The sequence below is a fragment of the Flavobacterium aquicola genome, from assembly GCF_003385115.1.
In the GTDB taxonomy this organism is placed as follows: Bacteria; Bacteroidota; Bacteroidia; order Flavobacteriales; family Flavobacteriaceae; genus Flavobacterium; species Flavobacterium aquicola.
In genome coordinates, this window is sequence record NZ_QUNI01000005.1 from 292,803 (window position 1) to 350,473 (window position 57,671).

Consider the following 57,671-nt stretch of genomic DNA (forward strand, 5'->3'; position numbering starts at 1 on the left):
AGCATCTTTGAGTTCGCTCATGAGCCAGCCTGTGAGTCCGCCAACGAGATGTGTGACAATGTTGTCAAAGAACTGTTTGAATCCTTGTTTTATGGCTCGAAGAATATTTTTTAAGAAACCTATTGGATCTTTTTTAATATCCTCTATAGCTCCCATGGCCCTATTGATAATATTGCTGATGAGATCAAATGGGAAGTTCATTATTTCGAGAATCGCAACAATAATAATTCTAATGATTTCGGCAACAAAAGCAATTAGTCTGCCGATTGGTTCTCCAAATTTTTCGATAATTCTCAAGAAAGCATCCAGCGGATGAATCAAATCGTCAATTGTGAGTGAATTCCAAATATCTGTAAATAATTGGATAATGTATGCCGGAGTCATATTAAGAGTGGCTACAGCAGCTTCAATCTGACCTACAATTCTGGCAATAGCTCCAGTTTCTTCCATTTGGGCATATTGGGCATCGCCTCCTTCCATTAAACTCATGAACCCTTTGATGACGTTTGGAATTGTAAATGGAACAACTTCCTCGGTAAATGGATCCTTGCCAATGATTACTTTTATAAGGGAATAACCTTGTACTGCACTTGCTTGAGATGAAAGCCATCCTAACAGTGATTTTTTGACTAGTTCTAAAACTTTGAGTGCAACTCCTGCAGCAAAATTCCAAACACGCTCTAAGAAACTTCCCGCTCTGACTGCCAAAGCCGAAAGATTATCTGCAATATTGGCTAGATTTGAGGGCTGTATGGCATTCCAGGCATCGGTAATAAGCCCTCTTAGTTCTCCCAATAACGACATGAAAGTAACCACTTGAGTATCCATCCAGTCGGCTGTTTCCTGCAGTGTGCCTTTTTCGCGCATTTGCTCCAGCTCCGTTTCCTTACCAATTAATTTTAGGAAATCTTCGAGAATTTCGACGGTTGTTGCATTAACTTCTACACCTCGAAGCGGGTCGTATTTAATAATTTTTTTGATCAGTGCATACGCTTTGTTTTCGGCCAATAATGGTTCAGCAACATCAATTAATGCCTCTTTAATCCAAGTTATAATCTGGTCAACTAGAGAAGTGGCAAAATTAGTAACGCGGGCAACAACCGTATTAAATTTAGATGTAACTACATCTATAAAGGTGCTAAGCGAGGATTCGTTCCAAGCATCCTGAACCAGCTTAAGCAGCGAATCTAGAGATAAGCCCAATTCGCTCAATCTTCCATTGACCCAATTAAATACGCGGTCTATGATACCATATTCCTGTGATTTATCGAATATTGCTGTTCCAAAAGGAATTAATCCCATAAATCCTTCGATTAGATTAATGGCATTTCTATCAACATTTATGTCATTTAGAGGGTCATAACCAGCGACGACAGTAAGCAGTGTGTAACCCGGAATGTGTCTGACATTATTTTTTATAAAATCAGGAATCAGGCTGGATAATAATGAAGTCTGAATCATTTCGGACTTTTGTATTGTCTCTGGTTTTTTTCTGATGACTGCTCCCTGCTGTACCGTATGTGTGAGTTCGTGCGCAAGCAGGTGTTTGCCCGACTGTGTATTGGGATTGTATTTTCCTTCGTTAAAATAAATATTATTGCCCGTTGCAAATGCCTGAGAACCTAACTGCTTGTTCATCTGCACAGCATTAGAATCGTTATGGATTCTAACATTGCTAAAATCGGTTCCAAAACCCGATTCCATTTCTTTTCGAGTATTTCCAGATAGTGGAGAACCTCCGCCTTTGCTGCTGTTTAAATTGGATTCTAAATTAGAGTTATCGCTAGGATTGGCATCGCCGGCAGGACTTTTTTGTATTTGTTTTTCCTCGTCTTTGGTTTGTTTTTCTTCTTCTTTTTTTTGCTGTAAATTTTCTTCTTTGCCTTTATTTTGGATTAAAGGTTTGATAGAAGGGCTGTTTACTGAGCTAGTATCTGTTTTTTTAACTTCTGTTTTTTTCTGAATTACCTCTTCTTTTTTCTGGATTTTATCTTCGAGTTTATTCTGAATTAATGTTTTTGATGCGGAAAAAGCTGGATTGATTTCTCGTCTTTCTGGTATTCTGGAATCGAGTTTGTTTTGGATCGATTCACCTTTTAGCTGTATAACAGGCGTTATGGTTTCGGCTACACTTTTTTGCTGAATTTTTTTGTTCTTTTCTTCTTGTTTTTGAACATCGCGGGCCAGCTTTTTTTGCACTACCGGCGATGGCGAAAAGAACGCCCCCGTGTTTACCGTCTGTTTATTGGCAACGACTTGGTCTGCTACTCTATCGGCTTCTGCCTCAAACTTATCGTTAGGTTTTCCTATATTCAGTTTTGCCTGTATCCCAAAAAAAGATTCCTTACCCTTGTCATGATGTGACGCAGAGTGAGAAGGATTTGTATTTGTTTTTTTGGTTAGGACTGACATATTTTATTGGCTTACGCTGTAATTTGATTTTAAAGCCGAACTAGATCTTGAATAAATTCTAATGAAATATTTATCTCCAGGAGTAACACTTGCGATATTAAATTCTAAGGTTGAAGGGATGTTCTCCAGCGATATTCTTTTTGAACCTATATTAGTGTCATCTATAAGACCGCATTTAATAACCTGAGCACTGAAATCTTCTTTGATCCAAGAGCCAACAGGTTCCATATAATCTACATCAATAACTATTTTTAAAGCGTCACTCTTGGAAGGGACAAAAGTTTCTGTATAACAGGTATTGTGAAAATCATAGCATGAGCCGGATAATTTTAAATGTTTGGTTGAGCCGCAATCCGGATCGGATAGTTTTTGAACATTATTTGGAGTCTTGCTGCCCGTTTGCTGTATCGTATGAGTGAGTTCATGTGCAAGCAGATGTTTGCCTTCTTTGGAGTCTGGCTTGTATTTTCCTTTATTGAAATAGACATCGCTGCCATGTGTGAAAGCCTGTGCCCCCAGCTGTTCGCTCATTTGCACGGCTTTGCTGTCTGTGTGGATGTTTACACTGCTAAAATCGGTTCCAAAACCCGATTCCATTTCTTGCTTTGTGTTTTTGTCCATTGTACTGCCGCTTCCTTTTGACCTGTTGAGGTCATTTTCGATTCCTTCATTATCTGGGCTGGACTCTTTTAATTTTGCCTGAACTGGTTTTTTATCTTCTTCTTTTTCTCCTTTTTTCTGCACTTTTTTGTCTTCGCCCTCGCAATCGGCACATTTTTTTTGCACTTGCTTATCTTCTTCTTTTTCTCCCTTTTTTTGTACTTTTTTGTCTTCCTCCTTGTCGGATTTCTTTTGTACTTTTTTATCTTCTTCTTTTTCTCCCTTTTTTTGAACCGTTTTTTTATCTTCTTCCTTATCGGATTTCTTTTGAACCTTTTTGTCTTCTTCTTTTTCCTTGCCTTTTTTTTGCAGTGGCTGTTCCTGTGCCAGATCTTGTTTTTGAACCGTTGAAATGGTTTCTGAAATGGGTTTTTGCTGCACGCCTTCTTCTGTTCTTGATTGCAGCAGTCCTCCTCCTTTGCGTTTGTTAACTACTTTATCAGCAACATTATCTGCTTCTGTTTCATATCTGTCTCCTACTGTTCCAGTAGTTAGTTTTTTTTGAATTTTAGGTCCAAAAAAAGGAGTGGAGAAGTGGCTGCCTATTTTTTTTTGTTCAAATTCTCTCATGATCTTTATTATTTTGCCATTTCGGATTAATAATTCTTTTTACTAAACAAACTGCGGATTATTCGCCATAACGCCTTCTTTCTGCAATGCGCTTTTTATTTGCATATACCAATACGGAAATATTTTAGAGAGTCGAAGTTCAATTTCGTCAACAATGTATTTTTCATATTTTTTTGTACCATGAAAATGAGAGTATCCCATCTCATCTGCATCTTTTCCTTGTTCGATTATATTTTCTCCTTTTAGCAACAGTGAGGGTTCAATATTGTTATGATTAAGTAATGTGGCCAGTGTGTATTGTTCAATTAGGATGCAGGGTTCTTGTCCTTGTTCTTTTAAAACTATAAAGGCTTCTCTATTTTCGAGATATATTTTTTCTAAATCATAATAAGCACTTACAAATTGGTCTCGGAGTTCCAAATTATTAAAACCCAAAATACCGCAGTTGTACGTATATCCTAAATCATGATTCCAATAAAGCAGATTTTGGGTGTATTGATTAAAAAAATCTACTTGTGGCCTGTAATGTGTTGCGTAATCTTGTTCGCTTCGTTCCAATAAGATGTCACTGAAACTAAAATCTATTTTTTTCCTGATAAATACATCAGTGTCTAAGTGAACAAATGGCTTAGTTTGCTGCATCATCGCATTGATTTTTGATTTCATCCATAATTCTTCATTCTCATTTTTGGCAACTTGTATTACTTTACAAGGCAGCATATACAGAAATTTATAAGCCATTTCGTCAACATAAAGCTCGATGTCGCTATACCACAAATGACTGTACAATATGCTTAACGCCGTCATGTAAATCGTTTCTGTACTTTTGTTTCCCATTTTCCAGCGGTTGTTCATGATGGGATGTACATCGAGACTATATATTATTTTATGTTTGTCGCTCATGTTAATTATAGTTCTTGGTTTTAAGACATATTTTCTTTCTCTACCGCCGTCTTTATTTGTTCGTACCAATATGGAAATATTTTAGAAAGCCGTTCCTCAATGGCTCCCACAATATTTTTCGTATATTTTTTTTTCCCGTAAATGTGGCTGTACCCTATTTTATCAGCATGATTGCTCTGGTCAATCATGTTTTGCTGATACAGCAGTAAATTTGGTATTACACCTTTATGCTTTAGGAACGACGCAAGCATGTATTGTTCTATAACTACGCATGGCTCGTATCCCTGCCGTTTGTATGGCAGGTAACTTTCTCTGTTTTTTATATATATTGCTTCTAATTCGTAATAGGCATTTACAAATTGATTACGGATCTCCAGGTCGTTAAAACCTAAAATCCCGCAATTAAAACAATTGCCTACATCCTCATGCCAATAGTCCAAATGCTGTGTGTATTGATTAAAAAAAGGCAGCTGGTTTTTATAATGTCCATAATATTCGTCATCACTTCGTTCAACAATTACCTTATTAAAATTAAAATGTATTTTTTTCTTTATAAAAATATCAGTGTCAAGGTGCACAAACGGCTTGATTTGCTTATTTATGGCATGAATTTTTGATTTCATCCAAAGTTCTAAGTCATCATTATTTGGCACTTTTGTAACTCTGCACGGCAGCATATATAAATACTTATAAGCGATTTCGTCTACATAAAACTCAATGTCTTTATACCACAAATGGCTGTATAAAATACTTAATGCCGACATGTAAATAGTTTCCTTTAGTTTATTGCCGGCATTCCAGCGGTTATTAATAATAGGAAGCACATCCAGACTGTATATTATTCTTGGTTCTTCCTTCATGAAACATTTTTTTTAATGGTATGTATCAAATTTTTTTCTTCCAAAAAAGTTACATTGTTGTATAAAGATGCTTTTTTGCTGTGTTTATATAATCGTTTCCATTCGTAATTTATTCCTGCTATTTCCGAAGTTTTCAGGTGGATCTCATTGTTATGGAATTTTTTCATTTCATTAAATGAAGAGTGCCATACCATTTTGCCCAAAAGAGGAGATTGCGTAAGGGTTAACGTCGAAAAATCTTTTGGAAAATTATCTACATTTATTTCCTTGCCATAAATTTTGAATTTATAAACCAATGTTTCCCCGTTTCGGGTTCTGTAAAATTTAGAGATATACCTCTTTACGTCAACTTTATTCTTAATTGGATCTAAATCTTCTTCGTTTTCATAAATTATATCCAAATCATTTATGTGCATTTGATAGTACTGCCGAAGATTTAAATAATCTGCGACTCCCCCGCAAAAAGCAATTTTCGACAAATCAAGATTATCGAATATAAATCCGAGCGCTTTTTGCTGTTCAGTAAAAATGTTTTTTTTATCTATTTCTAAAAAAGGCGTTTTTTCTATTTCCATAATGCTTCTTAAATTTCGGGATTAGAATTCTAAAAGGGCTTGTTTGAAATAATCTTTACCAATCCACGTATATGATTCGTTTTTTCCAGGCCAATTTTATAATGCTCAAATTCCAGCTTAATTTGTCTAACAAAATATCTTGTGTTTTTCGTTCTATAATTATTTTAGAACTTTCATCGGCATTAGTACTCAGTTTTCCAGGCCGCTGCAGAAATTCGTTTTGCAACAGTCCTGCCGATGATGTTTTCATTATTTCCCAATTATTCAATACTGCCTGAAGCATTTCGGCTCCTTCTTTTTTCATTTCGTCAGAGAGTACAACGTTTCTTTCAATAGGTTTAGCGATGGGGATATTGCATAAAAATTTTTCGAAAGCCATAGTATTCTCATAATCCTGTTCTCGGCCCGTGGCTATATAATGCAGAAGATGCGCGGCAGTTTCTGGGTTATTTATGGTATTTTCTTTATCGAGCAGCTTACAATTTTCAAAAAGTGATTTCAAAAAAGGATGAATTAGCAGTAAACCTGCATTGTCAACATATAGATCACTAACATTTATATCTTTTGTTTCTTCTTCCTGTTCTTTTTCTTCTTGCTCTTTTGCAGCAGAAAACTCTTTTTTGCCACTGCTGCTTTCGGAATCATTGAGAGCTTTTTCTTTTAAATTATCTGATAAGGATTTGATGTTTTTTTCATCGCTGCGAACAGTCACATCTATGTTTTTTGACAAAATCAAATCCGAGTCGGATATTGTCTTTTCAATATTTTCCTGGATACTTTCTGTTGCTGTTTCCGTGTTTATTATTGCTGTGTTTGTGATTGTTTCTGTCCCCGTTTCTGTTCTCTTTTCTTTTTCTTTTAAAATAGATTTGTCTACTTTTTTTTCGATTACCAAAATAACAGCTTCAAGATTTGCCAGTAATTCTAATGCGTCCTGATTCTCTATCTGATTTTTAATTTCATTCACAAGAAGGTGTCTGTATTCTAAAACACTGCTTTTTTTATGAAATTCAAAGACATTATAAATCAATCTGGAAAGCTTTTGTTTAACAATTTCAATATTGATTTCCGCCAGACTTAAAATGGCTATTTCCCAAATTAAAAATCTTTGATTTGGAATAAATTGGCTTTTTGAAGTACTGGTTTCAAGATGTTTTTTTATTGCTTCAATCCTGATTATTCTGGCACTGCTGTCAGCATATTTTTTTTTAAGCAATATTCCTTTTTTAATAATTGTTACAATTTGGTTATCACTAAATTGTTTAATGAACCTTGTTCTTGCAATTGGTTTTTGAACCGAGTTTGACCATTTAAAGGCAAAGGTTTTATTGTTTAGGATTTTTTCAAATATAGTGTCATCAGCTATTCTGAAGTCATGATTGAATGTTGTCCACCAAGCGCTTGTACCTGTTTCCAAAAAATAAAAAAAGCTTTCTACTTCTTTTTCTTGTGCGTTAGTTACTTTATAACCTTCTATGTTTTTGTCTTTTTTTTCAAAGACTTCGTCAACTTGTTTTGTAATTTCTTTTAGAATCTGATTTTTGAAATCTTCTAAATCTAAATCTGGATTTATAGCAATATCAATGTTGAGTTTTTCTAATTGTATGCTTTGTAAAGGGTTTTTCGAATCCAATTCATTAAAATACGTTTCTAAAATTGAGAATATTTCCTTTTGTAAAAATGAATCAATATTATCCTTGAGATAATAGCCTTTCTCTTTAGAATTGGTATTTATCTCTAGGAAAACTTTATTGATAATATGTTTACTTGAATTTATCACCAGCAGTAAGATCTTCTATTTGTATATTTAAATTGGTCAGGATAAAATCTGTTTTTTGAAATACTTTCAACATACTTGACAAAAACTCTTTCAGTGTTCCGTCTTTATCGGAATTAAATTGTAGTTCTATGAAAGTTTTAAATAAATTGGTAAAAAGTAGTGCGGCTTGAATAATCCGTTTTTCAGATGCCTTAAGTACTTCTTGCTCTTGACATCTCAAAATAGTATAAAACAATGAAGTGTTTAGTGATATCAGTGTCTGTATCGCAGTAATCTGATTTGAATTTCGTAGTCTAATCGCAGATGCAACAACTGTGGATATAAAATTGAAATATTCCTGTGTAAATAATTCAGACAATTTAGCATTTAACTTGCCATTGATGTAACCTGGAAGATTATTATTAACCTCTTCAAATTTATTTTGAGTTTGAGAAATGAAGCTAATAGTGTTAGCATTGAATTTATTTAAATCGGAAATTTCCTTTAAATTGGAAGTAGTTTCAATTGATTTTTTTATAAATAGTTCCGCATTGTCAAGACATTTATTTACGACAACTTCTTTTCTAATTTCAATTGGCCTTGGACCATCTATCATTTGGCCGCATTTGCCTTGCGCAGTTAATGAAACAAAAATAGAGGATTCATTAAATATAGAAGCTGGTCTTGTTATTGGATCTTTTTTATCGGTTTTTACTACTTCCTTATTAATTTCCCATATGTAAGTATCGGCGTTTTGGGAATTGTTGTTTAAGGTTAAAATTCCCGCCGTAACGCTGGCAGTAAAACTGGCAACAGGCAGTTCCAAAAGCGTAATTACAAGATTGGATGGTTTGCCGTCTATAAAAATAGTTACGTTTGTGACAGCCGGAGCTACACTTGGTGGAGTAAACAGAACTTGCCCTCCTGCGGTTATAAAAATTCCTTCTCCTGAAAGAACTGCTCCTTTTGTATTTGGCTCAATTGTAAGCTCATGCGGTGTTTTATCATTTCTGCAAAAGGATATGCTGTTTACTAATTTGCCGTCTATTAGCACTTTTGAGTCTGCAATTTCAAAACTCACAGGATGAGTGACTTGAAAACCGCAGTTGCCATTGTTTACATTAAGCGTAACATCAAATGTGAATTTTTTTTGTGATTCACTATTATACTTGTAGAGGTGTTTTATTTCTGTTTTTTCATCTGTGACAGGTTCGCTTTTATCTCCAAAATTCCAAGTATATTTATTGCCGGTAAGATTTTCTCCGGTTACAGTGAAAGTAACTTCGGTTTCGCTAGTTCCTGAAGGTTTTAAAGGAATGGCAATAAAATCGAATATTGGTTTTTCAAAAATGGTTATTACACATTTTGTTTCAAAATTATTGACAGTAAATGTTATCGGTTTACCAATTAATGTTTTACTAACTAAATTAGGATCAAACACATATTCTCCTAATTCATTGAGTGTAACGCCTCCATTTTGACCTTTGTTAACATTTGCTTTTACAAAACCTCCTGTTGGTGTAACCCGAAATGGCAAAGGGATTGTTTTGCCGTCAAAACAAAGTTTGTCTTTAGGAAGTGTTAGGCTTATCGAGTTTTCGTCACAGCATAAGTAAGGTAATGTAAAATCGGCAACAACAGGATTCGAGATGATAGGCAGTCCTTCACTAAATTTTTCAAAATCACCTGTTAGTGATGGATTCAGTCTTGTGGCTCCGCTGTAGTAAGGCGGTTCTTCATTTTCTACATAAATCATTATAAATGTTCCTCCAGGCGCAACGCCGGCTTTATGCTCATAGCCGTGATTTTTGCTGAGGTAATATTTTGTAAAATGCTGTATGGTTTTGTCAGTTTCATTAGGGTTTACGGCTAAGATTACTACATTAAATCCGAGTCCGTTTTCAAATCGTATCTGCTGAATTGTTTTTAATGCTTCTTTGTAATTACGCCCTTGATGGCCTTCAATTCTATAAAAATCACTGTCAATATGAATTTCGAGAGGATTCTTGGTATTTAATAAATCGTCATGATAACTAATATTGTTTTTTTGTAATCCTAAGATAGTTTTATCAAAATCCCAAGCCTTAATTAGAGAATCGTTTACATTGCTGTAAAAAGGAATGGCTTTTTTGCCCAATTTACCCATTTGAAGGGAAGGCGTAATTTTTATAAAATCATATAAAGAATTGTAATTTTCTAATAATTGTGCACTTCGCAGGATAAGGCTGTACATTCTTTGTTCGGCTGTGTTTTCGCCGTAGCATATTTTTATTTCCTCTGCTGTTACCTCTTTTTCTTCGGAATCTTTACTAATTGTATTGTCATCACTAAGGCATTCATTGCAGGTGCTTAGATTTTCTCCTGTAAGTAATGGCGATTTATAAAAAGCATGACGAAATTCTAAACAAGGCTCGGTTTTTATTAATTCGCCCAGCATTAAATGTTTTGGAAAAGCATTAATATCAGGGCAGCAGTTACTATCAGCTATGGTAAACAATATCAGTTTGGTTTCGTTGTAAGTATCAACAAGATCGTTGAGCAGATCATATAAATACTGAAAATCTGGAGGCAGCACTGAGTCTCCTTCAAAATTAAATAATCGGGTTATGTTTTTTTGGATAGAATCTAAAATTAACGGCATTTTTAAGCCTGTCAGCAATTTATTGTAGCCGTCCTGCAGATTCTGAACAGTATTGTTTTTGAAAATCCCTTTTGTAAAAGTTTGTTTTATTGCATCAAGATGGACAAAATCTTCAGGTTTTAGAACAATTCTATTCGATTTTAGGTCCGGTAATTTATGGTATAGATTAGAATAGTTAATTTTACTGATGATGCTGTCATGATTCATTATTTGTACAGCAACTGCTTTGCTGACAATTAAAACTTTAAGATTGCCTACAATTTCCAGCCCCTGATTGTCGCACGAAAGACTTACACAAAGGTCAGATTCTTTTTCATACGATTCCAGATACAAAAGAATTACGGCATCTTTAAACTCAAATTGTGTATTTGATGTAAACTGTGTTAAAGCAAAATTAGGGTCTTTTTCTTTTTTTTGCTGTTCTTCTGTCAAGAGTTCAAAAAGAGGTAATTGTTTGCTGGATCCATCATAAAAAAAAGGTTTATAGGCTGCTTTTTTATTGTCATAAATTTTGCAGTGGGTATATGTTTTGGCGTCAAAATCGATTTTTTTGTTTCCAAATACATCTGCCTGATATAATTTAAAAAGATCACCATCAGTAGTTATACCAGTTCCCTGCGTTATAGAAATGGTTTTTTGAGCCGAATCATAAGCAGCATAAAACCCGCAGACTATGCCAACACCGTTCAGATAAATTCGCGAGAGTCGGTCTTGGTCGTCAAAAAAATCTACTACCTCATTAAGGTTTCCTTCTGTAAGTACCTGATTCTTTGTGAATCGGCGGTATTGTGTTGTTATTGTTGAAAGTTTTGCTGACATGAGAATAGTTTTTATAATGATCCTAAATTCGTTTTTCCTAATATAATTTTATCTGATAACCGTTCGTTTTCATCACTGCAGTCAAACAGTCGCCCTGTTGGGTAAACATTGTCTAGAACGGTGAGCGCCTTAATAAAACTGATTAATTGAGGTTCCGGCTGTTCCTGATTCAAATCAGTTTTGGCAAGAAGGTAGTCTTTATATGTTTTTTCAAATTGAACAAGCTGGTTTTCTGCGGGGTCTTTCACATCTTTTTCCCTATATCCGATCCAGCATATTTTTGCCAGAACGTGAGCGGGCAATTCTTCCTTAATTATTTTTTCTATATAATTTCTAAAGTCGGTATTGGCAAATCGCAGTGTATATCCTGGCAACACTACACTCACACGGTAGGAGTAGGGATCTATAGGTTCGCAATTGTCACATTCATCTGCACAGATAGGCATGAATGTGTCAGGATTTACTGTTGTCAGATTTACATCAGGACGAAGCATCATATGTTCTATCAAAAACATTCCTTCCTCGGTAAAATCTTCTTTCATGAATCGAATCAATTCCAGAATCGATTGTTCTAAATCTGGCAGATTTGCATAATATTCAAATCTGCGGGCAATAATACGTTGTGGATTTTTCTTGTCTTTAATTGCTGGATTTATAATGTCATAAGAATATTTTCCGGCATCTGACTGCTGTATTAAAATATTGTCAATAATGGATAAATCTTTTATTGTTCCGTTTTTAAAAGCTTCCTTTATTTTATATTCACGAGTCTGAATAATCTGCAGTACGGCAAAATAAAGCTCTTTATTTGCTGCGGAAGTATCGAAGTATTCTGCTGTTGAAGAAAGTACAATTTCATTATGATTGTCTACAATACGCCATCTGTAAACAGACTGATTGTCGGTGTCAATAAAATTGTACATTTCTACAAATGAATTAGAAAGATTCCTGCGGGTGTAATCCTTAACGCCAATAAGTCTCGAAATCCTTTTTTCGGCTCCCGAAACGTTATCAGTATCCCATAAATTGGCAATGGGCTGTCTGTAGTAATCAAAAGCATTTCCCCGCTCTTTGCTTACTGCTTTATAATCTTTCAAGAAGTTTTCTTTGTCACGCAAAACGACTTGATCTGCGGTGCTGCCATAAATGGTTTTGTTGACAAATACATATTCTGAGAAATTCTCGGCAAAACGTGACAAGAGGTGGTCCAGAATTTTATTTCTTCTCTCAATATTATTGTCCTGCTGATCAAAAAGCAGTTCTGTAATAGTTTCATCAGTGTAATTTTCATATCCATCTACAATATTGTCAGCCCCTTCAATGTCTTTAACGACTTGAGTAAACAGGGTTCGGGTCAAATTCCCGCTTACTGAAAGCAATTCGCTTACTTGTCCTAACTGTTTAAAATAACTTCCTAATATCTGATCAAAAAATAAAAGATATCCTTTTAATTGTTTTGCTTTAGATTTACGTTCAGTGGATGCTCTGGAAGGAAGCCCAACTTCACCAATACCATAGGTTTCAGGAAAATCATTTTGTATTGTTGTATAAATATCAGTGTTCAGATATTCACCATTTGGTACTTCTAATTCTTTATCGTGGCTGGCGTTGGTTGTAGCTTTGTCTTTCTCAGCCTTTATGGCGTCTAAATAAATTTTTACTTGTGCCTGATTGATATTGAGAGGCAATAATCCTTTGTTGTAATTGAAAACACTTTTGGTACAAACAATTGGTTTTTGATAGGCCGAAAGGCAGATAAGCCATTTGTTTTCCAGATCGTCGCCGCCACAATTTCCCAACGAAATATCTTTAATCAAAATCACATCTGGCACCGACATAATTATTCTCATGATGTCTGAGAGACGCACTTCGTTTCTCAAATCGGCGGTAAGCAATTCTTTGGTATCAATAAAACCGTTCTCTAAAGTTGGGCCATCAAAAATTTCCAAAGTTGAATATCCTTTGTCCATCATTTGCTTTAGCGAATAAAAATTGACTGTTGTCGATAAGTAACTTTCCAAAGCGTCAATGACATTTGCATGAACCAGTTCCTCATCGGCTTCTGTATCAACTTCAATATCGGCACATATTTTTATAGGGTAGTCTTCCACTTTTTTTATGTCAACAAGATCTTCGCAAAGGTTTCTGTTAGCATGATACTCTTTTCTTATTTTCTCTTTAACTATTTCTATTTCTGCAGGTTTTGAGCTTTCAAAATCTACATAAAGATCATATAAGCCATTGAGCCCAAAATATTTTCTTAAATTTGGTGTTGCTGCGAGATTTTCATAATCCGTAAAGTCATAAGAAAGCTGATCTTTTTTGCAATCTACATACACCTTTTTCTCATGTTTTGCAAGCCAGCAGTTTCTAACTCCTTTTATATCTATAAATAGTTTTCTGTAATCATTTTGTGTGACAGGACTTGATGATAATACTTCTGAGGCTTTGAAAAACTGTTTCGGAATCCCTTTACTGCTGTCATTCGATTCTAATATACTTTCTATAGGGAGATTGAGTCTCATGCCAAGATCCGAAATAGCGTAGCAAAGCATTTCCAGTATAGTTATTCCCGGATCATGCTCATTAAAATCGGTCCAAAATTTACTGCCAAAAGACTCGATGTATTCAATTCCTTTTTTTCTCAAATAAAGGAAATCCAAATCGTCCTCGGATGCTAATTTTTTAGGAATGGTGATATGCTGGTTTAGTATTGACATTTTTCAGGTTCTTCTGGTGTTGTTTTTTTGCAAGTTGTTATTTTGGTGCTTATAATATGGTTTTTAACAGAGACTAATATGTTTTTTGGGCTTGAAGGAGACAGTGTGGTTGAAAAGTCTAAAAATTCTACATTGGCCTCGTTTTTTTCTGTATCATCTAATAGTTTAGGCTTTTCTTTATTTGTCTGATCTTTATAAATGGCCATCTCCAGCTCTGAAATAAAATCAACGTAGTATAAATTTTCTATATATTCTATAACAATACTGCGCTGCAGCTCAACCCCAAATATGATCTGCTTGGAGGTATCAAATGCCCAAGGAGATAAAAATTTTATAATATCTTCATTCAATTGATTTTTATAAAAATTCTCATCATATTTTTGATAAAACTTCACATTCAGTTTTATTATAACTTTTTCATAATCAGGATTAATTGCTTTTGCATACACTTGCATGGAGTTTTTGGAGTTGATAAAATTCTCTATGCTGTTCAGTGTGGCAGTGCTTATCCGCGGTTCATAAATATCAAATACATTTTTGTTTACAATATCTGGAATGACTACCAGCGTCACGTTTCCTGGGGATAAAAACGAAGCAGCCGTACCCGAAATGAAAGTATGATTTAGACATTTTACTCTAAAAACGTTTGGGAATGCCTGCAAAATAAGATGCTCATAATCCCAGAGCGTTATGGCTCTGTTTTTGTGACGCAAGCGTTCGCTCACACGGAGATAATAGGAGAGGTCTGATTCCAGTGGTTTTCCAGAAAATGAATTAAATGGCTGTTCAACACTTTTAATCTGCGGAATCCTGGTAATTAGTTTAGATATTGTTTTAGCAGGCAGTGTGCTGTCTAAATGAGAGAGATTATTGCTGTTATCAAAAAATTCTGCGGTAACAACCTGCGTTTTCACATCGATAACTTTGCATACGGCATCATAGTCTTTGTGCATTTTTGCTTTTACCCAAATGGTATTGGCCGGAAACAACGTATTATGATTAGATGCCTGTTTTGGAATACTGAATTTTACGATACCCGATTTTAAAAAGTTATCAATACCATTGGCCAAAATATCCTTCTCAAGATTTTTCCAGTAATTATCGCATAATATATACCATTCTACTTTTTCTTTGTCTTTAAAAGTGGGAACATTAATATTTTCGCTTCCTTCCAATATTTGAAATAATAATGAAATCTGCTGTAATGCTTCGGCATCCTGAAGACCTATATAAAACTCGCCTCCTTTGCAATAATCGGGAACCAGACAATTGGTAAAAGGGGCAGCAGTATCTAAAATTTCTTTATTGGCAGCTTGCTGTTTCAAATAAGAATGTTCTTCTTTCTGACCAAAAGGAGCTTCATGAAACAATTTTATTCGGTTAGATTCGTAGGCAGAAACAGAAAAATCAATAGCTTCCTCGGCAGAATAATTCAGGCTTATGTTTTCTACAACAGGTGTGTAAGGCTCGTTTGGAATTAATGTTAATGGATTTGCAGCCACATTCATTATTGCCAAAGTGTACACCTTTGGAAATAACGAATGTAAAAATGATTGATTTAATGTCAATCGGATAGGACCGCTTTTGCCAAGCGCATAGTTCCCTGTTACATTAATATTAGATTCAAATAATTTATTACTATCATTATAATCAAATAGAATGACAGCGTTATTTTGCTCAGTCCAAATTTCTTTGTTTAAAACAGATAATGTTGCTTTAAAATAGTCCTTGGTGACAATTGGATCATTGGGGTTTATTTTAATTGATACGTTAGCTGCTGCATCAGTTTTTAATAGTGCTTCGTTTTTTTTGGCTGAAAGAGCTTTGTTTTCAGGCTGGTTTGCTTCCAGTTTTTTTTCATCTTCAACTTTGAGGAACATCGCATCAATAAAAATCTTTTTACTTATTGTTTCCAGAAAACTGTATTTGTATGCTGCATAGTGAGTTTCAAATGATACTGGTGTGTTTTTCCATTTTATTTTTATAGTTGCCCCGCTCCATTTTTTAGAAAAAATTTCGGGATAATTTATTATAAATGAGCTGTTTTTTTCGGGCTGAGTTGTAAACGGAAAGAAGGGTTTCGTCGCATTAAGCAAACCATTATCACTCTCGAGCAATAAAGATTTCACATCCTTAACTTCTACTTTTGCATGTATGCTGTCTATTGAACCTGTGACTAAAGTTCTAAAAAGAGTATGTCCTTTTTTATTTTGCGTGTTGATTAAAAATCGAATTACAGGAAGTTCTGTAGAGAAAAATTCGCCTAAAATTTTCTGATCGTAACCAACAATTGCAGGGTTATCTTTAGGTATCTCTAAAACCAATTTTAATTGTTTGCCTCCAATATCTGAGGATTCATTTACAGTCTTAAAAGCGACGCTTTTGCTAAGTGCAAAGTTTCCGATCCATCCTTTTTTACCGCTATATAAAATGCTGATATTTGCCAGAAGGTCGTCTGCAGTAAGAGGACTAGGAAAGATTAAATCAGCGACAAAATCTATAGTGACAGCAATATTTCGATCGCCTTCCTTGAGATTAAATAATTCTGCAGCAAGTGCAAAACCTAATTTGGCATCACCCAATTCTTGGTACTTGCTTTCATTTCCTGTATATCCAAAAGGAAACCAATATGGAGCGTTTTCTTTCAGCGGTTCTCCTTTTCCGTCTAGAGAATTTGCAATTTCACTGTATTTTATTTTGCCTCGATCAAGGTCGTTGTATACACTTTTTAAATAAGCAATACGGGCTTTATTGGCAATAAATTCTTCGGTAGTTTTGTATATCAGTTTTTTACCATCTGGATCTTTTCCTGCATCAAGTTCGGTAGCTGTGACGATTCTTTCTTCGGCAATTTTTTTTGCCAGTTCAAAAATAATATTGACCTTATCCGCTTTTGGAGGCAGTTTTTTGATCTGAAGTATTTCTTTATAGAAAAAATCTAAATGCTTTTTTGTAATACCATTAAGTTTGTTTTGGGATAATTCCAGTAATTTCAAGAAACACACAAACAATGTCATGTGAGGAGTGAGATCTTGATTTATATTGGCATCAGTTAATGTTTTGGTAATATTCTCTTTTAGGGCAGCATATTCTTTATCTGTTCTTTTTGGGATGCCATTCGAAAGATCATCTTTTGAAAAGCCGAAGTAATTAAAAAATTCCTGCCAGTCACCTTCTGGTTTTTTATCGTTATTCGTGTCGAAAAAGTTGACATGTTTTGCAAAATTAAAAGCAAACAGCAGCCAGTCTTCAATAGTAAAATCATGAAGTTTTAAGCTGCCCGGCTCTAATGCATCACTAAAGCGTTCTTCCTGATTGACTCCATTTCTTTTAAAAATCACATTATCTATTTGGCTGCTTTCAGTACTCATAGGTAATAAACTTTAAATATTAGTGCCTTCTCCTTTGTAAAATGGATAAACAAGATTGCTTCTTGAGTTTGTACTTCTTATTCTGTAATCGATTATGACCAATAATTCCCCTTCTAAATCATCACCTTGTGTTATGTCGATTTTTTCAGCATCAATTCTGGGTTCATAATATAAAATAGCCGTTTTTATCAGTTCTGAAACATAGGTTTTTAACGTTCTGTCTAATGTTTCAAAAAGTAATTCATCCATATTGCACCCATATCTGGGAAGCATAATGCGTTCACCGATTTTTGTAGATAGCAGTATCTCCAGACTGCTCTTAATATCTTCCTCGTCAGATGTCATGACAACTGACTTATTGTTCTTTTTAAACTCCGGTGGAAAACTCCATCCAGTACCTAAAAAAGCTTTTTTATTTTCCATAATCAGCCTATTAAAACGGTTGGGCATCCTATTATAATTGTTCCGCCATGAGCAGTTGAATCTCCCATTCTTGCGGCTGGTTTTCCTCCAATAAGCACTGTGCCCGAGCCAGCTATAATACTGTCTGGAGGCCCTGTGCAAACGATCATATCTCCTAAGCAGGCAGCTGGTACGCCGCCTATCATTACAGTAGGTGCGCCTGGCGGCAATATTGGTCCGCCTACATGCGGAACAGTTCCTGTTACCATTGGACAGACATGCATATCATTGATTCTTGCGGCTGGTGCTCCCATAATTATTATTTTTATTGCTAACCATTTTTCTTTCAGAGTTTAAGAACTGAAAGAAATAGAGGTGCGAATTAATTTATCTGAACTATACTGCCTTTTACAATCGCCACTGCAGCTGAGGTCATTTCTGCGCCGGCATTGCCTTCAGCTTTAAATTGGGCGGTTGCTTTTACGTTTACATTTGTGCCTTCAATTTTTACATCGCCTGTCGCTTTTATGGAAATATCGCCCGCACTTTCCATCGTTATTCCTTTACTGTCAATTGTAATCACGTTAGAATTTTCATCTTCAATAACTATAGATCCTTTGTCTTCGTCCAGCGTTATTTTCTTGCCTGCAGGAGTTTCAATGGCTATTGATTTTTTATCATCATCAAATAACACTTTCATCTCGCTTCTTGTAAAAATCCCTTTCTGATGGTTATCGTCTGCTGCTTTTAGCGGAGCAGGTTTTGCGCTGCTGTGGAGCATTCCTAATACAATCGCATCATTAGGATCTTCATTGATGAATCCAATAATTACTTCGTCTTCTATTTCGGGCCTAAAAAAAGTACCTCTGTTGTCGCCTGCATCTAAGGCAGCTACTCTGCACCAAATACCCTGTTCTTCGTTATTAATAATGGGAATTTTTACTAGAATTCGGTCTTCGCTGTCGGGATCGTCCTGAAGCTGGGTTACAATACCAATATGCAGTCCTTTTATGGATGGAATTATTCCCGAGGCCGATGGTGTATTGACATCATAAGTTTCAGAAAACCATTCAGGATTTAGGCCAAACTGTGCATTTACAGTCCAATTGCCATTTGCAATTTCATGGAAAACTCCTGTGATGTATGCTTTGCCGTTAAAACGATCTCCTAAGCCTTCAAGTGTTAAAATGGTGTTGGGTTTTACTGCAGGAATGCCTTGAAATTTTACTCTTCCGCGAACTTTTGATAACTGCTGGAATAATAATTTTGCATCGGCCCAATCCTGCAGTTCGGTGTCGGTTACATGACCGCCGTGACGTAATTCTAAATTTTCTACCTTTACTACATCGGACAAATCTGAAGTAGATAAGTTCCCGTTTAGGTTTACACTGGGGTCTTTGGCTTCAATTTCTAATAATTCCTGATTGGAGGCATTCCAGCTGTAGGATGAAACTTTGGCAAACTGATTTCGAGCATCAATTTCGGCATCAAAATCCAGCATACTGGCACCAAAAGCAACTGTTTCCACTGAGGCTGAAGCCAAATCTGGTTTTTTTATCGAAATTTTGCCGTTTTCAACAAAACATAATTTTCCATTGGCCTGCGCACGAGAGACAATAAAATCCCAATCGGAAGTATTGTATTGTACTAGCTCTTTATGACTAAAATTAGTGCTTTCGACATCTTTTTGTAATCCATAAGTGCCTATAATATCTTCAAAAGCATCACTGTCTTTTACGTCATAAAAATATTTGCTTTTTCTTCCGATAGTCAGTTTTACTGCTTCGTCTTTGCATTCAACAATCAGCAGGGATGAATTGTCTTTTATTTTTATGGAATGTTTTACAACTATTCCTTTATATATTGTTTCCTCGTCACTGTGGTAACCTGCTTTTATTTCTATTTTTTTTCCTGGAATAAGCAAGTCTTCGTTGCTTAATTTAAAATCTCGTGTAGCAGCTTCCCCATCAGTCAAAATAATCTGCGCCATAGGTATTCTATTAACCTCATTATGCACCACAATGCTCATTACCTGGTATACGCCGGACAGTTCATTTCCTTCAATGAGCAGTTTGTGCGTTACTAAATCGGCACTTTGACTGGTTTGTATGACGCCGCTATTGTTCATTTATTGTTGTTTTTGTAATGGTGGGAAAAATATTTTTTGACCAGTCTTTAATTTTCTGAAATTGACAAGCTTGTTGGCTCTTGCTACCTCGAGATAATATTTTGAATCGCCATAGATTTTAAAAGACATTAAAGGAAGCGTATCGCCTGCTTTTACAATTCTGGTATGTGTTAAGTCAGGTGATTGATTATTTTGCTGTTTTGCTCTTAACTCATCTTCTACAACTCCTTTAAATTTTCCTTTTGCAATGGCTCGAATGGGCGTTCCATCCGGTCTGAAAAGTTTATACTCGATGGTCATTTCTGTGAGTGATCCTTTGAAAAGCAGACTTCCCCAAGCAATTTTTAAGTAGTTTGGCTTATGTTCTGTGCCGTTATATTCTAAAATTACTTTTCTAAAATGTTCAATGTCTTCAATAACGCCATTTTCGGTACTTTCTTTGCCGGCAATAACTCCTGTTCGGTCAAAAACAAAATCCAATTCTAATTCCTCTGGAGCAATTGCTGTAAACCTTGGAGCAGGACTGCTTGTTCCCGCAGCCTGTGTTGTATCTTGCTCTATTTTGTAATGAAAAATATATTTTTCAGGATTCATCAAAGTAATGAATTCTTGAATATCCGAAATGGGATTGTTAAATTGAGGATCGCTATAAGCAATGATCTTCAGTTTTTTTAATTCACCGGTAGTAGTTGTCATATCATCGTTCTTTTTTTCGTTCAATAATCTTCATTACCTGCTCGACGCATTCGGCCACAATGTCTTTTTCAGCAGCAGATGATGAAGAAGCCGGTTCTGCACCCGGATTTGAGTTTTCGTTGACGTTTATTTTAATGTGCAGCTCTTTAATTTCTATTGGCATGATAAAATTATTTTTTATGGAGGGTGAAATAATTATAAGCAAGCTCAAAGCTTTCAATAACAATTTTACTCTCTAAAGCGCTCAAATCTTCGACCGCCCATTTTACCGGATAGGCATGTATAACTTTCCAGTGCATTAATGGCTCATGGTCTTGATTCAAGAGTTTTACAGTTAAATCTACAGGCTTAAATTCGAAATTTTCTATTGCTTTTCTGCACCATTCAATTACGTCAGAATCAATAAGAATCCCCCTTTTTAAAACCAAATTGGGATATTTGGTTTTTACAGGAAGTTTGTGTTTGAATCTATTTTCTCCACCCTCGACAACTTCTTCTGTTTCAAGATCTACAGAAAGTCCTGATACTGATTGAAATTGATGGTCTTTTTCTTTTGTGCCCAGCTGATCAAATTCAACCAGAAAATGAAAGCCTACGGGTGGATAATAGTTAGCCATAATTATTCATTTTGAATGGATAATCCTTCATGAACCAATTCCATAGATTCGATAGCAACCTCATTGCCATCAGCTTTTAAATCGGTTGACTGTATTTTTGTCGGCCATGCATTTTTTACTTTCCAGGTTATTACCGGGTCATGTTCTTCGTTGAGGAGCATAATGGTAATATCTCTTCGTTCTATAGTGTTCAATTTTACGGTATTCCACCATTTGTAATACTCATTATCACTTTTGAAAGAACCTCTTTTTAGTGTGATATTGGCATATTTCTGCATGCCGGGCATTTTTATTTTGCTATATTCAGGACTTGCTCCCTGACGGTATTCTATAACTTCTGTTTCAACGTCTAGACCGGAAACTTCTGTGAAACCTATATTTGTTCCTCCCCATTCTACTCGGAAATGAAACTTGGATAATGGATAGCTCATAATTGATATTTTATTAGTTTATAAAGATTGATTTATTGATTATGATTCTTGCATTTTGTGTGAGAATCTAAGAATGATAAATTCTGCAGGGCGAACAACTGCCATACCAATTTCAATAATCATTCGGCCTTCAAGAATGTCTATTGCCGACATCGTTTGCCCCAATCCAACTCGGACGTAAAAAGCCTGATCTGGTTTGGCTCCAGCCAATGCTCCGGCTCTCCACTGCAAAATCAAAAAGTTTTCGATCATTGCGCGTACTCGTACCCATGTGTTGGCATCATTAGGTTCAAATACAAATTGTTCGGTTGCTTTTTTAATGGATTCTTCTGCCATATTAAAGAAACGTCTCACGGGCACATATCTCCATTCGTTGTCGTTTCCGGCAAGTGTTCTTGATCCCCAGACTAGAATTCCTTTTCCTGTAAACGTGCGTATTGCATTTATAGATTTTCCTGCTACGGTATCCACGTTCAATCCATCTTGTATATTATTAGTGATTTTTACGGTAGGGCTGATAACATAGTTCAAGCTGACATTGGCTGGTGCTTTCCACACGCCTCGATCACCATCTACTCTTGCATAAATTCCTGCTATGGCAGAACTCGGTGGAAGCGTTATTGAAAGATTAGAAATTTCGGCAAGTATTTTATTGTAGGTGGCATTGTCAAGCCCTGTGATGTCTCCTAAAAATCGGCCATTCATGGCACCGTTATTTTTATCGTTTGGTTTTGCAGCTGTAACAGTTGCAGTAATTGCATCAATACGGGATATAATGGGCGCAAAAAGATCAATATCAAAAGTGATAGCAGCTGGCAGGCCAAGGATAGAGGCGGGCGATGTGAAATGCAAAATTTTTGGAACTTCAGAAAGTACGGTAGTAACTCCTGCTGCTCCCTTAATATTAGCAGTTATTTTTACTGAGGTATTTGCTGTTTTTGCCTTGCCTAATAAATCTGCCAAATTGGTTTTAACGCTTTCAATTTTATTAGGCAGTTCAAAAAGATCAGTAAGATTTTTTAAAGCTGCGGTAATAGCATCTCTGGTTACTTGGTCTTCCTCATCAGAAGCTATTGCGGCTTTTGCAGCTTTTTTAATTTTTTCTTTTTCTCCAATAAGATTGGTTAAATCTAAAGTCAGTGTTTCTAATAGAGGTATAAAGAGAGTGTTTTTTGCCACCGAAAAATCTCCTGCTGCTGCATTATCAAAACCGGTTGGTGATTCAATAAAGCTCAAAACTGCTGCAATGCTTCCTGTTAGATTATCATTTGTGACAGGTACAGTTTTTAATTTGCTTATTAATGGTGTAATTGCGGCTTTTGAACTTGCTAAATCGCTTAATACTGTTGACATGGCGTCAGGAGCAGGCGAGGTAAAGTGATTAATTTTAATATCGCTTGCATTATATCTATAATCCAAAATTGTCTCTAAATGCGGATAGTAAGCAGCTCCATACTTTAGAGTATCTTTTTCTGAACTAATAACGCCTCTCAAATCATCAACGTTTGTATCTGTAGGGCTGGAAGCATCGTAGCTAAGTGTATCAATAATTGTAAATCGATCCTGCAATTTTTTGCATTGGTTCAAAGCATCATTATATAATCCATAAAAATCAGTTTTAGTAATACTCGTTACCTGAGTGGCATCAGGAAAAAGGATAAGTGTTGGTTCATCCATTTTTTCTAATTCAAGCAGACCCTTTTTTAATTGGCTGCTATCATTTATGGATGTTACTTTTGTATCAGCGTCATCTAAATCATCGCCATAACGGCCAACTGATATAATGTAACACGGGCCGCCACCATTTGCAAAAAACAGCTGCATCGAATAATACATCAAAAAAGGCTGTCTGCTGGACGGTTGGTTTACAATAACAGATCGTGTTGTAGTGCCATTATCAACTACATCATTGACAGTTACGCTAATAGTAGTTTCCGGCTTTGCAGCACCAAAAAATTTTTCATAGTCAAGCAAGGACGTAATTCTTGTTGGAACTAGTTTTAAATCTCCTTTAATCTTGTTGGTTGCTTTCTCCGTATATCCTATAAATGCAGGAATAGCTGTTTCAACTTGCGCTACTGAAGGTGGAAATTTTACAATTTCCTCAATGTAAACGCCGGGTGTTTTGTAAGTAGTTGCCATAGTCGTCTTTTTTTAAAGTATTATATAAATATTTCAGAATAAAATTTGCTCGCTTTTTTTGTAATCGATTTTACGGTAGGATTGGGATATTGTCCGGCTGGCGCCGAAGGTGTAAAATCTGTTGAGGGATCTATTTCTACAAAACCGGAATTAGTGAGAGGTTTTGCAGAATTGGTTTCCAGAGTTATCGGTGTTTTTTTATTGATGTATCTCCAAAAAGTTTTTCTGTTATCAAAATGAATTTTAAAATTAAGTTCAGGCGTTTTCAATTTGCCTGAAGGTGTCAAAACACTATTAGCAGGAGAATCCCCAGTCATTACTATTGATAGTATGCCAAAAAGACCTTTGGATTCAGTAAATGCAAGGGATGACAGCAAATTTTCTGATGTCTTTTGTGAGACCGAAAAGTCATTTGAGATAAAGATGGAATCGTCAATTTTGGGGATATATTTAAAAGTAACTGGCTCTGTAGCTGGTCTTACATTACTGAAATAAAATAATTTTGTGTTAGAAAACTCCAAATCAGTATAATTTTCAAACTGATAATCTTTGGTTCTCATTGTAAAATCCAATTTTAAGTCTGCAGGTATATTTACAAATGGATCAGCAGTATCCGATTCATTAATTTTGGTGTAAATACTAAAACCTTTTTTGTTTTTTTTATATAACAATTTAAGATTTTTCAATACCGTGACTGTTTCCATAGTTGGGTTAATTTCAATAAAGGAGTCGTGATTGTATTTGGATAACATTTTTATTTTATTATCATCAGCCATGGCATCAAAAGCCGTTTCTCCCTCATTAAGGAAATACCCATGCAAAATGGTGGCCTCAAAAAGCAGCGAATAGGATCCTAAAAAACTCATGGCTGTATTTTTGATTGTGTTGCAGCACCTATTTGATTAAGAAGATCACGTTCTCCCTGCGAAATATTTCTTTCGATCTGGATCATGCTCACTTTGTATAATGCTGATGGTAATTGCCTTCCACCAAGCGTTCCCCAGATATAATTGAGTTCTTCAAAAGTGGGAGTGTAAAGTTCAACCGTAAAACAAAAATTGTCAACATCGCTCATTGCAGCGGCATTTCTGTCAAAAACAGTATTGGATTGATTGAAGAGTTTTTTACCCTGAAAAAACTCTATTATTTTAGATATGTCTTTGAGTGACTTGCTGTAAGTGCTTCTATTTGCAGAAAAAAGTAAAAATAAATTGAGATTAATAACAGAATTTCTATAGACTATTTTATTGTTCTCATAGTAATGATTAGGAATGTTTTTCAGAGTTGCTTCTTCCTGAAGATTTAAAAGGGTCAGCGCCACTTTGTCTACTAATGTTGCAATATTTTCAGTTTGTGATTCCGGCAGCCCAATATTTTCAACAATAACCGATTTGGTTAATCCGCATTCTAGTAAATAAGAGTTGACTTGTTCCGTGATTATCTGTATAACTTCAAACAACATAAGGGTAATTGGTTTTAATTATAATTCTTAATATTCAGTGAGACAAATCACGGATGATTTTGATGCTAAAAATTCATTATGATAAATTCAAAAAAATGATGTTCTATAATTTCAATATGTATGACAAAGCATTTTCTGAAGCTGTTTTTGCCGAAAGTCTGGGCAGCAGCTTCGATAGGTTTAGTGTGTTAAAATATTTTAACTTACTGATTTAGAGGCTCAAACCTACAACTATTTTAAAAATTCAAAATGCGTATAATTACCTGTTTTTTACATGTAACAAACTAGTTTTTAGTGTTTTATTTATTTTTTGTTTCTTTTTCAGCCTAAAAAAAATTGTTTGGATATTAAAAAATGACAAATTGTAACTTTTACAGGTGCTAACTGCCTTTTTATTTTAAAATTTCTTACTTTCGCACCTCGATTAAGAAAAGGATAAAATGAGCACAAAATTTACTGAATACAAAGGACTTGACTTGCCTACAGTGGCATCCGAAGTGCTGGATTTTTGGAAGAAAGAAAATATATTTGAAAAGAGCGTAACTACCCGTGAAGGTGCTGAACCGTTTGTGTTTTTTGAGGGGCCGCCTTCGGCAAATGGATTACCTGGAATACACCACGTGATGGCACGTGCGATTAAAGATATTTTTTGCAGATATAAAACTCAAAAAGGATTCCAAGTAAAGCGTAAAGCGGGTTGGGATACTCACGGACTGCCTGTGGAATTGGGTACTGAAAAAGAATTAGGAATCACCAAAGAAGATATTGGGAAAAAAATAACCGTAGAGGAATATAACGAAGCGTGCAAGAAAACCGTAATGCGTTATACCGATGTGTGGAATGACCTGACCGAAAAAATGGGATATTGGGTAGATATGGAAGATCCATATGTGACTTACAAATCCAAATACATGGAATCGGTTTGGTGGTTACTGAAACAAATCTACAATAAGGATTTGATGTACAAAGGCTACACAATCCAGCCGTATTCGCCAAAAGCGGGAACTGGATTGTCTTCTCACGAAGTAAATCAGCCGGGAAGTTACCGTGATGTTACTGATACTACGATTGTGGCTCAATTCAAAGCGTTGAACGATACATTGCCTTCATTTCTTCAGGGATTTGGAGATATTCACATCTTGGCTTGGACGACAACTCCTTGGACATTACCATCAAATACCGCTTTGACAGTTGGTCCAAAAATCGACTATGTTTTGGTTGAAACTTTCAATCAATATACTTTCCGACCTGTTAAAGTAATTTTGGCCAAAAATTTGGTTGGAAAGCAATTCGGGAAAGGATTTTTTGCAAGTACTGAAGCTTCTGATTTTGAAAATTTCAAAGAAGGAGATAAGAAAATTCCTTATCAGATTTTAGCGGAAGCTAAAGGAGCTGATCTGGTTGGAATCCGTTACGAACAATTACTTCCATTTGTGTTACCATATCAAAATCCGGAAAATGCTTTTAGAGTAATTTCGGGAGATTTTGTGACTACCGAAGATGGAACTGGAATTGTACATACAGCTCCTACTTTTGGTGCTGATGATGCCAAAGTAGCCAAAGAAGCTGTTCCGGAAGTACCGCCAATGTTAGTTTTAGATGAAAACGGAACTCCGGTTCCATTAGTAAATCTGCAGGGGAAATTCATTGACGGATTGGGAACATATTCTGGAAAATACGTTAAAAACGAATACTATACAGCTGCAGACGGTCCTGCACCAGAACGTTCTGTAGATGTTGAAATTGCAATTCAGTTAAAAGAAGAAAATAAAGCATTCAAAGTAGAAAAATATGTGCACAGTTATCCGCACTGCTGGAGAACTGATACGCCTATTTTATATTATCCTCTAGATTCTTGGTTTATAAAAATCACCGAGGTTAGAGACAGAATGTTCGACCTTAACGAAAGCATTAACTGGAAACCAAAAGCAACCGGAGAAGGACGTTTTGGAAATTGGCTGAAAAATGCTAATGACTGGAATTTATCGCGCTCCCGTTATTGGGGAATTCCATTGCCAATCTGGAGAAACGAAGAAGGGACAGAAGAAATGTTAATCGGTTCTGTCGAAGAATTATACAGCGAAATCGAAAAATCAATTGCTGCAGGTTTCCAAAAAGAAAACCCTTTCAAAGGTTTTGAAATTGGAAATATGGACGAATCAAACTATGATTTGATTGATCTGCATAAAAATGTAGTTGATCAGATTACATTAGTTTCGGCATCTGGAAAACCAATGAAACGTGAGTCTGATTTGATAGACGTTTGGTTCGATTCTGGAGCAATGCCTTATGCACAATGGCATTATCCGTTTGAAAACAAAGACAAAATTGATGATAACAAAGATTTTCCAGCGAATTTCATTGCCGAAGGTGTAGATCAGACTCGTGGATGGTTTTATACTTTACACGCAATTGGTACGTTAGTATTTGATAAAATCGCTTATAAAAATGTAGTTTCAAATGGTTTGGTTCTAGACAAAAACGGACAAAAAATGTCTAAACGTCTAGGAAATGCAGCCGATCCTTTTGAAACATTAAAAGAATATGGTCCTGATGCTACGCGCTGGTACATGATTTCGAATGCGAATCCTTGGGATAACCTAAAATTCGATTTAGAAGGAATTGCTGAGGTACGCCGTAAATTCTTTGGAACATTATATAATACGTATTCGTTCTTTAGTCTTTATGCAAATATTGACGGATTTAAATATGAAGAAGCTGAAATTCCGGTAAACGAAAGACCTGAAATCGATCAATGGATTATATCCGAATTGAATACATTAATAAAAACAGTTGATGAGTCGTATGCCGATTATGAACCTACAAAAGCTGCTCGCGCGATATCCGAATTTGTGCAGGAGAATTTAAGTAACTGGTACGTTCGTTTATGTCGCCGCCGTTTCTGGAAAGGGGAATATGCACAAGATAAAATTGCTGCTTATCAGACGCTTTATACCTGCTTGGTCAGCATTAGTAAACTAAGTGCACCAATAGCTCCGTTCTTTATGGACGCACTTTACAAAGACCTGACAAAAGCTGCTGAAACAGAAAATTTTGAGTCGGTACATCTAGCTCAATTCCCGGTTTCAGTTGAAAAGTATGTTAATAAAATGTTAGAGAGCAAAATGCAGAAAGCGCAGACCATCTCTTCCCTTGTTTTATCACTGCGAAAAAAGGAAATGATTAAGGTACGCCAGCCACTGCAAAAGGTAATGATTCCAGTACTTGACGAGAGTCAGAGGCAAGAAATTGAGGCCGTTTCAGACCTGATAAAAGCAGAGGTAAACGTCAAAGAAATAGTGCTTTTAGACGACGCTTCGGGTATTTTAATCAAGCAGATTAAGCCTAATTTTAAAGCTTTGGGACCACGCTTCGGAAAAGATATGGGATTGATTTCCAAAGAGATACAGAATTTATCTGCAGAACAAATCGCACAATTCGATAAAGAAGGCACGCTAGCCATTGTTATTGCTGGAAATAGTGTAATTTTATCACTAGAAGATGTGGAAATATCGTCGCAGGACATCGAGGGTTGGCTGGTTGCCAATTCAAACGGAATAACAGTTGCGCTGGATATTACAATTTCTCCCGAGCTGAAACAAGAAGGAATTGCGAGAGAATTGGTAAACAGAATTCAAAACATCCGTAAAGATGCAGGATTTGAGGTTACGGATAAAATTAAAGTTCATTTGCAAAATAATGATACTTTGGAAACAGCAGTAAAAGCCAATGAAGACTATATAAAATCAGAAACACTGACAGAAAGTCTTGTTTTTGAGGAAGTTATAGCTAACGGCACGGAAATTGACTTTGATGGAATAACAACAAGTATAATAATTACAAAAAATTAGTATTATGGTAGATGAAGTTGCAAGATACTCTGACGCTGATTTAGCAGAGTTTAAGGAAATCATTCAGAATAAAATCGTAAAGGCTCAGGCTGATTTAGATTTGATTAAGAGCGCCTACATGAATGACCTTAACAACGGTACGGATGATACATCTCCCACGTTTAAAGCATTTGAAGAAGGCAGCGAAATCATGTCAAAAGAAGCTAACTCACAGCTTGCAATCCGTCAGGAAAAGTTTATACGAGATTTGAAGAGTGCATTATTTAGAGTAGAAAACAAGACGTACGGTGTCTGCAGAGTTACCGGAAAATTAATTGGAAAAGAAAGACTGAAAATTGTTCCTCACGCTACAATGAGCATCGAGGCAAAAAATCTTCAAAGATAAAAGTCTTTTATCCCACAATAATTAACGCTCCTTTTGGAGCGTTTTTTTTTCTTAATTTACTACTTTTACGCCGTTAAAATTTTTATAGATGTCATTAGTCAAAGCATACTTTCTGATTGTTCTTATATTATTAGTAGATCAGGTCTCTAAAATATATGTAAAAACCAATTTTATTTTAGGAGAAGAAGTCCATGTCTTCAATTGGTTCCAAATTCATTTTATCGAAAATGAAGGAATGGCCTGGGGGACAAAAATACCAGGAGAATACGGAAAATTAATCCTAACTGTTTTTAGGCTTTTTGCTGTAACAGGAATTGGATATTGGCTGTGGGATGCTGTTGAAAGAAAAAGAAGTTCTAATTATCTTATTGTTGCTATTGCTTTGATATTTGCCGGTGCATTAGGAAATATTATAGATTCTGTGTTTTACGGCGTTATATTTGATGACAGCCATCAGCAGATGGCTACTATATTTTCAGACAATCCTTATGGTACTTGGTTAAACGGACAGGTTGTAGATATGTTTTATTTTCCTTTTGTAAGAGACTATCCGATGCCGGAATGGGTTCCTTATTTTGGCGGGCGTAATTTTACTTTTTTTAACGCCATCTTCAATGTAGCCGATATGGCTATATCTACAGGTGTTGGAATTTTAATAGTTTTTAATAAAAAAGCATTTCATAAAAATCATTAATATTTTATTTAAAAAAAAAGAAAGAGGCTGGCCTATTTACGGGCAGCCTCTTTTCGTTTTATTTATTATGGCCGGGAGCATGATTTTTGGCGCTTTTTTGACCGGATACTTTTTTTGCTTGTCCTGGAGGAATCTTTTTTGTTTTGGTGGTACTGTGGTTTTTTGAGCCAACATTGACACTGCAGTTCGTTAATGTAATAGCGAATAGTGCAATCAGGATTTGTGTTGTAAATCTTGGAGTTTTAAATAATTTCATAATTAAATAGTAGGTTTTATAAGGGCAAAAATACGTCTTATAAACTAGAATTCATAAACTCTATTTGGTGTAACACAATAATTCAATATTACATCATTTTCAAAAATATCCAAAATTGATTCTTCGGGATCGAAGAAAGAAAGTCCAATTTTAATCGTTTCGGGTTTGCATTGCGAGAGGAATTTGTCATAAAATCCTTTGCCGTAACCTACGCGGTTTCCTTTTTTGTCAAAAGCCAAAAGCGGTACAAAAACCACGTCAATTTTTGCTGCAGGAACTTCAATGCCATCAACAGGTTCCGGAATATTGTATTCGTTTTTCTTTATTTTGGTATTATCCGTCAAAAGAAAATGAGTCATGTTTCTAGACTCGAAATCACTTTTTGAAATTACAATCTCCTTATCTTTTCCGGAAAGAAGATGCAGTATAAATTCGGTATTGACTTCCTTCTGCTCTTCAATGGGCAGAAAAACATGAAAATAAGTTTTGTCCCAAATGGGAAGTTTTAGTATTTCATTGGCAATAGCCAGACTCTTTTCTTCAATTTCAATTTCTGACAGCTGGTTCCTTAACGCTTTATACTTTGTCCGTAATGCTTTTTTCAACATAAAGTGATTCTTTTAGATCGGTTATAAAAGTACTCAAATGATCTACTTCTACATGATCCATAATCACAATTTTATACCAGGAATTATCACCGTTGTGTTTTTGGGGAACCAAATCGAACTTTTTGACCAATGCTTCTTGTATGTATTGGGATTGAATGGTAACGATATTCATGAACGGATCTCTAAAATAAGCTACTTTCAATTCGTCCAGCTGATCGCATAACCATTGGGTTCTCATTTGCAGTAATCGCACTTTTTCGCACCAGCCAAAAGGACCGTAAGTAAACAAAATCATCCAGACGGCTACAGCATTAGAACCCGAACGGCTTCCGCAAAGGGTTAAATCCATTCCTTCTATATATTCGGCTTCTCTGGTCAGAACGTTTTCAATCAATCCTTTTCGGCACAAAAAAATGCCAGTGCCATAAGGTGCCTGAAGCATTTTGTGGGCATCAATAGTTATGGAACTGATTTTTGGGTTCTCAAAATTTAGTTCACTTTCTTTATTGCTAAACGGATATATAAAACCTCCATAAGCCGCGTCAATGTGTATTTTATAAATTAAATGGTGTTTTTCCAGAACATGAGCATAGTCGTTGGGATTATCAATTGCTCCAAACATGGTTGTTCCCATATTAGAAACTACAATAAAATACCTTTTTCCTTTTTCTTTGGCTTTAATAATAATATTTTCTAATTGGAAAGTATCTATTTCTCTAGTTTCAAAATCAACGGGTACTTTGAGCCAATCGAGCATTAGGATGTTGGCTGCTTTTGGTATAGAATAATGTGTGTCTTCGGAAGCTAAAATTGCTATTTCATAAGGATTGGCCCCTAATTTATAACTAAAATAATTACGATACATCCAAATGGCCTGAATATTGGCTTCGGTTCCGCCGGGAGAAATATAACCATCATAGGATTGGGGCTGAGCTTTAAAAAGATCTACGGCGAGTACATCAAGAACTTCTCGTTCCATCTCCTGTGTGCCTTTAAAAGCTTTTTCGGAAGTGCCTAAGGTATGGCACCCAATGTGATTGGGATTAGCAACATAAGTTTTTAATGTGGGAGCGTCTGTCAGGAAAGAAGCTTCTTCATAATATACTTTACTGTCTAGTTTTGAGGCGGGATAACCCAGAGATGTGTCAAGACTAAAGTTGACATTTTCTTCCAAAGCCTTTTCAATTCGTGCTTGTCTTTCTTTTTGGGGTAACTTTTTCCAATACAGCATAATGTCTTATTTTTTTTCAAAAATAAGTGTATTGAGCGGGAGAAAATATGATAATTGTTAGGATTTTACTCTTCTTCCAGTTCGTCTTCTCCTGTATTGGAAAGGTGATAAATAGCATCGCCCTGATACACTATGGGAGAATGATTGGCATTGAGAATATAACCATCATTTGGAGCTTTTATTTTGCGTTCAAATTTTCCAAAAGGATCGGTTATCATACCCAGTACAGTTCCTTTTTTTACAAATTGTCCGACCAGATTATTGTCTATCAGCAAACCAGAACATTTGGCTCTTAGCCAGCCAGATTTTTCGATATAAATAGTTTGTTTTTTTGACGGCGGAGCATAGTGTTTCAGGTCCAGCATATCCAGATGCTTTAAAAGGCGTTTCACCCCATTTATACCTTCTTGGGCAACATCATGATTAATATCCAAAGATTTTCCTCCTTCAAAAAGAAGCATTTTTACATTTAATTTTTCGCTTGCGCTCCGGAAAGAGCCTGCAATATTTTTTGAAAATAAAGTAAAAGGAGCATTAAAAGCTTCGGCTAGTATTTTTACACTGGGGTTATTCGGCGTAAGCCTAATCTGAGGGGCATTAAATCTGCCGGCACCACCGGCATGAAAATCGACAGCATAATCCACAAGAGGCATAATGTCGGTGATGATATGATAAGCAAATCGGCTGGCCAAGGATCCTTTTCTGCTTCCTGGAAATACTCGGTTTAAATCTCGTCCATCTGGAAAATCCCTTGATTTATTGATAAATCCGTAGATGTTTACTATAGGAATACAGATAATAGTGCCTTTTTTTGGTTTGTTTATTTTTTTGCTAACAAGCTGTCTTACTATTTCTATGCCATTAATCTCGTCTCCATGTATGCCGCCCGAAAATAAAACCACGGGTCCTGCTATTTTGGAACGTTTTACAATAATAGGAATAGTGAGCTTAGTTGTAGTATGCAGCCGGGCAATTTCTAATTGAATGTTTTTACTTTCTCCGGGCAAAACACTTTCGCCAAAAATCACTAATGGTCTTGAGTCTCTCATGTGTAGGCACAATTTATTTTTTTATGGGGCATAGCAATTTACATAACTATTGGTGTATCTGGCCAATGTGCCGTCATGCTCATTTCATGTTATAAAATAAAAGCTAAATATAGAAATTATTATCAGGCAAAATTACCAGATGACAGATCAAAACATAAATATTTAAAAAAGTTAAAAAACAGCATCAGCAGGCATGGAATTTATTGTTAGCGTAGAATCTTAAATCTTCTTTTTAGTTATGCCTGTCCGAGGAAAAAAACCTATCATATCTTCAATTTTTCTTTCATAGCCGTATTCAGAAGCAAACCTGTTTTTGTATTTGGCATATTGATAATCTCTCAGTGCATCGGAATAATTGTCGTAATCGCCCAGTATTTTAATATTTATGAGCTGGTTTTCGATCGATTTTATTTTGGACAGCATCTGCGAAGCTTGGAAACGATTGTTGTAATCACGATTAAACTCATCCCAGTCTACCTCAGGAGAACTCAGTTGGGGTTCATTATCATGGTAGTTTTTTACCTTATCGATTAGTAATTTATTTTTCTCTTTTACTCGTCCATATTTTTGATGCTCTGACGGAGTCAGATTTACAGACATATTCTCCAAAGCAGCCGTTAAAACTGTCAAGGCTTGGTTTATATCCTGAATCTGTTTGTCCGAAAAATGGACTTTACCTAAATTATCTATTGGCATACGGTGCTGAATTTGAATATTTTATCTAAAATTAAAAAAAAATATTTAAAATTTTGATTGTTTGATTCAAAATTTTATTTTTCATAACTAAAATTTTAATAATTAATTTTAAAATTTATTATTTATCATTTAAAAATTTATTATTTATCATTTAAAAATTTAAATAAAGTAATTAAATTTTTAATAAATGTTATTAAAAATTTAATATTTGCTATGAAATTTTTAATTGATATATATAATATTTTAATGAAATTAATTAAAATATGGGGTATTGCAGCAGTATACTATGGAATTATCTTAAGAATGTTTTGGCAGAGGCGGAGTTCAAACCAAAAAAGATTAATGAGTATATTTGTATATTGAAAAGTTAATCTGCATTCATAAATACAATGGTCAATCCAACTTTAGCCCTGCAAATACAAACCCTTCCCGATGGACCTGGTGTATATCAATATTATGATAAAGAAGGGAAAATTCTATATGTAGGCAAAGCTAAGAATCTTAAAAAAAGAGTCTCTTCCTATTTTAATAAAATTCACGATACGGCCAAGACGAATGTGCTGGTTAAGAAAATAGTAACCATAAGACATATTGTGGTACCTACAGAAAGTGATGCGCTTTTATTAGAAAACAATCTGATAAAGACCCTGCAGCCAAGATATAATGTGCTGCTGCGCGATGATAAAAGCTATCCATGGCTGTGCATCAAGAAAGAACCTTTTTCCCGGATTTTTGCAACCCGAAGAATGGTCAAAGACGGATCGGAATATTTTGGTCCATACACTAGTTTCAAAACAGTGCACACCATTCTGGATTTAATAAAAGAGCTGTATCCATTGCGCACGTGCAATTATGATTTGAGCAAAAACAATATTGACAGCGGAAAATTTAAAGTCTGTCTGGAGTTTCATATCGGCAATTGCAAAGGCCCATGCGAAGGTTACGAAACATTAGAAGATTATCAAAAACAGGTAGATGCTATACGCGAAATTCTGAAAGGAAATTTTAAAGAAAGCATGAGAGATTTCAAGCGTTTAATGACCAGTTTGGCGCAGGATATGAAGTTTGAAGAAGCGCAAAAGATTAAGGAAAAAATAGAAATTCTCGAAAACTACCAATCCCGTTCTACTATTATAAACCCGAAGATTACCAATATTGATGTTTTTTCTATAGTTTCGGACGAGAGTGCGGCTTTTGTCAATTTTCTGCAGATTTCTCACGGTTCCATTATTCGTTCGCATACAATGGAAATTAAAAAGAAATTAGATGAATCTGATGAAGAATTGTTAGAACTGGCAATAGTAGAACTGCGGGAACGGTTTCATTTACTTTCTAAGGAAGTGATTGTCCCTTTTGAATTGGATTTAGGTGAAAAAATAAAGATTACTGTACCGCAGCTAGGCGATAAAAAACAAATATTAGATCTGTCTATTCGGAATGCTAAGTTTTACAGAATAGAACAGCTCAAACAATTGCAGATTGTTGACCCGGACCGCCATACCAACAGGATTATGGCACAGATGAAAAGTGATCTGCGGCTGCCGGTTGAGCCAAGGCATATAGAATGTTTTGATAACTCAAATATTCAAGGGACTAATCCCGTTGCGGCCTGTGTGGTTTTTAAGGATGGTAAAGCAAGTAAAAAAGATTACCGTCATTTTAATGTAAAAACAGTAGTAGGTCCAGATGATTTTGCTTCGATGGAAGAGATAGTTTATCGCCGTTACAAGAGACTGCTGGACGAGAATGAACCGCTGCCTAATTTAATTATAATTGACGGTGGTAAAGGACAATTGTCTTCGGCTTTAAAAAGTATTGATGCTCTTGGACTGCGTGGCAAAATAGCGATTATAGGAATTGCAAAAAGACTGGAGGAGTTATTTTACCCCGGAGATTCTATTCCTTTATATTTGGATAAAAAATCGGAGACTTTAAAGGTTATTCAGCAATTGCGGAATGAAGCTCACCGTTTCGGAATAACATTTCACAGAGATAAAAGAAGCAAAGCAGCACTAAATTCTTCGATAGAAAGTATTCCTGGAATTGGCGAAAAAACAATGCTGACTTTAATTCAGCATTTCAAAAGTGTTAAAAGATTAAAATTAGCTGCAGAAAAAGAAATTTCTGATGTTGTAGGAGTGTCAAAAGCAAAAAAAATTACCGACTTTTACAAAACGCAAAAATGATGTTTTCTAAAAGAAGAAGAAAAATCAAAAGTAAAGTAATTTGCCCCCTTATGTATAGAATACTGTTTTTTATTCTTTTGTTTTTTACCTGTCTGAATTCATTTTCGCAAGACCAGCCAAAAAGACCTAAAATAGGTTTGGTGTTGAGCGGAGGTGGAGCCAAAGGATTTGCACATATAGGGGTTTTGAATGTACTGGAAGATGCAGGAATAAAAATTGACTACATCGGCGGTACCAGTATGGGCGCAGTTATAGGAGGACTTTATGCTGTGGGATATAATGCAAAACAAATTGATTCTATTATAGATATTACAAATTTTAGTAATGTTATTAATGATTTTATTCCGCGGTCTTCCAAGAATTTTTATGAAAAGCGAAATGACGAGCTCTATGCTTTGATACTTCCATTTAATAAATTTAGTATTGGTACGCCCGAGGCATTGTCAAAAGGAATGTATAATTTCAATTTACTGAGCCGTTTGACATTTCCTGCCCGCCATGTTCGCGATTTTAGCGAACTGCCTATCCCTTTTTTATGCGTTGGGACCAATATTGCTATGGGAGAGCAGGTGGTTTTTGATAAAGGAATTTTGGCTCAGGCCATAACAGGCAGTGCATCTCTGCCTTCTATCTTTGCACCTATAATCATTGATAATAACCTAATTATTGATGGCGGTGTGATTAATAATTATCCTATAGATGAGGTTCGGAATATGGGTGCCGATATTATCATAGGAGTAGATGTCCAATCGGGATTATTGGGTAAAGACGAGCTTAGAAGCGCCTCAAAAGTTTTCTTTCAGATTACCAATCTGCAGATGATTCAAAGGATGAAATCCAATGCAAATCTGACAGAAATTTATATAAAGCCAGATGTAAAAAGTTATGGAGTAGTATCTTTTGAGAGAGCGGCCGAAATTATCAAAAAAGGGGAGGACGCTACTTTTTCTGTTTATGAAAAAATTGATCTTTTGGTAGACAAAGCAAATCCTTATCACAAGCCTAAATTAATAGTTAAAACGGACAGCTTGACTATTGTTGATATTAAAACGAATGATCTTAAAAATTATTCCAGAGATTATATAATCGGGAAACTGAATTTTAAGCCCAAGTCTAAAATAAGTTTCGGAGATTTAGAAACAGGAATTAATAACCTGAATGCCACTCAGAATTTTAGTAACGTAAGTTATTATTTTGATAAAAATGGAGCCTATGATGATTTGGTGCTTACCTTAACCGAAAGCCCCGTAAAGACAAACTTAAAATTTGGCCTTCACTATGATGGCTTGTATAAGAGTGCTGTCCTTGCCAATATTACCAATAAAAAAACGTTTTTTAAAAATGATTTTTTATCCGCCGACTTGGTTTTGGGTGATAATATAAGGTATTATTTTGATTACTATATTGACAATGGATTTCAGCTGAGCTATGGGTTCAAATCACAGCTGACCCAATTTAATAAAAATGTCCCTGTTAGTGTAATAACCTATAATACTCAGGGATCTAATAATATAAATATTGATTATTTAAATTTGTCCAATCAGGTATACATTCAATCTGTATTTGCTCAAAAATTCCTTATTGGTGTAGGAGCAGAGTTTGAATTTCTTGATATTGGATCAGAGACGCTTGAGGTAGACCCAACCATCACAAAAAGTACTTATGGCAGTGTTTTTGGGTACATCAAATATGACTCTTATGATAATAAATACTTTCCTAAAAAAGGATGGTACTTTTCTGCGAATCCGCAGTTTTATATGTTTTCATCAGAGAGTGAACAGAATTTTGCACCCTTTTTTATTGTAAACAGCGAAGCTGGTATTGCTAAGACAATTTTTAATAATGCAACTATAAAGTTCCAGGCTGAGTCGGGAATAACTATTGGAGATAAAACCCTGCCTTATTTTGATTTTCTTTTGGGAGGATATGGATTTAACAATTCTAATAATTTTAAGTATTTTTATGGATATGATTTCTTAAGTATTTCCGGTAATAGTTATCTGGAATCGACAATCACATTCGACTATGAAATTTTTAAAAAGAGTCACCTTAATTTTTCTGCTAATTATGCCAATCTTGCTGATGATCTATACAATTCATTAGAATGGATTTCATTGCCCAAATATTCAGGATATGCTTTGGGCTATGGATTGGAAACTGTTATTGGACCAGTTGAGATAAAATATTCATGGTCACCGGAAATCTCCCATTCTTATCTTTGGTTTTCTGTTGGATTTATTTTTTGATTTATATTTTTTATTAAAAAAAATTACGACATTTGTAATTATGAAAACAAATTGGAAGGGTTTATTAGAATATCTTCAATTCTTGATCAAGAGAAATCCGGAGTGAGTTCAAATTAGATAATGGATCATTAGATAATTTGAAAATACTGTATGGAACTGATTTTTGATAGTTTCATTTGTTGTTCAGTGATTTCAAAATAGCTTTAATTTTCAAATTAAGGCATTATCTAATTTTCAAATTTTTATATCGTTTAATTTCTAATTTGAAAAATCATGCCAATATATCATAAACTTGGAAATATCCCTCCCAAACGGCACACCCAATTTGAAAATCCAAAAGGAGGACTGTATTATGAACAGCTTTTTGGGACAGAGGGTTTTCATGGCAATTCTTCATTGTCATATCATATTCACAGACCTACTCAGGTCAAGGAAATTCTAAAATCATATTCAGTCGAACCCAAAATAGCTATTGGAAAAAATATAAAATCACTATTATTAAAAGGTTTCGAACTAAAACCCGAAGATGATTTTTTGGCCAGCCGTAAACCCATGCTGGTCAACAGAGACTGTATCATTGGATTGGCTGCGCCTAGAAAATCTCTAACCGCGTATTTCTATAAAAACGCCGATGCCGACGAAATGATTTTCATTCACAAAGGCAAAGGAAAACTCCGCACCATGCTTGGAAATATTCCTTTTGAATATGGAGATTATCTGATTATTCCGCGCGGGATTATTTACCAAATAGAATTTGACTCAGAAGAAAACCGCTTATTTTATGTAGAGTCCTATTCTCCGTTTTACACGCCAAAGCGTTACAAGAATGCATCAGGACAGCATTTGGAACATTCACCTTTTTGCGAACGCGATTTTATTTTACCAAACGAATTAGAATCTCATGATGAAAAAGGAGATTTTATCATCAAAATAAAAAAGGAAGGAATGATGCACGAAGTGGTTTATGCCTCGCATCCTTTTGATGTTGCAGGCTGGGACGGTTATAATTTTCCATACGGTTTCAGTATTCACAACTTCGAGCCTATAACTGGACGTGTGCATCAGCCGCCACCTGTTCATCAAACATTCGAAACAGGAACTTTTGTGGTTTGTTCATTCGTGCCAAGATTATACGATTACCATCCAAAAGCGATTCCGGCGCCTTATAATCACAGCAATATTGACAGCGATGAGGTTTTGTATTATGTAGACGGCGATTTCATGAGCCGAAATAATATCGAACAAGGACACATTACTTTGCACCCAAAAGGAATTCCTCATGGACCCGCACCCGGTGCAATGGAGCGAAGTATCGGACACAAAGAAACTCAGGAATTAGCTGTAATGGTCGATACTTTTCATCCGCTTATGGTAACCGAGGAAGCAATGGGAATTGATGATGGGAAGTACTATAAATCGTGGGCGGAGTAGTCATTGCGAGGAACGAAGCAATCTCACTCAGTATGTCACATTTAGTATATCAATATAAAACACATCACATTTAATAAATAATTAGGAGCTATTTCCTGCTATCCGTTGCAATCTCCCGAAGAAAAATCGGGAGGATTTCCACTACTATCAGGGCTAGGGCTTCAGTTCAATCAACAACATTTTCGGTTAAACACAGAAACAATTAACCGATTAAACAAATAAACAATCATGTCAAAAGAAATAAAATCAGTGGAATACGGATTAGAGAAAATATTCGAAGGAGCGCAGGATTTCCTTCCGCTTTTAGGAACCGATTATGTAGAATTCTACGTTGGGAACGCAAAACAATCTGCACATTATTATAAAACCGCTTTTGGTTATCAGTCATTGGCGTATTCCGGGCTGGAAACAGGAGTAAAAGACAAAGCATCGTATGTTTTAAAACAAGACAAGATCCGAATTGTTTTGACAACTCCTTTAACACAGGATTCTCCAATTCATGATCATTTGAAAAAGCACGGCGATGGCGTAAAAGTAGCCGCTCTCTGGGTAGAAGATGCCCGAAGCGCATACGAAGAAACCATGAAACGCGGTGCCCGTTCTTTTATGGAGCCAACAGTAGAACAGGATGAGTTTGGCGAAGTAGTGCGTTCAGGAATCTATACTTATGGAGAAACGGTACATATTTTTGTAGAACGTAAAAATTACAAAGGTGTTTTCCTGCCAGGATACAAGGAATGGAAATCTGATTACAATCCAGAACCAACGGGTCTTAAATATATAGACCACATGGTAGGAAATGTGGGCTGGAACGAAATGAATATCTGGGTGAAATTTTATGAAGAAGTGATGGGGTTTGTAAACTTCCTGTCATTTGATGACAAACAAATCAATACCGAATATTCGGCTTTGATGAGTAAAGTAATGTCCAATGGCAACGGAAGAATCAAATTCCCAATCAACGAGCCTGCCGAAGGAAAGAAAAAATCGCAAATCGAAGAATACTTGGATTTCTACGGAGGACCAGGGATTCAGCACATAGCAATCGCTACAGACGATATTATAAAAACAGTTTCGGAGTTGAAAGCGAGAGGAGTGGAATTTTTATCATCCCCTCCTCACGCTTACTATGAAGCCATTCCGGAGAGATTGGGCGTACATATGAGTATGATGAAAGAAGATTTGAATGAAATAGAAAAACTGGCGATTATGGTAGATGCCGATGAAGATGGTTATTTATTGCAGATTTTTACTAAACCAGTTCAAGACCGTCCTACCTTGTTTTTTGAAATTATTCAGCGAATGGGAGCCAAAGGATTTGGTGCTGGGAACTTTAAAGCGCTTTTTGAATCCATAGAGCGTGAACAGGAATTACGAGGAACTCTATAAAATTCAATTATTTTTGCATTATCAAAAAAAATAATAGTTAAAGAACCCTTAAAGGTGCAAATGTTGTGTTAAACTTGATTTTTTGTTGAAAATAATTCGATTTATGCAATAACTTTGCACCTGTAAACAACGAAGGGGTGGTTTCCTTCTAAGTTTCATATAAATTTTCATAATTTATAGTTTTTTGGTTAGTTAATAGCATAAAAACTCAGTCATTAATTTGACTGAGTTTTTTTGTTTTAATACATTTGAGATTTATTTTTTTATAATATATCGAATCCAATGAAAAAAATTGTAATTTTCTTTCTAGTAATTATTACTTTAGGTTTCGATACACAAAAGGAGGAAGCTTTTGCTGCAGGTGAATTTATAAAGTTTAGAGTTCACTATGGTATAATAAATGCTGGTTATGCAACTATCGAAGTTAAGGACGAAACACTGAATAATGAGCCAGTTTTTCATGTAATAGGAAAAGGCTTTTCCACGGGTATGACCAAATTCTTTTTTGAAGTCGAGGATATTTATGAAAGTTATATAGATAAAGAAACCAGAAATCCGTATCGTTTTGTTCGAAAAATCAATGAGGGAGGCTATACTAAAAATCAGGAAGGATTTTTTAACCAGAGAACTAACAGAATATTGGTAAAAGATTATAAGCACAAAACAGAAAAGGCTTTCGATTTTCCCAAAAACGCACAGGATATTCTTTCTTCATTTTATTATCTGCGCAATTATCCCAATATCAATAAAATTAAAGCTGGAGAATCCGTTATTATCGACATGTTTTTTGACGGAGAGATTACAAAATTTAAGTTAAAATTCATAGGTAGAGAAGATATTAAAACTAAATTTGGAGTCGTTTCAACCATGATTTTTAGGCCTTTGGTACAGTCTGGCCGTATATTTAAGGAACAGGAAAGTTTAACAATATGGATTTCAGACGACAATAATAAAATCCCCGTCAGAATAAAAGCAACACTTTTGGTTGGGTCTCTCAAAGCAGATTTAGAGGAATACAAAGGATTGAATAATCCGTTTAAATTAAAAGCAAAATGACAATAAATGATACCACAGCATCAATTTTAGACAAAATTGATCAAAAATTCCAACAGATTAATCAAAAAACGGAAACCCATCTTGAAGGATTGCTTTGGTCAAAACCAATAACATATTGGGATTATATACAGACAGATGCTTTACTGAATTTGCAGATTCAGAGAACAACACTGCCCGATGAAATGGTGTTTATTATGTACCATCAAGTCAATGAACTGCTTTTTAAAATGATACTTTGGGAAATGCATCAGATTTCCTATGCTGAAAAATTGACATCAGATTTTTTTACTGAAAGGTTAATGAGAATCAGCCGATACTTTGATATGCTTACCACTTCTTTTGATATTATGGGTGATGGAATGGAGGTAGAGCAATACATGAAGTTTAGAAACACGCTGACTCCTGCAAGCGGTTTCCAAAGTGCGCAATACAGAATGATAGAGATTGCTTCTACGGATTTAATTAATCTTATCGATTACCGTTTTCGTTCTACTATTGACCGAAATACGCCTTATGAGCACGCCTTGGATCATATGTATTGGCAGGCAGCAGGAAAGGATCATCAAACTGGCGAGAAGTCTTATTTACTTTTAGAATTTGAGCGTAAATACAAAGCGGCATTTATAACTCAAATGAAAGAATACAACACAATAAATCTTTGGCAGAAATTTAAGCAGCTGCCTGATGCTGATCGTGAAAATCCCGAATTAGTTAAGGCGATGCGCCATTATGACCATACAGTAAATGTTACTTGGGTTATGGGACATTTGAATGCTGCCAGAAAATATATTGATAATGGTAAAGGAGACGGTGAAGCTACCGGCGGAAGCGACTGGAAAAAATACATGCACCCTAGATACCAAAGGAGGATTTTTTTTCCTGAGCTTTGGAGTGAGGAAGAACTTGCTAATTGGGGTGTAGAAAACTAAAGATAAAAAGAGATAACTTGAAAAAAATAATTGTAATTGTAGCAGTCCTTTTTTCCTTAATTTCTTGTAATAAAGATAAGGAAATTGTAGAAAGTCAGGTGATTCCAAAATCTAAAAAAAGTGATTTTGGATTTAAATTCTCTGATTTTAATATTGTTCAGGATTCAGTGAAATCTGGAGATACTTTCGGCAGTATTCTTCAGAATCAAAATATTGGTGATAAAAAAGTCTTTGATATTGTAGCTCAGGTAAAGGATACTTTTGATGTGCGTACCATTAGAATTAATAAAAAGTATACACTGCTGCGTTCTAAGAATAAAACAAATACCTTGAATGTTTTTATCTATCAGCCCGATGCACTTCATTATTATGTAATTGATTTAAGGGATTCAATTGCAAAAGCTTTTAAAAAAACAAAACCTTTAACATTAAAACGCAGAACTATTGGCGGTGTTTTAAAAGGATCATTATCAGAAACACTTGATGCGGCACAAGTTGAGGGAGCATTGGCCAGTAAAATTTCTAAGATTTTTGCATGGTCTATTGATTTCTTTAAAGTTAAAAAAGGAGATCGTTTTGGTTTGACTTTCACAGAGCGTTATATAAATGATTCTATTTATGACGGTGTTGACAGTCTTCAGGCTGCTTTTTTTGAATACAAAGGCAAAATTATTTATGCTTTTCCATTCGAACAAAATCAAGGTTCAGGAAGCGTTGATTATTATGATGAAGACGGAAAAACACTGAAGAATTTCTTTCTTAAAACGCCAATTAAATTTAGCCACATTACTTCTCATTTTAGTTCCAATCGTTTTCATCCTGTACAGCAAATCTGGAAAGCGCATAAAGGAACAGATTATGCGGCGCCATATGGAACACCTATCTCTACAACAGCTGCAGGAACTGTAGAACAGACGGGTTACACTGCAGGAAATGGAAACTTTGTAAAAGTAAAACACAACAAAGTATACTCGACTCAATATTTACACATGTCCAGGATATTAGTAAGACGCGGACAGCATGTAACCCAAGGACAGACTATTGGTTTGGTAGGAAGTACAGGTTTGGCGACAGGACCGCATGTATGCTATCGTTTTTGGAAAAATGGAGTTCAAGTCGATGCATTACGACTGAAATTACCTAATGGAGAACCTATGAATTCGAAAAATAAGGATCGGTTTTTAAAGAAAATTGAGCCTCTCAAATTTGAATTGGATAGTGTCTCTAATCTATAATTGAATAAATATTTTGGTTTGCTTTGATTATCGTTGAAATAATATGATTAAACTCAAATTTAGACTTATTTAAACTAAGTTAATTTATCATATTCTTTAATATTTTATTGTTATATAATTGCCTGATTTTAGTCCATTCAAACTTTATTCAGTAAATTTGCACAACATAAAAACAAAGAACAAAATGGCTTTAAATACAATAAACCCAACCGAAACTTCTGCTTGGAAAAAACTTCAGGCACACTATACTGAAATACAAAAGGCTTCAATGACAGCAATGTTTCAAGCTGACTCATCAAGAACCGAAAAGTTTCATTTGAAATGGAATGATTTTTTAGTTGATTACTCTAAAAACAGAATAAGCCAGGAAACAATTGATTTGCTGCTTGAATTAGCAGATGAAACAGGTTTAAAAAGTGCTATTGCTGATTATTTTGGCGGAGCAATCATTAATCAAACTGAAGGCAGAGCTGTTTTACATACTGCTTTGAGAGCTCCAGCATCTGCTGTAATTAATGTAGATGGTGTGAATGTGATGCCGGAAGTATATGAAGTGAAGAATAAGGTAAAATTGTTTACTAACGAAGTTACTTCAGGACAAAGAACTGGTTATACAGGAAAAGCATTTACTGATGTTGTTAATATAGGTATTGGAGGTTCTGATTTGGGACCAGTTATGGCTGTTGAAGCTTTGCAATACTATAAAAATCATTTAAACGTACATTTTGCATCCAATGTTGATGGAGACCACGTTAATGAAATCATCAAAAAGTTAAATCCTGAAACTACCTTATTTGTAATTGTTTCGAAAACTTTTACAACTCAGGAGACATTAACTAATTCTGAAACTATCAAAGCTTGGTTTTTAAAATCAGCGAAGCAGGAAGATGTTGCTAAGCACTTTGTGGCAGTTTCAACTAATATTCAAAAAGTAACTGAATTCGGAATCAATCCAGAAAACGTATTCCCGATGTGGGATTGGGTTGGAGGACGTTTCTCTTTATGGAGTGCAGTAGGTCTTTCAATAAGTCTAGCAGTTGGTTTTGACAATTTTAATGATTTGTTAGCTGGAGCTAATGAAATGGACGAGCATTTCAAAACAGCTGATTTTGACAAAAATATACCAGTAACAATAGCATTACTTAGCGTTTGGTATAATAATTTCTTTGGTGCCGAAAGTGAAGCCTTAATTCCTTATACACAATATTTACAGAAACTGGCTCCTTATTTACAGCAGGGAACTATGGAAAGTAATGGTAAAAGTGTAGGCCGTGACGGGAAGCCTGTAAATTATGAAACAGGAACTATCATTTGGGGAGAGCCGGGTACAAATGCACAGCATGCTTTTTTTCAGTTAATTCACCAAGGAACTAAATTGATTCCAACTGATTTTATTGGATTTGTAAAACCATTATATGGAGATGACAATCATCATGACAAATTAATGTCAAACTTTTTTGCGCAGACAGAAGCTTTGATGAACGGAAAATCTTCAGAAGCGGTGCAGGCAGAATTTGATAAGCAAGGATTAAGCGCCGAAAAAGCAAGTGCTCTTTTACCGTTCAAAGTATTTGCAGGAAATAAACCAACGAATACAATTTTGATTCAGAAGCTGACTCCGAAATCTTTAGGTTCGCTGATTGCAATGTATGAACACAAAATTTTCGTGCAGGGTTTTATATGGAATATTTTTAGTTTTGACCAATGGGGAGTTGAACTTGGGAAGCAGTTAGCCAATTCAATATTGGACGAAATTAATTCTAAGGAAGTTAAAAATCATGATAGTTCTACTAAATTTTTATTGAATCATTTTCTAGAAAACAAATAAATCAATTTTTGATTTAACAAATAATAAAAGCTCTGAATAACAATCAGGGCTTTTTTTTGGATTAATAAAAGGTTGATTGTAAGAAAAATATATTTTTATAAAATAATCATGTGATATTAAATTCGGATTATTTAGGGATAAAAATAACTTAATCAATAATAGATTAACAATATATTTTCAAAATAGCTTTTTTCACACAAACTATGCTTTAAAGTGTATTTTATTAAAGTTTTCTTAACATTAGTTCGTTTAAATGTTATAATTTTGCCAAAAATAACTAAACTAACAAGAATGAAAACAATGAAAAATTGGTTACTCTCTGGATTACTGTTTTTGGTGGTATCTACTGTATTTTCGCAAGGGAAAATTACAGGTACTATTACAGATGGACAAAGTACATTACCTGGTGCAAATGTTGCTATTGCAGGTACATCAGCTAGTGCTTCAACAGGTTTTGATGGTAAATTTGCTATTGATTCGAATACGAACTCTGGGCAATTGATTATTTCGTATATTGGTTATGCTAGCCAAACTGTTGATTTTACAATTTCAAACGGAACTGCTAATTTAGGAAACATCACTTTGGTATCCAATTCTAATGAATTGAGCGAAATAGTGGTTAAATCATCTGTTGTAGATATTGCAAAAGATAGAAAAACTCCAGTTGCTGTTTCGACTATCAAAGCATCTGAAATTCAAGCAAAATTAGGAACTCAGGAATTCCCTGAGATTTTAAAAAATACACCTTCAGTCTATGCTGTCAAAGGAGGGGGAGGATTTGGAGATTCAAGAATTACTATTCGTGGATTCAACCAAAATAACATTGCTGTTATGATAAACGGAGTTCCTGTTAATGATATGGAAAATAGTTCTGTTTATTGGAGTAACTGGGCAGGTTTGTCTGATGTTACTTCAGCGATGCAGGTGCAAAGAGGTTTAGGTTCTTCAAAATTAGCAATAGCATCTGTTGGTGGTACAGTTAATATATTGACCAAAAGCTCTGACCGACAAGAGGGTGGTTCTATTGGTTCTTCATTTGGAAATGCTAATTACCTAAAAACACAAGTATCTTATTCTACAGGTAAATTAGAAAATGGTCTTTCGGCTTCTGTTTTATATAGTCATACTCAAGGTGACGGCTACGTAGATGGAACCGAGTTTGTGGGAGATAATTATTTTATAGCATTGGGTTATACTACTAAAAATAATAAACACGATTTTCAATTTACTTTTACAGGTGCGCCACAATGGCATGATCAAAGAAACTCTAGTATTACAATCGCTCAGTATCAAAAATATGGTTCTAAAGAAGATCCAAATACTAGATACAACTCAGATTGGGGGTATTTGAATGGTAAAGCATTCAATATGATTAGAAACTTCTACCACAAGCCGGTTGGATCTATAAACTGGGATTATAATATTAATGAGACTTCTAAATTATCTACTGTTGTCTACGGATCATGGGGCCGTGGTGGTGGAGCTAGAGGAGCAGGAGGAGTTAGAGGACAGACCTATACTTCAGATGTTTTTAGAACAGTTGATGGTTTGGTAGATTTTGATAAGATTCAAGCATATAACTCTGGACAAGCAACTGTTTTTGCTGATGGAGCGAATACAACAAGAACCGAAATTAACGGTAATTATCAAAACAGTTCAAGTACTGGTAGAAGTGGTACCTCCGGTAATTATGTTTACAATACGACCTCTGGTATTTCTCAAATTTCATCAATCAACTCTCATGATTGGTATGGAGCTGTAATTAATTTCAATAAAAAATTTACTGAAAATTTAACTTGGGATATAGGACTTGATGGAAGAACTTACACTGGTATCCATTATCAAAATTTAAATAACCTATTGGGTGCAGATGTGTATTTTGACAATACAGATGTTAATAATCCAAATAGAGTTTTAACCAATACTTATACAACTAAACCTTCTGGAAATCCTTTTGCAAATGCAAAAGAAGGAGATAAAATCAATTTTAACAATGATGGGAATGTAAACTGGTATGGAGCATTTACTCAATTAGAGTATTCAAAAGATAATTTGACTGCATTTATTCAAGGTGCTGTTTCTCAACAAGGTTTCAAAAGAGTAGATTATTTTAAATATAAAACTACTGATCCGCTTTCTTCCACAGATTATGAAAATATCCTTGGAGGCAACGTAAAAGGAGGAGTAAACTATAATATTAATGAACAGCATAATGTTTTTGTTAATGGTGGATATTATTCAAAACAGCCATTTTTTAACGCAGTATATCCTTCAAATGCTTCTATAGTCAATCCATATTTGGTAAATGAGAAAATCATGAGTGTTGAAGGTGGTTATGGTTTCCGTTCTGGAATTTTTACTGCCAATGTGAATTTATATTACACTACTTGGGATGATAGAAATTTAAGAACAAATGATCCTAACACGGGTGCAAATCCTGGTGGATATTATGATTATACAGGTTTAGGTGAGACTCACATGGGGGTTGAGTTTGAAGGTAATGTTAAAGTTACTGATAAATTCAGAGTTAATGGAATGTTCTCTTATGGAAACTGGGAGTATAGTGGGAATGCAAATTCAACATTGTATAATAATGCCAACGAAGAATTGAGTAAAGCTCTTTTATACTTAGATAAAGTTAAAGTAGGTGATGCTGCTCAAATCACAGCTTCTTTGGGAGCTTCTTATGAGGTGTTAGAAAGAGTTACTTTTGATGCTAATTATAATTTTAATGACAATTTATATGCTGCAATTTCTCCTGACAAATTTACGAAGGAGAATAATAAAGGATCTTTAGAACTGCCTTCTTACGGATTGTTAGATGCTGGATTCTCTTATAAAATGCTTGTAGGTGCTAAAAAGAATAAATCAGTAAATTTTAGAATAAATGTGAATAATGTTTTAGACGAAGTTTATATTGCTGAGTCAAGATCTAACATCTTTGCAGATGATTTTATTTCAGGTACTTCAGGGCCAACTTATGCATCAGCAGGAAGAACATACGATGGAGTTGCGGATGCAAATCAGGTTTTCTTCGGATTTGGAAGAACTTGGAACTTTAGTTTACGTTACGATTTCTAATATATTTAGAATCTAAATAAATATCAAAAAACGGCATTGACTTTTAGTTAAATGCCGTTTTTTTATGCCCTTTTTTGTTATATTTGTTTAAATTAAAATTTTTTTTATGTACAACATTCTACAAAAAGCACACTCTGGATGGGCTTATATTGCATTGTTAGTTCTTGTTATAGCGGTCGTTAATGCCATAATAGGAATGTCTTCCAAAAAAGAATTTACTCCAAAAGACAGGAAAATAGCTTTGTTTGGATTAATTGGAACACACGTTCAATTAATGTTTGGTTTAATTTTGTATTTTGTATCTCCGCTGGGATTAGCTTCTTTGGGTCAAATGTCAGATAAAGCATTGCGATTAACTTCATTAGAACATCCTTTGGTTAATATAATTGCAGTCACTCTGATTACAATTGGCTGGTCAAAGCATAAAAAAGCAACTACAAGCGAGTCAAAATTTAAAGGCTTTGCTATATTTTACGGCTTAGGATTAGTGCTTATTTTAAGCAGAATTCCATGGTCCTTGTGGTTTTAAACCATTTATAAAGTCCTGAAAAGGACTTTTTTTTTCCAATTTTTTTTGCGCATCAAAGTTTCACCTAATAAACTCTAAATGAAAAAAATAATCACACTTTTATTTTTACTTGTCAATCTTGGCATAGTAAGCAGTCAAAGTACTATTATTAACAGCAAAAAATTTTCCATTAATAAAGACACTGTAAAAAAAGCGGCTAAAGTTGCTGAAAAAGTTGTTGAACCGGTTGCTATCGCCCCAGATACTGTAATTGTTGAGACTGGAAAATTTATGTTTTTTAAAAAAGATGCCCATGCTTCCTATTACCATGATAAATTTAATGGTAAAAAAACGGCTAGCGGAAAACGATTTGACAATAAAAAGTTAACAGCAGCACATCGAAAATTTCCTTTTGGAACCAAGCTTAGAATCACTAATGAAGCCAATGGTAAATCAGTAATAGTAGAGGTAATTGATAGAGGGCCTTTTGCCCGTGGGAGAGAAATTGATTTAAGCAAAAAAGCTTTCATGGATATTGCTTCCAATAAAAGCAGCGGAGCTGTAATTGTTAAAATTGAAGAATTACAAAAATAATTTTAGGCTTCAAGCATTAGCTTTAATTACCAATTTTTAAAGGGATTTGTACTTAGATACGCATTGTAAAATCGTTTGTCATTAGTAACTTCTTCTCCTAACCAAATTGGTTTTTCAAAGGATTGAGTTTCATATTGCAGTTCAATTTCAGCCATAATCAAACCTTCATTGTCGCCGTAGAATTCATCTATTTCAATAATATGAAGACCAGCTTTAACCTCAAATCTAGTTTTGTCAATTACGCCAGCTTCGCATAAAAGCAATAAACTTTCGGCTTCATCAACAGGAATTTCTTTTTCCCATTCAAAACGGGACAAACCGGATTCGCTGGATATTCCTTTTATGGTCAAAAAACCTTTGCTGCCTTTTATTCGCACACGGACTGTTCTTTCGCGAACGGAACTCAAATAACCTTGTTTTATTCTATTTTGAGTAAAAGCCTCTGTTTTAAAAGCCTCTGAAGTAACCAAAAATTTTCGTTCTATTTCAAGCATTTTGAAGATTATTTTTTATGAGAATAAGAAAATTTATTCAGCTGTTCATAATATCTTTTTCTTTTTAAAGAAAAGGCAAATGCAAAAGAGATTTTACATCTGAGCTAGTATGTTGGTCAAAGATATTCATTTATTTTACAGTAAAGGCGTTCCCTTTTTTTAAAACGGTCTAAATTTGCAGTATGTCCGAACCGCTTCCATATAGAAAAATCATACACATCGACATGGATGCTTTCTATGCCTCGGTGGAGCAAATGGATAACCCCGAACTGCGTGGAAAGCCTATTGCGGTTGGCGGAGCCGAAAATCGGGGAGTGGTGTCGGCGGCTAGTTATGAAGCCCGAAAATTTGGAGTCCGTTCAGCGATAAGTGGTTTTTTGGCCAAAAAGAACTGTCCAGAACTCATTTTTGTCCGGCCTCGTTTTGACCGATACAAAGAAATATCCAAAAAAATCCACAAAATATTCTCTGATTATACCGATTTGATAGAGCCGCTTTCACTGGACGAAGCTTATCTGGATGTTACTAAAAACAAAAAAGGAAATCCCAGTGCCAGTTTATTGGCACAGGAAATAAGGGAAAGAATATTTAATGAAGTCGGATTAACGGCTTCGGCGGGGATTTCGGTGAATAAATTTGTTGCCAAAATTGCGAGCGATTACAATAAACCCAACGGTCAGAAAACGGTTAGTCCAGATGAAGTCATTGCTTTTTTAGAACAATTACCAATTCAGAAATTTTATGGCGTAGGAAAAGTTACTGCCGAAAAAATGTTTCAGCTAGGAATATTTACCGGCATGGATTTGAAATTGAAGCCGATTGAATTTTTGGAAAAACATTTTGGTAAGTCGGGTAGTTTCTATTATAATGTAGTGAGGGGCATTCACAATAGTGAAGTAAAGTCAAACCGTATTACTAAATCCGTTGCTGCCGAACATACTTTTGATGTTAATCTTTCTTCTGAAATATTCATGATCGAAAGGCTTGAAAAAATAGCGCAGGAATTGGAACGCCGTTTAAAAAAATACCAAATTTCTGGTAAAACCATTACGCTGAAAATAAAATACAGCGATTTTACACAACAAACAAGGAGTAAATCTATGCCTTATTTTATTTCGGACAAATCACTGATTCTGGAAACCGTCAAAGAATTATTATATCAAGAGAAAATGAAAGACTCGGTACGGCTTCTTGGGATTTCTTTAAGTAACTTGAATAACGAAATCAAAAAAACAATTGTGGTGCAGCTAAAATTTGATTTCTAACCGAGCTATAATTTTTTTTTATTGCTATTGTTGCTGCTGTTCGATATAACTTATCTGCTCATTTATTTCCTGGGGGATTTTTTCGAGCTGTACATCATTCATTTCTTCAAAATGACGTCCATCTTCATATCGTATAGAAACACTGACAGACAGCGTCTGTCTTGCCAATCCTTTAAAAGTACCTTTGATTAATGTGCAGTCATAAAAATTTCGTCCAACAGATAATTTTACGTGGTTGTCCATAGTCCAGATATTATTTGTTGGATCCAATCCCAGCCAGCCTTGAATTGGAGAGTAAATTTCGACCCAGGCATGTGTGGCTCCTTCGCCTCTTAGTCCGCTTTCGTTCGGGCAGACATAACCGCTTACATATCTAGAAGGAATACCTGCAGTTCTTAAAAATTGCAGTAAGACGTGAGCAAAATCTTGGCAGACACCTTTTTTTAATTCCAGAATTTCATCAATTGTAGTTTCTATATTGGTGATTCCTTTAGTGTACGTAAAGTTGTTAAATATATATTCATTGCATAATTGTGCAACAGTTATTATTGAATTATTGGCAGCATCAAAGGATGCTAAAACAGCATCAATATCTTGTTGTCTTGCTATTGTTTCGGGATAACTGAGTCTTAATAATGTGATGTCATTATTTTTTTCTTCTTGTAAATCTTTTGCGGTTGTAATTTCGGCTTCTGGAATTTTAAGAGAATGATTTACACGAACTGTCATCCGGGATTCGATTGTCATTTCATTATGTGCTGCCAGATTATTGAAGTTTGCTACACGATTGCCGTAATAATCCCGAAAATATTCTATTTCAGGATCGTGCGAAATTAGCAGCTGGTGATCAAGTACTTCCTGATCCTTAAAATGATGAGGAAACAAACGAATTTCGTTTATACTTTCTTTTATGGGTAAGCTGTATTGATATTTAGTGATATGTGTTATTTTAAATATTGCCATAAGGTGCTAAGTATAGGAGAAAAATAATTTTGAAAAATCGACAGAAAATTGATTAAGCTGTGTTTTTGTTGTTTCTAAAACCTCTTCCAATTGTTTGTTGGTCATGTGATGGTAATCGGTATAAACGATATAACTTTTTAATCTTCCAAATTGATTATACAATGTTCGGGCTTCGCTTATTTCGCTGTCTTTTACAAGGCAGTCCAAATATTTATTGATTAAGTCTAATGTAAAAATCACAGAATGTGCGAAATCATAATTAAAAATAACGTGTTCAACTATTTTTCTGTTATGTTTAATGTTGCTGTAACTCTTGAGGTACAGTTCATAACCGGATAAGGAGAGCAAGAGCCTTTTCCAGTACATAACATCCTCGTTTCCGTCCAGATTATAATTGATCGGAATGTAATAAGCCTGAGTCATCGATATTGTCTGCAGGCATCGTTCAATTAGTTTACCAATACTCGAAAAACTCCAGCCAAGTCCTCTAGGCATTGTAACATGGAAAATACCATTGTAAAGCAGCAGTTCTTTGTTAAGCTTATTTACGACCTTTAGAGCATCGGAGCCTTCCAGCTTTCTGGGAAGTTCGGGCGAATTCATATAATGATAGAGTGAATTGATATGTTCCCAGAGTTCTTTGGTAATTTTATCCTGTGAACCTCTGGCATTTTCACGTGCTTTTACAACCAGATTTTTAACCGAGTTATGATTTTGACTGTCACAAATGATATATTTCAAAATAAAGGCAGTGTCGTTTTGGACTTCTTCTATTTGATCGTATGTCAAATTGGTATAGTATCTTAATAAAGGTTTGTAACCTTGGCAGTCATCGGTTTCTTTATCAAATGAAAGAATGTAGCTTGTGTTAAGAGTTAATAACATCCCGTCTGTTCTTTCCATATATCTGTTGAGCCAGAACATTCCGTCTGCTACTCGGCTTAGCATATTTGCTTTCATTTGAATTGGTTTTTAAATTTAGATAAACAGCGTTTGATTGTTAGAAACTCAATGATTATATTTTCTTCTGATGCGAGATTCTACTATGGATGCATCAGAAGAAATATAAGGTTATATTAATTCTTTGTTCTAACATTTGTAAATAATCGGTTCGACTATAGTTTCAAAAATAGATTCTATAATTGGAGCTTGAGAGTCCATTTTGATTGCTGTTTCTTTTTTTATTAAATGATTTGAAACGATTGCAGTTTCGGTGCTGAGTAAAAACATCCCGTCTTTAATTCCACTTGTCATGATTGTTTTCATAGGTATAAAAATTTATTGGTTATAATTTATATTGAAACATTGGTTTGGTTTATTGCTTTTTAAAAATTAAAAAAGCTGAGTTTAATTTTCTTTACAAATTGAAGGATTTTATTTTCTGATGTTGTGTTTGTCGTAATTTCCAATTTGGGAACAGTAATAGTTTCAGTAAATTTTATTTTGGCCTTTTTTGCTTTTTTTGTTTTTTTTTTACTGGGTTCTATTTCGATATTTATTCCGTCAAAAGGATCTGCCAGAGGATCAAAACTTATACTTTGTGATATTGTTGTACTTGATTTTTCATCATTTTTTTCTTCAGTAGAACTAGGTTTAAATTCAGTAGGTTTTGAATGATTTAAATGTTCTATCACCATTTCAGGTAAAAAAGCAAACTTTGTGCTTTCGTTTTTTTCGAGATTTGTTTTATTCTTTTCCATTTGTATTCATTTTAAAAATTAAAATGAAATTACTTTATGATCCAAGTATCTTTACTTCCTCCTCCTTGAGAAGAGTTTACGACCAATGAACCTTCGGTTAGTGCGACTCGAGTAAGTCCTCCAGGTACAATTTCTACTCCATTGGGTCCGCATAAAGCATAGGGCCTTAAATCAACATGGCGTAATTTCAATTGGCCATCAATAAGACATGGGACTGTGCTTAGTTGAATTATAGGTTGTGCTATAAAATTTCTAGGGTTTGCGAGAATGGCTGTCTTTCCATTTTCAAGTTCTTCTGGGGTTGCTTTATTCCCCATAATCATTCCATATCCGCCGCTTCCATTGGTTTCTTTAATTACCATGTTTTCCATATCGGCAAATACTAGTTCTCTTTCATCTATATTTTCCATTTGGTATGTTGGAACATTTTTAAGTATTGGTTCTTCGTTAAGGTAATATTTGATCATATCTGGGACATAAGCATAAACAGCTTTGTCGTCGGCAACACCATTACCAACAGCGTTTACTAAAGCTACTGTGCCATGACGGTAAGCGCTTATTAGGCCAGGCACACCTAGTGTACTGTCTGGTTTGAAAACCAATGGATCTAGATAATCGTCATCTAGACGTCTGTAAATAACATCTACTTGCTGTAAGCCCGACGTCGTTTTCATATAGACCCTATTATTGTTTACTACAAGATCTCTTCCTTCTACAAGTGGAATACCCATTTGTCTCGCTAAAAAAGTATGCTCATAATATGCCGAATTATAAACACCTGGTGTAAGCAGTACTACATTGGGTTTAGAAACATTGCGCGGTGAAAGCGAAATCAATATGTTGTGAAATATATTTGGATAGTTGCCTACAGTGTTTACTTTATTAGTTGCAAGCATATCGGGGAAAATACGTTTTGTAATTTCTCGGTTTTCCAGCATATAGCTCACGCCACTTGGGCATCTTAGATTGTCTTCCAGAACATAGAATTCACCTTTAGCACCGCGTATTAAATCAATTCCGGCGATATGCACATGGATATTATGAGGGACTTTTATTCCGTGAACTTCCTGTATATAATGGGGGCATGAGGCAACTAATGAAGCAGGAATTATGCCGTCTTTTATAATTTGCTGTCCGTTGTATACATCCTCCAAAAATAAGTTAAGGGCTTTTAACCGCTGTTTAATGCCGGTTTCTACTTCGCTCCACTCTGCTTTTGTAATAATCCTAGGAATGATATCAAAAGGAAAGATTCGTTCAATTCCCTGATTGTTATCGCTGTAAACCGTAAAGGTAATTCCCTGATTCATGAATAAATCTGAAGCCTGAATCTGTTTGTCATTTAGGCTTTCTGGATTTAAATTTTGTAACGTATTTAGGACTTGAGCGTATGAATCTCGAACGCCTTCATTAGAGAACATTTCGTCCCAGCCTTTTGGGTTTAATTGCGGTATAAGTTTCATCATGTTTCCCTAATATTAAATAATCAACAATTTTTCGAAATAGGGTCTTATATGGACATATTTTAGACTAAGTTATTAAATTATTATCGGTGAAATTGACATTTACATGATTATTTTTCAATTTATGCGATTTTGATTTTTAGTCAATATTTTTTTAAAGATTTTAATTTTTTAGCCTAATTTTTTGATTGATTTCGCATTTCAATATTTTAATTTTCGATAACATTCTGGATGCCAGTAATAAGATTTTGCTTTTAAAGAGTTTTATTGAATAAAGGATACGAAGCTTGTTGACAGTTTCATTATCTCTGTTGAGAAATGAATTTCTAATTATGCTGCGTTAATGTATAATAATCTTGAAAAGTATTTTATGAAGGGGATAGTAATTTAGGATATCAAAAAGCTATACAAATGGAATATTATGACTTAAAAGTAACGTTCAAAAAATATAAGTGTTGTAAAAGTATAGGGACGCAGCCTGAAATAAGGATTGAGAAAGCGTTATGGAGCTTAGGTTATCGCTATCGAAAAAATAACAAGACAGTTTTTTTCTAAAATTTAGATTAAAAAGTGGTCATTACTACAAACAAAAAAATCCTAACCATTTCTGATTAGGATTTTGCTCCCCTAACTGGTAGTTTCTCGAACCATTTTATTGAAGATCTCAAGAAAATATACGATTTAAAAGGGCTAATTGATGTTTCACAGCATACAAGATTAATAAGTCAAAAATGATGTATCCCAAGTTCTCATTGATTATAGCCTCCTATAATATACTTGAACCAATAGCAAATATGCATTGGGATAGAGGTGAGTTTTGTAAAGATGCCTAGATATGTTAGTAGTATGTACGGTATTACACTAAAGAGAACTTAATTGAGTAGATTATGGCAAATAAACTAAAACGAGCGAGACAAAAGACGTATTCTCAGGTAGGAATGGTAAAGATTGTTAAGAAAGTATGCGAGTTATATGATACTGGATTATATACACTGGAAAGCTGTTGTGAAAATGCAGAAGTACCAATAAGGACGTGGACTAACTGGTGGTCTACTTATAGGAAAAGCCCATATAATGATAAGATAAAAGTACACTGTCTTGCCGAAGTTGCCACTCTATGGGAGTCTAGTCAAGCTATTGTACAAGATTTGGCTAAAGGAGAATTAAAGGAAGTAGGTGAAAGTATGATGCTTAAGCTTATTAAGGGCTGGGAATATAAAGAAATAAAAACTCATGTTAAGATTAAAAAGGGTGCAGATGGGCAGGAGATTTTAATTCCGGTTAGGCATACGATTGCCACTAAACAGATATTACCCAATGCAGGAATGATACAATTTGCATTGAAAATTGTTAACCCTGAGAAGT

The 57,671-nt window shown here is 35.0% G+C and carries 47 protein-coding genes (2 of these 47 cut by a window edge); 17 read left to right on the forward strand and 30 right to left on the reverse strand.

Annotated elements, in window-relative coordinates; genetic code table 11:
• The 19 genes from C8P67_RS10955 to C8P67_RS11040 all read right to left on the reverse strand — a co-directional run.
• Nucleotides 1-2,412: the 5' portion of an eCIS core domain-containing protein gene (locus tag C8P67_RS10955; RefSeq protein WP_245980422.1), read on the reverse strand. The gene continues 1,437 nt to the left of window position 1, outside the view; only the first 2,412 of its 3,849 coding nucleotides appear in the window; its start codon is at nucleotides 2,410-2,412; the stop codon falls past the left edge of the window.
• Between the two features lie 3 nt (nucleotides 2,413-2,415).
• Complete coding sequence (locus C8P67_RS10960; RefSeq protein WP_245980423.1) at nucleotides 2,416-3,642, reverse strand: eCIS core domain-containing protein; 1,227 nt, start codon at nucleotides 3,640-3,642, stop codon at nucleotides 2,416-2,418.
• A gap of 42 nt (nucleotides 3,643-3,684) precedes the next feature.
• Nucleotides 3,685-4,614 (reverse strand): DUF6734 family protein, encoded by a 930-nt coding sequence (locus C8P67_RS10965; RefSeq protein WP_245980424.1) that lies wholly within the window; start codon nucleotides 4,612-4,614, stop codon nucleotides 3,685-3,687.
• Nucleotides 4,566-5,405 (reverse strand): DUF6734 family protein, encoded by an 840-nt coding sequence (locus C8P67_RS10970; RefSeq protein WP_115813214.1) that lies wholly within the window; start codon nucleotides 5,403-5,405, stop codon nucleotides 4,566-4,568. Before C8P67_RS10970 ends, C8P67_RS10965 begins: the two co-directional genes overlap by 49 nt.
• Entirely contained in the window at nucleotides 5,402-5,980 is a 579-nt protein-coding gene (locus C8P67_RS10975) for a hypothetical protein (protein ID WP_115813215.1), read from the reverse strand. The genes C8P67_RS10970 and C8P67_RS10975 overlap by 4 nt, the downstream gene beginning before the upstream one ends.
• A 55-nt stretch (nucleotides 5,981-6,035) precedes the next feature.
• Nucleotides 6,036-7,760: a contractile injection system tape measure protein gene (locus tag C8P67_RS10980; protein WP_115813216.1), complete on the reverse strand. Its 1,725-nt coding sequence runs from the start codon at nucleotides 7,758-7,760 to the stop codon at nucleotides 6,036-6,038.
• Nucleotides 7,744-11,199: a hypothetical protein gene (locus tag C8P67_RS10985; protein WP_115813217.1), complete on the reverse strand. Its 3,456-nt coding sequence runs from the start codon at nucleotides 11,197-11,199 to the stop codon at nucleotides 7,744-7,746. Before C8P67_RS10985 ends, C8P67_RS10980 begins: the two co-directional genes overlap by 17 nt.
• Nucleotides 11,200-11,210: 11 nt before the next feature.
• Complete coding sequence (locus C8P67_RS10990) at nucleotides 11,211-13,919, reverse strand: hypothetical protein (RefSeq protein ID WP_115813218.1); 2,709 nt, start codon at nucleotides 13,917-13,919, stop codon at nucleotides 11,211-11,213.
• On the reverse strand, nucleotides 13,907-17,290 hold the full coding sequence (locus C8P67_RS10995; RefSeq protein WP_115813219.1) for a baseplate J/gp47 family protein: 3,384 nt from the start codon (nucleotides 17,288-17,290) through the stop codon (nucleotides 13,907-13,909). Before C8P67_RS10995 ends, C8P67_RS10990 begins: the two co-directional genes overlap by 13 nt.
• 12 nt (nucleotides 17,291-17,302) lie before the next feature.
• Nucleotides 17,303-17,713, reverse strand: coding sequence for a GPW/gp25 family protein (locus C8P67_RS11000; RefSeq protein ID WP_115813220.1), 411 nt, complete (start codon nucleotides 17,711-17,713; stop codon nucleotides 17,303-17,305).
• Nucleotides 17,714-17,715: 2 nt separating this feature from the next.
• A complete protein-coding gene (locus C8P67_RS11005) occupies nucleotides 17,716-18,006 on the reverse strand; it encodes a PAAR domain-containing protein (protein ID WP_115813221.1) in 291 nt (96 codons plus the stop codon).
• Nucleotides 18,007-18,074: 68 nt separating this feature from the next.
• Nucleotides 18,075-19,820, reverse strand: a complete 1,746-nt coding sequence (vgrG, locus tag C8P67_RS11010; protein WP_115813222.1) for a type VI secretion system tip protein VgrG — start codon at nucleotides 19,818-19,820, stop codon at nucleotides 18,075-18,077.
• Complete coding sequence (locus tag C8P67_RS11015) at nucleotides 19,821-20,516, reverse strand: CIS tube protein (protein WP_115813223.1); 696 nt, start codon at nucleotides 20,514-20,516, stop codon at nucleotides 19,821-19,823. It lies immediately after the preceding gene.
• A gap of 1 nt (nucleotide 20,517) precedes the next feature.
• Nucleotides 20,518-20,679 (reverse strand): DUF5908 family protein, encoded by a 162-nt coding sequence (locus C8P67_RS22120; RefSeq protein WP_170141451.1) that lies wholly within the window; start codon nucleotides 20,677-20,679, stop codon nucleotides 20,518-20,520.
• A gap of 7 nt (nucleotides 20,680-20,686) precedes the next feature.
• The gene (locus tag C8P67_RS11020; RefSeq protein WP_115813224.1) at nucleotides 20,687-21,133 is read right to left on the reverse strand and encodes a phage tail protein; all 447 of its coding nucleotides are present in this window, start codon (nucleotides 21,131-21,133) and stop codon (nucleotides 20,687-20,689) included.
• A 2-nt stretch (nucleotides 21,134-21,135) separates the two neighbouring features.
• The gene (locus C8P67_RS11025) at nucleotides 21,136-21,564 is read right to left on the reverse strand and encodes a phage tail protein (RefSeq protein ID WP_115813225.1); all 429 of its coding nucleotides are present in this window, start codon (nucleotides 21,562-21,564) and stop codon (nucleotides 21,136-21,138) included.
• Nucleotides 21,565-21,603: 39 nt separating this feature from the next.
• Nucleotides 21,604-23,706 carry a phage tail sheath C-terminal domain-containing protein gene (locus C8P67_RS11030; protein ID WP_115813226.1) on the reverse strand — a complete coding sequence of 701 codons (2,103 nt, stop codon included), beginning with the start codon at nucleotides 23,704-23,706 and terminating at the stop codon, nucleotides 21,604-21,606.
• A gap of 20 nt (nucleotides 23,707-23,726) precedes the next feature.
• Nucleotides 23,727-24,572: a hypothetical protein gene (locus tag C8P67_RS11035; RefSeq protein WP_115813227.1), complete on the reverse strand. Its 846-nt coding sequence runs from the start codon at nucleotides 24,570-24,572 to the stop codon at nucleotides 23,727-23,729.
• Nucleotides 24,569-25,168: a DUF4255 domain-containing protein gene (locus C8P67_RS11040; protein ID WP_115813228.1), complete on the reverse strand. Its 600-nt coding sequence runs from the start codon at nucleotides 25,166-25,168 to the stop codon at nucleotides 24,569-24,571. The genes C8P67_RS11035 and C8P67_RS11040 overlap by 4 nt, the downstream gene beginning before the upstream one ends.
• 440 nt (nucleotides 25,169-25,608) lie before the next feature.
• Here C8P67_RS11040 and ileS point away from each other — a divergent pair, with 440 nt between their 5' ends.
• The 3 genes from ileS to C8P67_RS11055 all read left to right on the forward strand — a co-directional run bounded on the left by ileS (nucleotide 25,609) and on the right by C8P67_RS11055 (nucleotide 30,098).
• On the forward strand, nucleotides 25,609-29,019 hold the full coding sequence (ileS, locus tag C8P67_RS11045; protein ID WP_115813229.1) for an isoleucine--tRNA ligase: 3,411 nt from the start codon (nucleotides 25,609-25,611) through the stop codon (nucleotides 29,017-29,019).
• Nucleotides 29,020-29,023: 4 nt separating this feature from the next.
• Nucleotides 29,024-29,404 carry a TraR/DksA family transcriptional regulator gene (locus C8P67_RS11050; protein ID WP_100842901.1) on the forward strand — a complete coding sequence of 127 codons (381 nt, stop codon included), beginning with the start codon at nucleotides 29,024-29,026 and terminating at the stop codon, nucleotides 29,402-29,404.
• Nucleotides 29,405-29,492: 88 nt separating this feature from the next.
• A complete protein-coding gene (locus C8P67_RS11055) occupies nucleotides 29,493-30,098 on the forward strand; it encodes a lipoprotein signal peptidase (protein WP_115813230.1) in 606 nt (201 codons plus the stop codon).
• Between the two features lie 58 nt (nucleotides 30,099-30,156).
• Here the strand turns inward: C8P67_RS11055 and C8P67_RS11060 are convergent, their stop codons facing one another.
• The 5 genes from C8P67_RS11060 to C8P67_RS11080 form a co-directional block, all read right to left on the reverse strand.
• Nucleotides 30,157-30,354, reverse strand: coding sequence for a hypothetical protein (locus tag C8P67_RS11060; RefSeq protein WP_115813231.1), 198 nt, complete (start codon nucleotides 30,352-30,354; stop codon nucleotides 30,157-30,159).
• A gap of 44 nt (nucleotides 30,355-30,398) precedes the next feature.
• Nucleotides 30,399-30,962: a 5-formyltetrahydrofolate cyclo-ligase gene (locus tag C8P67_RS11065; protein ID WP_115813232.1), complete on the reverse strand. Its 564-nt coding sequence runs from the start codon at nucleotides 30,960-30,962 to the stop codon at nucleotides 30,399-30,401.
• Nucleotides 30,931-32,193 (reverse strand): pyridoxal phosphate-dependent decarboxylase family protein, encoded by a 1,263-nt coding sequence (locus tag C8P67_RS11070; RefSeq protein ID WP_115813233.1) that lies wholly within the window; start codon nucleotides 32,191-32,193, stop codon nucleotides 30,931-30,933. The genes C8P67_RS11065 and C8P67_RS11070 overlap by 32 nt, the downstream gene beginning before the upstream one ends.
• Nucleotides 32,194-32,258: 65 nt before the next feature.
• Nucleotides 32,259-33,242, reverse strand: a complete 984-nt coding sequence (locus C8P67_RS11075; protein WP_115813234.1) for a succinylglutamate desuccinylase/aspartoacylase family protein — start codon at nucleotides 33,240-33,242, stop codon at nucleotides 32,259-32,261.
• Between the two features lie 219 nt (nucleotides 33,243-33,461).
• A complete protein-coding gene (locus C8P67_RS11080) occupies nucleotides 33,462-33,938 on the reverse strand; it encodes a hypothetical protein (protein ID WP_115813235.1) in 477 nt (158 codons plus the stop codon).
• A gap of 389 nt (nucleotides 33,939-34,327) precedes the next feature.
• Between C8P67_RS11080 and uvrC the strand changes: the two genes are divergently transcribed.
• The 11 genes from uvrC (at nucleotide 34,328) to C8P67_RS11135 (ending at nucleotide 50,421) form a co-directional block, all read left to right on the forward strand.
• Nucleotides 34,328-36,124, forward strand: coding sequence for an excinuclease ABC subunit UvrC (gene uvrC, locus C8P67_RS11085; protein ID WP_115813236.1), 1,797 nt, complete (start codon nucleotides 34,328-34,330; stop codon nucleotides 36,122-36,124).
• Between the two features lie 50 nt (nucleotides 36,125-36,174).
• The gene (locus C8P67_RS11090) at nucleotides 36,175-38,370 is read left to right on the forward strand and encodes a patatin-like phospholipase family protein (RefSeq protein WP_245980425.1); all 2,196 of its coding nucleotides are present in this window, start codon (nucleotides 36,175-36,177) and stop codon (nucleotides 38,368-38,370) included.
• A gap of 273 nt (nucleotides 38,371-38,643) precedes the next feature.
• Nucleotides 38,644-39,801: a homogentisate 1,2-dioxygenase gene (locus C8P67_RS11095; RefSeq protein ID WP_115813238.1), complete on the forward strand. Its 1,158-nt coding sequence runs from the start codon at nucleotides 38,644-38,646 to the stop codon at nucleotides 39,799-39,801.
• Between the two features lie 228 nt (nucleotides 39,802-40,029).
• Nucleotides 40,030-41,190, forward strand: a complete 1,161-nt coding sequence (gene hppD, locus C8P67_RS11100) for a 4-hydroxyphenylpyruvate dioxygenase (protein ID WP_115813239.1) — start codon at nucleotides 40,030-40,032, stop codon at nucleotides 41,188-41,190.
• 282 nt (nucleotides 41,191-41,472) lie between these two features.
• Complete coding sequence (locus C8P67_RS11105; RefSeq protein ID WP_115813240.1) at nucleotides 41,473-42,246, forward strand: DUF3108 domain-containing protein; 774 nt, start codon at nucleotides 41,473-41,475, stop codon at nucleotides 42,244-42,246.
• Entirely contained in the window at nucleotides 42,243-43,175 is a 933-nt protein-coding gene (locus C8P67_RS11110) for a tryptophan 2,3-dioxygenase family protein (protein ID WP_115813241.1), read from the forward strand. Before C8P67_RS11105 ends, C8P67_RS11110 begins: the two co-directional genes overlap by 4 nt.
• Nucleotides 43,176-43,192: 17 nt before the next feature.
• A complete protein-coding gene (locus tag C8P67_RS11115) occupies nucleotides 43,193-44,410 on the forward strand; it encodes a M23 family metallopeptidase (protein ID WP_115813242.1) in 1,218 nt (405 codons plus the stop codon).
• 184 nt (nucleotides 44,411-44,594) lie between these two features.
• Entirely contained in the window at nucleotides 44,595-46,238 is a 1,644-nt protein-coding gene (gene pgi / locus C8P67_RS11120) for a glucose-6-phosphate isomerase (RefSeq protein WP_115813243.1), read from the forward strand.
• Between the two features lie 291 nt (nucleotides 46,239-46,529).
• The gene (locus tag C8P67_RS11125) at nucleotides 46,530-49,319 is read left to right on the forward strand and encodes a TonB-dependent receptor (protein WP_115813244.1); all 2,790 of its coding nucleotides are present in this window, start codon (nucleotides 46,530-46,532) and stop codon (nucleotides 49,317-49,319) included.
• 106 nt (nucleotides 49,320-49,425) lie between these two features.
• Nucleotides 49,426-49,848, forward strand: coding sequence for a hypothetical protein (locus tag C8P67_RS11130; RefSeq protein ID WP_115813245.1), 423 nt, complete (start codon nucleotides 49,426-49,428; stop codon nucleotides 49,846-49,848).
• A 78-nt stretch (nucleotides 49,849-49,926) separates the two neighbouring features.
• Entirely contained in the window at nucleotides 49,927-50,421 is a 495-nt protein-coding gene (locus C8P67_RS11135) for a septal ring lytic transglycosylase RlpA family protein (protein WP_115813246.1), read from the forward strand.
• Between the two features lie 26 nt (nucleotides 50,422-50,447).
• Here C8P67_RS11135 and C8P67_RS11140 read toward each other — a convergent pair whose 3' ends face one another.
• Entirely contained in the window at nucleotides 50,448-50,915 is a 468-nt protein-coding gene (locus tag C8P67_RS11140; protein ID WP_115813247.1) for a CYTH domain-containing protein, read from the reverse strand.
• Between the two features lie 182 nt (nucleotides 50,916-51,097).
• On the opposite strand from C8P67_RS11140, the gene dinB reads away from it, so the two are divergent.
• Nucleotides 51,098-52,180, forward strand: a complete 1,083-nt coding sequence (dinB, locus tag C8P67_RS11145) for a DNA polymerase IV (RefSeq protein ID WP_115813248.1) — start codon at nucleotides 51,098-51,100, stop codon at nucleotides 52,178-52,180.
• Between the two features lie 24 nt (nucleotides 52,181-52,204).
• On the opposite strand, the gene C8P67_RS11150 is transcribed toward dinB, so the two are convergent.
• From C8P67_RS11150 to C8P67_RS11165, 5 genes are all read right to left on the reverse strand, one after another.
• The gene (locus C8P67_RS11150) at nucleotides 52,205-53,143 is read right to left on the reverse strand and encodes a transglutaminase family protein (RefSeq protein WP_115813249.1); all 939 of its coding nucleotides are present in this window, start codon (nucleotides 53,141-53,143) and stop codon (nucleotides 52,205-52,207) included.
• A gap of 6 nt (nucleotides 53,144-53,149) precedes the next feature.
• Nucleotides 53,150-54,103, reverse strand: coding sequence for an alpha-E domain-containing protein (locus C8P67_RS11155; RefSeq protein WP_115813250.1), 954 nt, complete (start codon nucleotides 54,101-54,103; stop codon nucleotides 53,150-53,152).
• Between the two features lie 129 nt (nucleotides 54,104-54,232).
• Nucleotides 54,233-54,409 (reverse strand): hypothetical protein, encoded by a 177-nt coding sequence (locus C8P67_RS22125; RefSeq protein ID WP_170141452.1) that lies wholly within the window; start codon nucleotides 54,407-54,409, stop codon nucleotides 54,233-54,235.
• Nucleotides 54,410-54,468: 59 nt separating this feature from the next.
• Complete coding sequence (locus C8P67_RS11160) at nucleotides 54,469-54,843, reverse strand: hypothetical protein (RefSeq protein WP_115813251.1); 375 nt, start codon at nucleotides 54,841-54,843, stop codon at nucleotides 54,469-54,471.
• A gap of 29 nt (nucleotides 54,844-54,872) precedes the next feature.
• Nucleotides 54,873-56,309 (reverse strand): circularly permuted type 2 ATP-grasp protein, encoded by a 1,437-nt coding sequence (locus C8P67_RS11165; protein ID WP_115813252.1) that lies wholly within the window; start codon nucleotides 56,307-56,309, stop codon nucleotides 54,873-54,875.
• Nucleotides 56,310-56,717: 408 nt separating this feature from the next.
• Between C8P67_RS11165 and C8P67_RS11170 the strand changes: the two genes are divergently transcribed.
• Nucleotides 56,718-56,861 carry a PDDEXK family nuclease gene (locus C8P67_RS11170; protein WP_115813253.1) on the forward strand — a complete coding sequence of 48 codons (144 nt, stop codon included), beginning with the start codon at nucleotides 56,718-56,720 and terminating at the stop codon, nucleotides 56,859-56,861.
• A 332-nt stretch (nucleotides 56,862-57,193) separates the two neighbouring features.
• Nucleotides 57,194-57,671, forward strand: partial view of a hypothetical protein gene (locus tag C8P67_RS11175; RefSeq protein WP_115813254.1) — the 5' portion only. It continues 128 nt past the right edge of the window; 478 of the gene's 606 nt are visible here — the first part of the coding sequence; its start codon is at nucleotides 57,194-57,196; the stop codon falls past the right edge of the window.

What these genes read in the sequence shown, in the direction of transcription:
- C8P67_RS10960 (WP_245980423.1), bottom strand. Translation starts at nt 3,642, where the DNA reads ATGAGAGAATTTGAACAAAAAAAAATAGGCAGCCACTTCTCCACTCCT.
- C8P67_RS10970 (WP_115813214.1), bottom strand. Translation starts at nt 5,405, where the DNA reads ATGAAGGAAGAACCAAGAATAATATACAGTCTGGATGTGCTTCCTATT.
- C8P67_RS10975 (WP_115813215.1), bottom strand. Translation starts at nt 5,980, where the DNA reads ATGGAAATAGAAAAAACGCCTTTTTTAGAAATAGATAAAAAAAACATT.
- C8P67_RS10985 (WP_115813217.1), bottom strand. Translation starts at nt 11,199, where the DNA reads ATGTCAGCAAAACTTTCAACAATAACAACACAATACCGCCGATTCACA.
- C8P67_RS10990 (WP_115813218.1), bottom strand. Translation starts at nt 13,919, where the DNA reads ATGTCAATACTAAACCAGCATATCACCATTCCTAAAAAATTAGCATCC.
- C8P67_RS10995 (WP_115813219.1), bottom strand. Translation starts at nt 17,290, where the DNA reads ATGAGTACTGAAAGCAGCCAAATAGATAATGTGATTTTTAAAAGAAAT.
- C8P67_RS11000 (WP_115813220.1), bottom strand. Translation starts at nt 17,713, where the DNA reads ATGGAAAATAAAAAAGCTTTTTTAGGTACTGGATGGAGTTTTCCACCG.
- C8P67_RS11005 (WP_115813221.1), bottom strand. Translation starts at nt 18,006, where the DNA reads ATGGGAGCACCAGCCGCAAGAATCAATGATATGCATGTCTGTCCAATG.
- vgrG (WP_115813222.1), bottom strand. Translation starts at nt 19,820, where the DNA reads ATGAACAATAGCGGCGTCATACAAACCAGTCAAAGTGCCGATTTAGTA.
- C8P67_RS11015 (WP_115813223.1), bottom strand. Translation starts at nt 20,516, where the DNA reads ATGACAACTACTACCGGTGAATTAAAAAAACTGAAGATCATTGCTTAT.
- C8P67_RS22120 (WP_170141451.1), bottom strand. Translation starts at nt 20,679, where the DNA reads ATGCCAATAGAAATTAAAGAGCTGCACATTAAAATAAACGTCAACGAA.
- C8P67_RS11020 (WP_115813224.1), bottom strand. Translation starts at nt 21,133, where the DNA reads ATGGCTAACTATTATCCACCCGTAGGCTTTCATTTTCTGGTTGAATTT.
- C8P67_RS11025 (WP_115813225.1), bottom strand. Translation starts at nt 21,564, where the DNA reads ATGAGCTATCCATTATCCAAGTTTCATTTCCGAGTAGAATGGGGAGGA.
- C8P67_RS11030 (WP_115813226.1), bottom strand. Translation starts at nt 23,706, where the DNA reads ATGGCAACTACTTACAAAACACCCGGCGTTTACATTGAGGAAATTGTA.
- C8P67_RS11035 (WP_115813227.1), bottom strand. Translation starts at nt 24,572, where the DNA reads ATGAGTTTTTTAGGATCCTATTCGCTGCTTTTTGAGGCCACCATTTTG.
- C8P67_RS11040 (WP_115813228.1), bottom strand. Translation starts at nt 25,168, where the DNA reads ATGTTGTTTGAAGTTATACAGATAATCACGGAACAAGTCAACTCTTAT.
- ileS (WP_115813229.1), top strand. Translation starts at nt 25,609, where the DNA reads ATGAGCACAAAATTTACTGAATACAAAGGACTTGACTTGCCTACAGTG.
- C8P67_RS11050 (WP_100842901.1), top strand. Translation starts at nt 29,024, where the DNA reads ATGGTAGATGAAGTTGCAAGATACTCTGACGCTGATTTAGCAGAGTTT.
- C8P67_RS11055 (WP_115813230.1), top strand. Translation starts at nt 29,493, where the DNA reads ATGTCATTAGTCAAAGCATACTTTCTGATTGTTCTTATATTATTAGTA.
- C8P67_RS11060 (WP_115813231.1), bottom strand. Translation starts at nt 30,354, where the DNA reads ATGAAATTATTTAAAACTCCAAGATTTACAACACAAATCCTGATTGCA.
- C8P67_RS11065 (WP_115813232.1), bottom strand. Translation starts at nt 30,962, where the DNA reads ATGTTGAAAAAAGCATTACGGACAAAGTATAAAGCGTTAAGGAACCAG.
- C8P67_RS11070 (WP_115813233.1), bottom strand. Translation starts at nt 32,193, where the DNA reads ATGCTGTATTGGAAAAAGTTACCCCAAAAAGAAAGACAAGCACGAATT.
- C8P67_RS11075 (WP_115813234.1), bottom strand. Translation starts at nt 33,242, where the DNA reads ATGAGAGACTCAAGACCATTAGTGATTTTTGGCGAAAGTGTTTTGCCC.
- C8P67_RS11080 (WP_115813235.1), bottom strand. Translation starts at nt 33,938, where the DNA reads ATGCCAATAGATAATTTAGGTAAAGTCCATTTTTCGGACAAACAGATT.
- uvrC (WP_115813236.1), top strand. Translation starts at nt 34,328, where the DNA reads ATGGTCAATCCAACTTTAGCCCTGCAAATACAAACCCTTCCCGATGGA.
- C8P67_RS11090 (WP_245980425.1), top strand. Translation starts at nt 36,175, where the DNA reads ATGTATAGAATACTGTTTTTTATTCTTTTGTTTTTTACCTGTCTGAAT.
- C8P67_RS11095 (WP_115813238.1), top strand. Translation starts at nt 38,644, where the DNA reads ATGCCAATATATCATAAACTTGGAAATATCCCTCCCAAACGGCACACC.
- hppD (WP_115813239.1), top strand. Translation starts at nt 40,030, where the DNA reads ATGTCAAAAGAAATAAAATCAGTGGAATACGGATTAGAGAAAATATTC.
- C8P67_RS11105 (WP_115813240.1), top strand. Translation starts at nt 41,473, where the DNA reads ATGAAAAAAATTGTAATTTTCTTTCTAGTAATTATTACTTTAGGTTTC.
- C8P67_RS11110 (WP_115813241.1), top strand. Translation starts at nt 42,243, where the DNA reads ATGACAATAAATGATACCACAGCATCAATTTTAGACAAAATTGATCAA.
- pgi (WP_115813243.1), top strand. Translation starts at nt 44,595, where the DNA reads ATGGCTTTAAATACAATAAACCCAACCGAAACTTCTGCTTGGAAAAAA.
- C8P67_RS11125 (WP_115813244.1), top strand. Translation starts at nt 46,530, where the DNA reads ATGAAAACAATGAAAAATTGGTTACTCTCTGGATTACTGTTTTTGGTG.
- C8P67_RS11130 (WP_115813245.1), top strand. Translation starts at nt 49,426, where the DNA reads ATGTACAACATTCTACAAAAAGCACACTCTGGATGGGCTTATATTGCA.
- C8P67_RS11135 (WP_115813246.1), top strand. Translation starts at nt 49,927, where the DNA reads ATGAAAAAAATAATCACACTTTTATTTTTACTTGTCAATCTTGGCATA.
- C8P67_RS11140 (WP_115813247.1), bottom strand. Translation starts at nt 50,915, where the DNA reads ATGCTTGAAATAGAACGAAAATTTTTGGTTACTTCAGAGGCTTTTAAA.
- dinB (WP_115813248.1), top strand. Translation starts at nt 51,098, where the DNA reads ATGTCCGAACCGCTTCCATATAGAAAAATCATACACATCGACATGGAT.
- C8P67_RS11150 (WP_115813249.1), bottom strand. Translation starts at nt 53,143, where the DNA reads ATGGCAATATTTAAAATAACACATATCACTAAATATCAATACAGCTTA.
- C8P67_RS11155 (WP_115813250.1), bottom strand. Translation starts at nt 54,103, where the DNA reads ATGAAAGCAAATATGCTAAGCCGAGTAGCAGACGGAATGTTCTGGCTC.
- C8P67_RS22125 (WP_170141452.1), bottom strand. Translation starts at nt 54,409, where the DNA reads ATGAAAACAATCATGACAAGTGGAATTAAAGACGGGATGTTTTTACTC.
- C8P67_RS11160 (WP_115813251.1), bottom strand. Translation starts at nt 54,843, where the DNA reads ATGGAAAAGAATAAAACAAATCTCGAAAAAAACGAAAGCACAAAGTTT.
- C8P67_RS11165 (WP_115813252.1), bottom strand. Translation starts at nt 56,309, where the DNA reads ATGATGAAACTTATACCGCAATTAAACCCAAAAGGCTGGGACGAAATG.
- C8P67_RS11170 (WP_115813253.1), top strand. Translation starts at nt 56,718, where the DNA reads ATGGAATATTATGACTTAAAAGTAACGTTCAAAAAATATAAGTGTTGT.